Origin of the sequence: Marinimicrobium locisalis (genome assembly GCF_039822625.1) — a bacterium.
Taxonomy (GTDB): domain Bacteria; phylum Pseudomonadota; class Gammaproteobacteria; order Pseudomonadales; family Cellvibrionaceae; genus Marinimicrobium; species Marinimicrobium locisalis.
Genome location: NZ_JBDLLG010000005.1, coordinates 115,343 through 173,013, shown reverse-complemented (window position 1 = coordinate 173,013; position 57,671 = coordinate 115,343). Strand labels below are relative to the sequence as shown.

The 57,671-nt window shown below is 58.5% G+C and carries 40 protein-coding genes and 1 pseudogene (2 of these 41 running past the window's edge); 30 read left to right on the top strand and 11 right to left on the bottom strand.

All coding sequences use genetic code 11. The features are described 5' to 3' along the window. From AAE514_RS05345 to AAE514_RS05315, 7 genes are all read left to right on the top strand, one after another. Nucleotides 1–246: the final stretch of a hypothetical protein gene (locus AAE514_RS05345; protein WP_347330483.1), read on the top strand. 309 nt of this gene lie to the left of the window's left edge; 246 of the gene's 555 nt are visible here — the last part of the coding sequence; its start codon lies off the left edge, out of view; it ends in the stop codon at nucleotides 244–246. A 5-nt stretch (nucleotides 247–251) separates the two neighbouring features. Beyond that, nucleotides 252–1,589, top strand: coding sequence for an AMP-binding protein (locus AAE514_RS05340; RefSeq protein WP_347330482.1), 1,338 nt, complete (start codon nucleotides 252–254; stop codon nucleotides 1,587–1,589). Beyond that, a complete protein-coding gene (pnuC, locus tag AAE514_RS05335) occupies nucleotides 1,586–2,176 on the top strand; it encodes a nicotinamide riboside transporter PnuC (RefSeq protein WP_347330481.1) in 591 nt (196 codons plus the stop codon). Before AAE514_RS05340 ends, pnuC begins: the two co-directional genes overlap by 4 nt. Next, on the top strand, nucleotides 2,119–3,210 hold the full coding sequence (locus AAE514_RS05330; RefSeq protein ID WP_347330480.1) for an AAA family ATPase: 1,092 nt from the start codon (nucleotides 2,119–2,121) through the stop codon (nucleotides 3,208–3,210). Before pnuC ends, AAE514_RS05330 begins: the two co-directional genes overlap by 58 nt. A 134-nt stretch (nucleotides 3,211–3,344) precedes the next feature. Then, on the top strand, nucleotides 3,345–5,942 hold the full coding sequence (locus AAE514_RS05325) for a glycoside hydrolase family 9 protein (protein WP_347330479.1): 2,598 nt from the start codon (nucleotides 3,345–3,347) through the stop codon (nucleotides 5,940–5,942). Nucleotides 5,943–6,209: 267 nt separating this feature from the next. After that, nucleotides 6,210–7,910, top strand: a complete 1,701-nt coding sequence (locus tag AAE514_RS05320; protein ID WP_347330478.1) for an autotransporter assembly complex protein TamA — start codon at nucleotides 6,210–6,212, stop codon at nucleotides 7,908–7,910. Continuing rightward, nucleotides 7,907–11,479 carry a translocation/assembly module TamB domain-containing protein gene (locus tag AAE514_RS05315; RefSeq protein ID WP_347330477.1) on the top strand — a complete coding sequence of 1,191 codons (3,573 nt, stop codon included), beginning with the start codon at nucleotides 7,907–7,909 and terminating at the stop codon, nucleotides 11,477–11,479. Before AAE514_RS05320 ends, AAE514_RS05315 begins: the two co-directional genes overlap by 4 nt. A gap of 18 nt (nucleotides 11,480–11,497) precedes the next feature. On the opposite strand, the gene AAE514_RS05310 is transcribed toward AAE514_RS05315, so the two are convergent. Continuing rightward, nucleotides 11,498–14,482, bottom strand: a complete 2,985-nt coding sequence (locus AAE514_RS05310) for a bifunctional diguanylate cyclase/phosphodiesterase (protein ID WP_347330476.1) — start codon at nucleotides 14,480–14,482, stop codon at nucleotides 11,498–11,500. Nucleotides 14,483–14,650: 168 nt separating this feature from the next. Between AAE514_RS05310 and AAE514_RS05305 the strand changes: the two genes are divergently transcribed. Then, entirely contained in the window at nucleotides 14,651–15,430 is a 780-nt protein-coding gene (locus AAE514_RS05305; RefSeq protein ID WP_347330498.1) for a TatD family hydrolase, read from the top strand. A 64-nt stretch (nucleotides 15,431–15,494) separates the two neighbouring features. On the opposite strand, the gene AAE514_RS05300 is transcribed toward AAE514_RS05305, so the two are convergent. Together AAE514_RS05300 and AAE514_RS05295 are read right to left on the bottom strand one after the other, a co-directional pair. After that, nucleotides 15,495–17,105, bottom strand: a complete 1,611-nt coding sequence (locus AAE514_RS05300) for a glycoside hydrolase family 28 protein (protein WP_347330475.1) — start codon at nucleotides 17,103–17,105, stop codon at nucleotides 15,495–15,497. A 135-nt stretch (nucleotides 17,106–17,240) separates the two neighbouring features. Then, entirely contained in the window at nucleotides 17,241–18,617 is a 1,377-nt protein-coding gene (locus tag AAE514_RS05295) for an MATE family efflux transporter (protein ID WP_347330474.1), read from the bottom strand. A 219-nt stretch (nucleotides 18,618–18,836) separates the two neighbouring features. Here AAE514_RS05295 and radA point away from each other — a divergent pair, with 219 nt between their 5' ends. From radA to AAE514_RS05275, 4 genes are all read left to right on the top strand, one after another. After that, complete coding sequence (gene radA, locus AAE514_RS05290; RefSeq protein WP_347330473.1) at nucleotides 18,837–20,213, top strand: DNA repair protein RadA; 1,377 nt, start codon at nucleotides 18,837–18,839, stop codon at nucleotides 20,211–20,213. Between the two features lie 318 nt (nucleotides 20,214–20,531). Then, the gene (locus AAE514_RS05285; RefSeq protein WP_347330472.1) at nucleotides 20,532–21,650 is read left to right on the top strand and encodes a porin; all 1,119 of its coding nucleotides are present in this window, start codon (nucleotides 20,532–20,534) and stop codon (nucleotides 21,648–21,650) included. Between the two features lie 77 nt (nucleotides 21,651–21,727). After that, the gene (locus AAE514_RS05280) at nucleotides 21,728–23,719 is read left to right on the top strand and encodes a BCCT family transporter (protein ID WP_347330471.1); all 1,992 of its coding nucleotides are present in this window, start codon (nucleotides 21,728–21,730) and stop codon (nucleotides 23,717–23,719) included. A 199-nt stretch (nucleotides 23,720–23,918) separates the two neighbouring features. Then, nucleotides 23,919–24,923 carry a DoxX family membrane protein gene (locus AAE514_RS05275; protein ID WP_347330470.1) on the top strand — a complete coding sequence of 335 codons (1,005 nt, stop codon included), beginning with the start codon at nucleotides 23,919–23,921 and terminating at the stop codon, nucleotides 24,921–24,923. Here the strand turns inward: AAE514_RS05275 and AAE514_RS05270 are convergent. After that, nucleotides 24,868–25,236 carry a PilZ domain-containing protein gene (locus tag AAE514_RS05270; RefSeq protein WP_347330469.1) on the bottom strand — a complete coding sequence of 123 codons (369 nt, stop codon included), beginning with the start codon at nucleotides 25,234–25,236 and terminating at the stop codon, nucleotides 24,868–24,870. The genes AAE514_RS05275 and AAE514_RS05270 overlap by 56 nt on opposite strands. A 25-nt stretch (nucleotides 25,237–25,261) precedes the next feature. Further along, on the bottom strand, nucleotides 25,262–25,636 hold the full coding sequence (locus AAE514_RS05265) for a PilZ domain-containing protein (RefSeq protein ID WP_347330468.1): 375 nt from the start codon (nucleotides 25,634–25,636) through the stop codon (nucleotides 25,262–25,264). A 148-nt stretch (nucleotides 25,637–25,784) separates the two neighbouring features. Between AAE514_RS05265 and AAE514_RS05260 the strand changes: the two genes are divergently transcribed. Then, nucleotides 25,785–26,699, top strand: a complete 915-nt coding sequence (locus AAE514_RS05260; protein WP_347330467.1) for an ROK family protein — start codon at nucleotides 25,785–25,787, stop codon at nucleotides 26,697–26,699. 90 nt (nucleotides 26,700–26,789) lie between these two features. Here AAE514_RS05260 and nhaD read toward each other — a convergent pair whose 3' ends face one another. Then, nucleotides 26,790–28,241, bottom strand: coding sequence for a sodium:proton antiporter NhaD (gene nhaD, locus AAE514_RS05255; RefSeq protein ID WP_347330466.1), 1,452 nt, complete (start codon nucleotides 28,239–28,241; stop codon nucleotides 26,790–26,792). 264 nt (nucleotides 28,242–28,505) lie between these two features. Here nhaD and AAE514_RS05250 point away from each other — a divergent pair, with 264 nt between their 5' ends. Together AAE514_RS05250 and AAE514_RS05245 are read left to right on the top strand one after the other, a co-directional pair. Further along, a complete protein-coding gene (locus tag AAE514_RS05250; RefSeq protein WP_347330465.1) occupies nucleotides 28,506–28,916 on the top strand; it encodes a hypothetical protein in 411 nt (136 codons plus the stop codon). 58 nt (nucleotides 28,917–28,974) lie between these two features. Further along, the gene (locus AAE514_RS05245; RefSeq protein WP_347330464.1) at nucleotides 28,975–30,201 is read left to right on the top strand and encodes a substrate-binding periplasmic protein; all 1,227 of its coding nucleotides are present in this window, start codon (nucleotides 28,975–28,977) and stop codon (nucleotides 30,199–30,201) included. Between the two features lie 136 nt (nucleotides 30,202–30,337). On the opposite strand, the gene ettA is transcribed toward AAE514_RS05245, so the two are convergent. Beyond that, nucleotides 30,338–31,999 carry an energy-dependent translational throttle protein EttA gene (ettA, locus tag AAE514_RS05240; RefSeq protein WP_347330463.1) on the bottom strand — a complete coding sequence of 554 codons (1,662 nt, stop codon included), beginning with the start codon at nucleotides 31,997–31,999 and terminating at the stop codon, nucleotides 30,338–30,340. A gap of 249 nt (nucleotides 32,000–32,248) precedes the next feature. Here ettA and AAE514_RS05235 point away from each other — a divergent pair, with 249 nt between their 5' ends. From AAE514_RS05235 to AAE514_RS05225, 3 genes are all read left to right on the top strand, one after another. Continuing rightward, on the top strand, nucleotides 32,249–32,854 hold the full coding sequence (locus tag AAE514_RS05235; RefSeq protein WP_347330462.1) for an energy transducer TonB: 606 nt from the start codon (nucleotides 32,249–32,251) through the stop codon (nucleotides 32,852–32,854). Nucleotides 32,855–33,167: 313 nt separating this feature from the next. Beyond that, nucleotides 33,168–34,796, top strand: a complete 1,629-nt coding sequence (locus tag AAE514_RS05230; RefSeq protein ID WP_347330461.1) for an MFS transporter — start codon at nucleotides 33,168–33,170, stop codon at nucleotides 34,794–34,796. Nucleotides 34,797–34,872: 76 nt separating this feature from the next. Then, nucleotides 34,873–37,230, top strand: coding sequence for a GH36-type glycosyl hydrolase domain-containing protein (locus AAE514_RS05225; RefSeq protein ID WP_347330460.1), 2,358 nt, complete (start codon nucleotides 34,873–34,875; stop codon nucleotides 37,228–37,230). Between the two features lie 76 nt (nucleotides 37,231–37,306). Here the strand turns inward: AAE514_RS05225 and AAE514_RS05220 are convergent, their stop codons facing one another. Then, complete coding sequence (locus AAE514_RS05220; RefSeq protein ID WP_347330459.1) at nucleotides 37,307–40,195, bottom strand: CotH kinase family protein; 2,889 nt, start codon at nucleotides 40,193–40,195, stop codon at nucleotides 37,307–37,309. A 417-nt stretch (nucleotides 40,196–40,612) separates the two neighbouring features. Here AAE514_RS05220 and AAE514_RS05215 point away from each other — a divergent pair, with 417 nt between their 5' ends. The 5 genes from AAE514_RS05215 to AAE514_RS05195 all read left to right on the top strand — a co-directional run bounded on the left by AAE514_RS05215 (nucleotide 40,613) and on the right by AAE514_RS05195 (nucleotide 44,263). After that, the gene (locus tag AAE514_RS05215) at nucleotides 40,613–41,740 is read left to right on the top strand and encodes an OprO/OprP family phosphate-selective porin (protein WP_347330458.1); all 1,128 of its coding nucleotides are present in this window, start codon (nucleotides 40,613–40,615) and stop codon (nucleotides 41,738–41,740) included. Nucleotides 41,741–41,748: 8 nt separating this feature from the next. Beyond that, nucleotides 41,749–42,540, top strand: a complete 792-nt coding sequence (locus AAE514_RS05210; protein WP_347330457.1) for a polyphosphate polymerase domain-containing protein — start codon at nucleotides 41,749–41,751, stop codon at nucleotides 42,538–42,540. Between the two features lie 8 nt (nucleotides 42,541–42,548). After that, entirely contained in the window at nucleotides 42,549–43,130 is a 582-nt protein-coding gene (locus AAE514_RS05205; RefSeq protein ID WP_347330456.1) for a DUF4956 domain-containing protein, read from the top strand. A 187-nt stretch (nucleotides 43,131–43,317) separates the two neighbouring features. Next, nucleotides 43,318–43,908 carry a DUF4377 domain-containing protein gene (locus AAE514_RS05200; protein WP_347330455.1) on the top strand — a complete coding sequence of 197 codons (591 nt, stop codon included), beginning with the start codon at nucleotides 43,318–43,320 and terminating at the stop codon, nucleotides 43,906–43,908. Nucleotides 43,909–43,915: 7 nt separating this feature from the next. After that, entirely contained in the window at nucleotides 43,916–44,263 is a 348-nt protein-coding gene (locus AAE514_RS05195; protein WP_347330454.1) for a hypothetical protein, read from the top strand. 33 nt (nucleotides 44,264–44,296) lie between these two features. On the opposite strand, the gene AAE514_RS05190 is transcribed toward AAE514_RS05195, so the two are convergent. Then, nucleotides 44,297–44,419, bottom strand: a complete 123-nt coding sequence (locus tag AAE514_RS05190) for a hypothetical protein (RefSeq protein WP_347330453.1) — start codon at nucleotides 44,417–44,419, stop codon at nucleotides 44,297–44,299. Between the two features lie 96 nt (nucleotides 44,420–44,515). Between AAE514_RS05190 and AAE514_RS05185 the strand changes: the two genes are divergently transcribed. The 5 genes from AAE514_RS05185 (at nucleotide 44,516) to AAE514_RS05165 (ending at nucleotide 48,740) form a co-directional block, all read left to right on the top strand. Then, on the top strand, nucleotides 44,516–45,643 hold the full coding sequence (locus AAE514_RS05185) for a Fic family protein (RefSeq protein WP_347330452.1): 1,128 nt from the start codon (nucleotides 44,516–44,518) through the stop codon (nucleotides 45,641–45,643). A 332-nt stretch (nucleotides 45,644–45,975) separates the two neighbouring features. Then, the gene (locus tag AAE514_RS05180; protein WP_347330451.1) at nucleotides 45,976–46,110 is read left to right on the top strand and encodes a M48 metallopeptidase family protein; all 135 of its coding nucleotides are present in this window, start codon (nucleotides 45,976–45,978) and stop codon (nucleotides 46,108–46,110) included. 284 nt (nucleotides 46,111–46,394) lie between these two features. Further along, nucleotides 46,395–46,901 (top strand): hypothetical protein, encoded by a 507-nt coding sequence (locus AAE514_RS05175; RefSeq protein ID WP_347330450.1) that lies wholly within the window; start codon nucleotides 46,395–46,397, stop codon nucleotides 46,899–46,901. A gap of 689 nt (nucleotides 46,902–47,590) precedes the next feature. After that, the gene (locus tag AAE514_RS05170) at nucleotides 47,591–48,145 is read left to right on the top strand and encodes a hypothetical protein (RefSeq protein WP_347330449.1); all 555 of its coding nucleotides are present in this window, start codon (nucleotides 47,591–47,593) and stop codon (nucleotides 48,143–48,145) included. A gap of 37 nt (nucleotides 48,146–48,182) precedes the next feature. Next, the gene (locus AAE514_RS05165) at nucleotides 48,183–48,740 is read left to right on the top strand and encodes a hypothetical protein (RefSeq protein WP_347330448.1); all 558 of its coding nucleotides are present in this window, start codon (nucleotides 48,183–48,185) and stop codon (nucleotides 48,738–48,740) included. 27 nt (nucleotides 48,741–48,767) lie between these two features. On the opposite strand, the gene uvrA is transcribed toward AAE514_RS05165, so the two are convergent. Both uvrA and AAE514_RS18565 read right to left on the bottom strand, forming a co-directional pair. After that, a complete protein-coding gene (gene uvrA / locus AAE514_RS18570; RefSeq protein WP_430623880.1) occupies nucleotides 48,768–53,957 on the bottom strand; it encodes an excinuclease ABC subunit UvrA in 5,190 nt (1,729 codons plus the stop codon). 101 nt (nucleotides 53,958–54,058) lie between these two features. Then, nucleotides 54,059–54,410: pseudogene (locus AAE514_RS18565) on the bottom strand (ATP-binding cassette domain-containing protein); the annotation flags it as partial. A 181-nt stretch (nucleotides 54,411–54,591) separates the two neighbouring features. Between AAE514_RS18565 and AAE514_RS05150 the strand changes: the two are divergent. Together AAE514_RS05150 and AAE514_RS05145 are read left to right on the top strand one after the other, a co-directional pair. After that, nucleotides 54,592–56,520: an apiosidase-like domain-containing protein gene (locus AAE514_RS05150; RefSeq protein ID WP_347330447.1), complete on the top strand. Its 1,929-nt coding sequence runs from the start codon at nucleotides 54,592–54,594 to the stop codon at nucleotides 56,518–56,520. Nucleotides 56,521–56,814: 294 nt separating this feature from the next. Beyond that, nucleotides 56,815–57,671 carry the 5' portion of a glycoside hydrolase family 30 beta sandwich domain-containing protein gene (locus AAE514_RS05145; protein ID WP_347330446.1) on the top strand. The gene runs 307 nt beyond the window's last position, so only the first 857 of its 1,164 coding nucleotides appear in the window; the start codon lies at nucleotides 56,815–56,817; its stop codon lies off the right edge, out of view.

Below are 57,671 nucleotides of genomic sequence, written 5' to 3'. Positions count from 1 at the left end.
GAGCGAGGCATTGCCAGCGAGGATTGGCGAGAGGAGGTGCTGCGGCTTCTGCTCAGTGCTTTAAACTTATTTCCCGAGGGGGAAACCCTTGTGCAGGCGGAGGACCGGCTGCTTATGGTGAGCTCCTCGGAGCGGCGCCGGGTACTCGATGCCGCCCGCGCCGCTGAGCAGCGTGCCGCGGCCGTTCGCCAAGCACTGGCGGAACAAAAGGCCCGGGAAGCGGCTGACAAATACAGCCGCGAGTGAAACCGATGACGAAGAACTATGAAGACAACTGGCCCCAGTTGCCCGAGTACGCCAAGGCCCGCCTACAGCACTTGCGGGATGCGCCGGACGCCCCGCAATTTACCGGGCAAAGTGGCGCCCGCTTGCAGCCGGCCGAGCTGGATCGTTTGATGAAAAGCAAGCCCGCCCTGCAAGCGGACCCCCAGGCGTCACCCGATTGGCTGGCGACGTTCGTGCACCAGTGTCTGAGTCAGGTGCCGCGTTATCGTTCATACACAACCGAGTACGCCAGGCATTCGTTTGAAGCGCTCCCTTGTGTCTCTCGGGCAGATCTGAGCGCCGATATTGGCGCTTTCGTGCCCGACAACCTGCCATTGGATGAGCTAATTGCCTATGAAACCAGTGGGACGACGGGTCATCCACTGATTATTCCGTCCCACCCCCGTGTGGCCGCCCGGTATCATTGTTTTCATGAAAAGGCGCTCAACTGGCACGGGGTGGATTTACGTGGGCAGGATGGGGCCACCGGCGTGGTTTTGGCGGGCTTTCAGAAGCGTTGCTTTACGTACGTATCGGTCATTCCCTACTGGGGGTACAAAGGCTTGGTCAAGCTTAACCTCCACCCCGATGACTGGCCAGAGCCCAAGGCTCGCCAGCGCTACCTGGACACCCTTAAGCCAATCCTGATCTCGGGGGACCCGTGCAGCTTCATTGAGTTGCTCGCCATAGAGTTGAAACATAAACCCAAAGCGCTTTTGTCCACGTCGATGACGCTTCTAGAGGGGCTTCGCCAGCGGCTGGAGAGTACATTTGAATGCCCGGTGGTGGACTGCTATTCAATGAACGAAGCGGGCCCCATCGCCGCGGCCGATGGCCGCTACCCCGGTATGCGATTACTTCAGCCGCATCTGCACGTGGAAATCGTTAATTGTTCGGGCGAACCTCAGCCATTGGGTGTTCGAGGGGAGGTCTGCCTTACCGGCGGCTTTAACGACTACTTGCCTTTGTTGCGCTACCGAACCGGGGATTACGCTTCTCTATGGCGTAGTCCGGAAGGTCACTTCTACCTGAACGCATTGAGTGGACGTCCACCCGTCCGTTTTTATACTCAGAGTGGTTGGATTAACAATGTGGACATGACCCACCGGCTTCAGCCGTTTGCCCTGTCACAGTTCCAACTCCATCAGAATCGGGACGCAAGTGTGACGTTACAGTTATCGGAACACTGCGACCAGCATCAACTTATGAACACGTTGACCGATGTTTTCGGGTCGAACTGGCCCATCAAGATTCAGCAGACAATGGCCCGAACAGAAAAGGTGGTCCAGTACACCAGCGACTTTCCCGGAGGCTTGTGCCAATGATTTCCCTGCAAGCGTTGGAATACGGTGCCAACGCGGTCTATCTTATTAGCGTTTTTTTGGCAGCTCGCAACAGCATTCATACCTGGTGGATCGGTGTGGTTGGCTGCCTTTTGTTCGGGTGGCTGTTCTACCGCGTTCAACTCTACGCGGAGGTCAGCCTCATGGGCTTCTATGTAGTGACCAGTTTTATCGGCTGGTACCACTGGGCCCAGGGGAAGGCAGAGTCTGCCATAAGAACAACGCATTGGTTTGAGTTGGGTTTATACCTACTGGCCGCGCTGGTGGTTACGGGGCTTTACGGTTTTGTTCTGGGGCTGACAACCGATGCTTTTGCCCCGTTATGGGATTCGGCGGTCACGCTCTTTAGCGTACTGGCGCTGTTTTTGATGATGCATCGTCGTATCGAGTGTTGGTGGTTCTGGTTGATAGTCAACACGCTTGCCATTCCGCTGTACTTGGAGAGGGAACTTTGGGTGACGGCGGCGGTGTATACGCTCTTCTGGTTTAATGCTTGGTATGGTTTTTTTGTATGGCATCGTCAATATCGAAGCGCGCTGCGAAACACTTCGGAACCGGTCTCGTCGTAGGCAAGTTCTCCCCATTGCATCACGGCCACCGCTACCTTCTGGATCGTGCGCACGAGGAGTGTGAGCGGCTCGTGGTCATAAGCTATTCGCGACCCGAGTTTCCGGGGTGCACCAAAACGCTCAGGGAGCACTGGCTGGCCCGTTGGGCTCCTCGAGCTCAACGGCTGGTTATCGACGCGGCGGACTGTGCCCGGTGGCAGGTTAGCGCCGAATGGGCTTTGGCTATGCCCGACAATGGCGCCGCCGACCGGGAGCAGCAGGCGTTCTGCTTGGCACTATGGCGGCATCTGTTCCCGGACGTTCTCCTTGATGCGGTATTTACCAGCGAGGCTTATGGGGATAGCTTTGCCAGCTACCTTAGCGAAGGTTTGAACCGGCCGGTGGTTCACCGGTGTGTTGATCGGAAGCGTCTCAGATGGCCGGTATCGGGATCAGGAGTGCGGTCCACGGGTATGGGGGGCAGCTCCTTTTGTGAAGGCGAAATACTCGCGGACATGCGCTGTGCCCGTATTGCATTGGTGGGGGCGGAGTCCACGGGAAAAACCACGCTGTGCCGCGAACTGGCGGAGTCTTTGGGTGTGCCCTGGGTCCCGGAATACGGCCGAGAGCTCTGGGTGCGTCGCCAGGGAGAGTTAACTCCTGAGGATCTCCTGGAAATCGCCCGGGTGCAAATCGAGCGGGAGGATGCTGCCGTGCGGCGTGCCCGGTTAGAGGGTGCCTCGGTCGTGCTTTGCGATACCACGCCCCTGACGACCCTGATCTATTTTCGTGCGCTCTTTCCTGGCCGGCCCGTCCCGGCTGAGTTGCTCGCATTGGCGGAGCGCCCCTATCACCAGTGGTGGCTATGTGAGCCCGACTTCCCCCTGGAACAAGATGGCACTCGGCAAGACGAGACCTTTCGTCAGGCGCAGCACCACCAGTACCTCGCCGAGCTGGAAGCTAGAGAAGTCTCCTACTTGCCTTTAACCGGAACACTGAACGAGAAGAAAGTCCGGCTCTCCCGCTACATCAACAACCAAGTCGCCTCTGCCTAAAACCGTGTTCGCCTGCCGCCAGAGCCGCTCGCAAAATCCCACACTTTAGGCTATGGTACTCTTTAGCCAAATGGTCACAATGAATACAAGAGAGTGAGCCATTGGCAAGACACAATAAGCAGTGAGGGGTACCTATGCTAAAGACAATGAAAGCCATTGCCCGGCCGTTGACCGTGGCGCTTGGGGCGAGCGCCCTGTTCAGTGCCTGTACGGCTCCGGGCGTGGGGTCGGAGAAGGGTGACAGTGGCGCCCGGTACGAGCTGACCGAGAAGGCCTATTTTGCCCGCCCGGGGGTCAATGTTCTGCCGTTCAGCAACCCGCCCGGTGGCCTGTTCTTTGATGCTAAAACCAGCGGCGTGGAGATTATTCACCACGGCGAGCGCACCGCCACCAATGGGGATGTGCGCCTCCAGGCGACGCCCGAGCAGTGGGACGGCATGGGCCAGTTGGTGGAGCGCCGCGTCGAGGCCGACAAGCACCGCGTGGTGACTGAATTGGCCTATCCCGAGCATGACTTTCGCTATCAAGTGATAGCCACCACCGAGAATGGCAAGGTACGCATTCGCGTGCACCTGGACGAGCCCCTGCCGGCCCACCTTGAGGGCGAGGCCGGGCTGAATATGGAATTCCTGCCAGCGGCCTATTTTGGCAAGGGCTATTTGGCCGATGGCGCGGCCGATACCTTCCCCCGCCACCCGGCGGGCCCCATGCGGGTCAATGAGGACGGTCGCACGGTCTCCACGCCCATTGCCCAGGGCCGCGAGCTGGTGCTGGCGCCGGAAGACCCCGAGCGCCGGGTATTGATTCGCAACCGGCACGACGACCGAGACCTGATGCTGTTCGATGGTCGCAACAAAGCCCAGAACGGCTGGTACGTGGTGCGGAGCATGCTGCCCGCCGGTAAAAGCGGTACCGTGGCCGAATGGGAGCTGGACATTAACGGCATTCCGGGCTGGACTCGGGACCCGGTAATCAGCTATTCCCAGCTCGGTTACCACCCGGATCAGCCCAAGCAGGCGGTGGTGGAGCTCGATAGCAACGCCTCGGGCACCGACGCCATGCGCCTGATCAAGGTTGGGGAAAATGGCCAAACCGCCACAGTGCTGGAGAAGGACCCCGAGCCGTGGGGCGAGTATTTGCGCTACCGCTACCTGACGTTTGATTTTTCGGATGTCAGCGAGCCGGGCCTGTACCAACTGGAGTACGGGGACCAGACATCGGGCGTATTCCGCATTAGCGATGAAGCCCGCAGCGACACTTGGCAGCTCACTCTGGATGTGTTCTTCCCCGTACAGATGGACCATATGACCGTGCGCGAAGCCTACCGGGTCTGGCACGGTGCCTCCCATCTGGATGACGCCTTGCAAGCGCCCCCGAACTACGAGCACTTTGACCTCTTTGCCCACGGCGATACCACCGATACCGAATTCGAGCCCTTCGAGCATATTCCGGGCCTGAACTACGGTGGCTGGTACGACGCCGGGGACTACGACATTCGCACCCAGTCCCAGTACTTTACGGTGCAGCACCTGGTGCACGTCTGGGAGCAGTTCGGCATTGACCGGGATACCACCACGGTCTCGCAGGATAAACGCTATACCCAGATTCACCGCCCGGACGGCGAGCCGGACCTGCTGCAGCAAATCGAGCACGGTACCCTGGGGCTGATCGCTCAGCATAGGGCCGTGGGCCACGCCATTCCTGGCATTGTGGCGGGCCACCTGTACCAGTATCCCCACCTGGGGGATGGCTCCACCAAAACCGACAACAAAGTCTACGACCCGAGCCTGGATCCTCTCTCGGATGAGCGCTCCGTGGGCGAAATGTACGAGCCCTCGACCGTTGACCCCACGCCCGAAGAGCCGGTGATGAAGGAAGAGGGCGACCGCAGCGGCCGTTTCGATGACCGCTGGGCCTTTACCTCCAATACCACCGCCCTCAACTACGGCTCTGCCGCCGCGCTGGCCGCCGCCAGCCGGGCCCTGAGTGGTTACAACGATGAGTTGGCGCAGGAAAGCCTGGCCACCGCTGAAAGCGTGTGGGACTATGAAGCGGGGCGTGAGCCCAATACCTTCCGGGTCGGGAACACCACCGGACGCGGTCTCAACGAAGAGCACCTGAAAGCGGCGGTGGAGCTGCTGCTGGCCACCGAGAAAGAGCGCTATGCCCAGGCGGTGAGCGATCTGCTGCCGAAGGTTCGCGATGACTTTGCCGGTCACGCCTTTATGCTGGTGCTGGCGTTGCCCTATATGGATGAGGCTTACCGGCAAGAGCTGGAGCAACTCACCCGTGACTACCGGGCGAGTATCGCGCAGGTCGAGGCGGACAATCCGTTCGGCGTGCCCATTACCCGTGGCGGCTGGGCCGGAGCCGGTACGGTTGTCGGTTTTGGTATTACCAACTACTGGCTCAATCGTGCCTTCCCGGAGATTGTGGAAGAGGAGTTGGTGCATCGCAGTCTCAACTTTATCTATGGGCTGCATCCGGCTTCCAACTACTCGTTTGTGTCCGGCCTGGGGCCAGACTCCCAGACCATTGCTTACGGTAACAACCGGGCGGACTTCTCGTTCATTCCGGGCGGGATCGTTCCGGGCATTCTGGTACTGCCGCCGGACTACCCGGAGAATAAGAGCAACTGGCCTTTCTTCTGGGGGCAGAACGAGTATGTGATCACGGTGGGGGGTAGCTACCTGTTTCTCGCCAAGGCGGCCGAGTCATTGCTGGCACACTGATCCTCAGCTTTGTTAAACGCTCTGCGCAACGGCGCCCTACTCGGGCGCCGTTGTTGTCTGTGGGGCGCGCATTTCCCTTCCTCTGACGAGGCTCAATAGCCTGTAAACTTCTGCAAGTCTCGCAACACTCTTTGAGTTCCATGGTCAAACCGTTAAAGTAACGGCTCACGGGATGAACCCTCGACTGATCGGACCTGGATTTTGTTAACGTTTTTTCTCCCTTCGCGGAGGCGACGCCGGAGCATTGGGCTCGGCCTCGTCCTGCTATTGCTTGCCCCCTTCACTTGGGCCGCCCCCGACATCAAGGTTGAGGGAGGCGGTAGCGCGCTGCGCGAAAATGTCCGCAACTTTCTCTCCATCGGGGAGGAGCCGTGCGATACGGCGCTGTGGCGTCTGCGCGCACGTATGCGAGAGCTCGAAAGCCAAGTACAGTCCGCCGCTCAGGCATTGGGCTACTATCATCTGGAAAGCGAGCGCGAGCTCTCCCGAGACGATGAATGCTGGTCGCTCACCATTACCCTGCATCCCGGGGAGCCCGTGCATGTCACCGAAATGGACTTTAGGGTCAAAGGGGAAGGCGGCGAGGACGGTACCTTCCAGAGCATTCTTGAGGAGCCGAATCTGGAAAAGGGCGATGTACTGCACCACGGCCATTACGAGTCCCTAAAAAGCCGTTTTAATGTGGTGGCCTCAGCGAACGGCTACTTCGAGGGGCAGTTTGAGCGGGCCCGGGTGACGGTTGATAGGGATGAGTATAGCGCCCGGGTGGAGTTGGTCTACAACACCGGACCCCGCTATCAATTTGGCGAAATCAACCTAAAGCACGACGTTTTAAAGGAGTCATTCGTGCGCCGCTATCTAACCTTTGAACCGGGCGAGCCCTATGACACCGATCCGCTGCTGGCGCTGAAAAGCCGTTTGAACGCGGCCAATTACTTTCGCTCGGTGCGTGTCACGCCACAGCTTCAGGGGCTCGAGGGCGAGCGGGTCCCCGTCGATATCGAGTTGGAAGGGCGCAAGCGGCACGCTTACTCCGCCGGTGTGGGCTATGCGACGGACACGGGCGCCCGGCTGCTTCTGGGGTATGAAAACCGCTACGTGAATCGCAGTGGTCACTGGTTTAACGCCGACCTACAAATATCGGAAGTGGGCGCTAATGTCGAGGCTTCCTACAATATTCCCATGACCCGCCCCGCCCATGAAACGCTTCGCTTCTACTCCGGTTACCAACGGGAAGAGACGGACAACACCGACAGCGACGTCACTACGCTGGGTACGAGTTATACCCGCTCGGAAGAAGACAGCGACTGGCTGCAAACATACTCGCTTAACTTCGAACGCGAATACTACGAAGTGGGGGGCGAGCCCGAGCAACGTTCGGATTTGTTGATCCCGGCCTTTAGCCTTTCGCGTACTCGTAGTGATGGCAGCAATTACCCCACCTCGGGCTGGAGCTTTCTCGGTCGTATATCCGGCTCGCCCTCCTCTTTGGGCTCCGATACGAGCTTCGTTCAACTCTATGGCCGGATTAAGGGCATATATGGCATCGGGCCGGGGCGGGTGCTGTTGCGGATGGAAGGCGGCATCACGGAAGTGGGTGAGCTGGGCGACTTGCCGGTCTCCCAGCGCTTCTTTGCCGGCGGCGACGCCAGTGTGCGCGGTTACGAGTACAAGTCCATCGGCCCCACCGATATTAATCCCCAAACCGGTGACCCCATCGTGGTGGGGGGGCGAAACCTCATTACCCAAAGCGTCGAATACGATTACCGCTTTAAGTCCAACTGGGCCGTGGCCGCCTTCTTTGACCAGGGCAATGCCTTTGATCATTCCGATGTGAACATGATGCGCAGTGCGGGTATTGGGTTTCGCTGGATCTCACCCATCGGCCCGGTGCGCGTGGATTTCGCCCGCGCGCTTGACGGGCACGAAGGTTGGCGCCTGCACCTGAGCATGGGGCCCGATCTATGAAGTGGTTCTGGCGAGTGCTGAAATGGTTGCGCTGGACATTGCTCGGCCTGGTGGGTGTATTGGTTGTGGCCCTGGCGCTGGTCAGTGCCATCCTGGCCACCGAGCCTGGCAGCCGCTGGCTGCTCAACCAAGCGGCGCAGCGGTTGCCCCTGCGCTTTGAGGGCATGAGTGGCGACCTGGTCACCGGGCTGGATGTGCAGTCGGTGGAGTATCGCCTGGAAAACCAGTGGTATCGCGTGGAGGATCTGTCTTTCCGTTGGCAACCCCTGTCGTTGCTTTATAGCGCGGTCTCGGTCCAGTCATTGCGGGCCAGCGCCGTTGAGCTTCACTTGCCGCCCCCGGCCGAAGAGGAAGAGCCGGCGAGCGCCTCCGAGCCCATGCAATGGCCGGATCTCTCTCTGCCGGTAAGGATTGAGCTCGGCGGTGTCGACCTGCGCAATATCCGGATTCATCGGGGGGAGACCGAAACTCCGCTGGAGCGCGTGAGCGGGACCCTTAGCCTGGGAGCGTTTAATTTGCGGGTATGGGAGTTGGACGTGGTCGCTCCCACCTATGGCGCCACCGCCGATGGCCGCATTGGCGTTAGCTATCCCTACGATGCCGACTTGGCCTTGAAGTGGCATTACCGGTTGCAGTCTCCCGACGGAGAAGGCCTGGAGTTTCGTGGGGAAGGCGATGTGAAAGGCGATTTAACCAGCCTGAAAGCGAGCCACCAGCTCCACTCGCCGGTCATGCTTGAGAGCGACATACGGTTTTGGCCCAACCTCGGTGATTCCCAGGCGCAGCCGCAACTGGTGATGGACAGCCGTTGGCCCGAGCAGGGGGTGCCCTCCGCCGTGGGGGTGCCCGAGGCGCTCGCGGATATGCGCACCAGTGGGCGGGTTCAACTGGATGGTTGGCTCAGCGGGTACCAGGTGGATGCAGCCCTACAGGCCTCCGGCTCGGCTTTGCCGACCCTGGAACTGGATGTGGCGGGCAAGGGGGACCTGGAGCAGTTTAATCTCAAGCCCTTGAAGGTAACGCTGCCGGAGGGCGATCTAGAGGCGCGGGGACGAGTGACCTGGGCGCCAAAACTGCGGTGGGATTTGGCGGTGGCACTGAACCAGTTAAACCCTGCGGCGCTTCCCTGGCCGGTGTTGGAGCCCTGGCCGGGGAGCATTGGTGGGCAATTCACCAGCCAAGGGGAAATGACCCCGGAAGGATTGAAGGCCGGAGTGAATGAGCTGGATATCGCCGGCCAGCTTCGCTCGCTGGCACTGAATTTGACCGGCCACCTCGATTACGATGGGGAGCGCTTGCAAGCGCAGACGCTGGAATTGGCGCTGGGCGCTAACCGGCTGACCCTAAACGGCACCGTGTCTGACCAGCTTGATATTGATGGCCAGTTGTCGGCACCCATCCTCTCGCAACTGGACCCGAGCCTCCAGGGGGAACTGAGCGCCGAGTTTCAATTGAGCGGCTCGCTCAGTGAGCCCGGGGGCCGAGCCACCATCGACGGTGCCGACCTGGCCTGGCAGGATAGCTACAGCGTGGAGCAGCTCACCGTTTCGGCGGTCCGTCGCGGTCAACGCTACCAGGTAGCCCTGGCGGCAGTGGCAGTGGATATTCCCGGTGACGCTCTGCAATCGGTCGCCCTGATTGGCGAGGGTGGCATTGAGGACCATGTTCTCAATGCCACCGTGGTGTCGGAAAACTGGGGGCAAGCCAACTGGCAGCTGGCCGGCGGCTACACCGGCAGTGCCTGGGATGGCGCCTTGACCAATTTCACCTTCGAGCCTCCGGATTTGATTTTCTGGGAGCTGGATCGGGAGGCCCCGATGACCTTTGCCGCCGATGAAGTAGTGGTCCGCTCCCTGTGCCTGAGTCCGGCCCCCCGGTGGCGTCAGAACGAAGAGGAGTCAGACCCGCAGGGGCCCACGGAGGGGCGCCTCTGTGTCGATGGTCAATGGCAGGCCCAGGGCGGTGCCAGCGCCATAGCGCTGGTGGAGGGGTTGCCGCTTCGGCTCGCCCAGCGCTGGCTGACCCCGGAAGTGGTCGTGGAGGGCACGTTGGAGGGGCGGTTGGAACTCCTGGCTCCGGCCCAGGCTTCACCCAACGCCCAGTGGTACCTGGAAACCCGCAACGGGGCGCTGCGCTACCAGTTCGGTGAGGAAGACTCGGAAGTGTTCGAGTGGCAAGGTACCCGCTTTGAGGGGGCTTGGAAGGAGGGTCAGCTGGACGCCCAGTTGCGCAGCGACTGGGGAGATCAGGTGGGCAGCCTACAGGCCAATTTGGGCGTTGATACGGACAGCGGTGCCCTGGACGGCCGGCTTCAGGCTGACTTCCACGCCCTTGAGCCGCTGGAGGCCCTGGTGGCTCAGCTACAGGACGTTCGAGGCCAGTTTACCGCCGACGTGCAAGTCTCCGGCCAGGTTCAGCAACCCGAGGTCAGCGGTGAGCTGCGGCTGTCGGAGGCGAGCGCCAAGCTTCCCGAGCTGGGGCTGGAGCTGCAAAACCTGAGCCTGCGGGCGCAAGCCGGCAACAACCAAGTGGGGTTGCAAGGGCAGGTGAGCTCCGGCGAAGGGCAACTCACCCTCGAGGGCCAGGTGGATAGCCCTTGGGGCGCGCAACGGCATATCAGCCTCACAGTGACCGGGGAGCGGTTTCAAACTCTGAATACCCGTGAGCTGATGGTATTGGTCACCCCGGACCTGACGCTGGAAATAACGCCTGAGCGTATCGACCTGACCGGCAGCGCCGTGATTCCCAAAGCCCGAGCCAAGTTCAAGTCATTGCCCCAGTCCGCGACGCGTGTCTCGGACGATGTGGTGATAAAAGACCCGGACGGGGGCGTGAGCGAACAGGATGGGCGCACCGTGCACGTCGATCTAAGTACCTCTCTGGGTGATGATGTGCGCTTCTCGGGTTTCGGCCTGGAGAGCCGTTTATCCGGTCAACTGCAGGTCATTAAAGGGCCGGAAAGAGGCTTGCTCGCCATCGGCGAAGTCGGCGTCGCCGAAGGTCACTATAAAGCCTACGGGCAAGACCTGACCATTGAGCGCGGGCGCCTGATTTTCCAAGGCCCCTATGACAACCCCGGGTTGGACATTCGCGCGACCCGAACCATTGATGACGGCGTCGATAGTGACATTATTGTAGGGCTGCAGATTAATGGCACCTTACAGCGGCCCAGAAGCGAAGTCTTCTCCAACCCCTCGTTGCCCGACAGCGAGGCCATGGCGATGTTGTTTACCGGCAAGTCGCTCAACTCCTCCTCTTCCTCCGATGCCTCCATGCTGGTCAACGCTATCGGGGGCCTTGGCCTTAAACGCAGCGGCTTTATTACCGCGGAAATTGCCGACACTTTCAGCTTGGATGAGTTTCGTATTGAGACCGAAGACAACGTCCGGGAAAGCTCCCTGTACATCGGCAAATACCTGACGCCGGACCTGTTTGTGCAATACGTGGTGGGGCTGTTCGACCAGACCTCCAGCGTTGGGTTGCGCTACGAAATAACCGAGTCCCTGCGCCTGGAGGCCGAGTCAGGGCTGCACCAGAGCGTGGATCTGATTTACAAAATCGAGCGCTAGCGTTTTTTCAACAGCTGGCTAGCGCAGCAAGGCGGTGGCCCCTCTCAGGAACTCGGAAGCCCGCTCGGCATCCAGGGGCCGGCTGAAATAATAGCCCTGCATATCGTGGCACCCGAGGCGACGCAGAAACTCCTGCTGCTCGCGGGTTTCCACCCCCTCGGCAATCACTCTGAGCCCTAAGCTCTGGGCCAGGGTGATAATGGTGCTGATGATCACCCGGTCGTCGTTGTCTCGGGTAATGTCGCGCACGAACGATTGGTCGATCTTTAATTTACTGATTTTAAAACGCTTGAGGTAACTCAGGGAGGAGTACCCCGTGCCGAAATCATCCATGGACAGGCTTACTCCCGCCTCATGCAGCCGGTTGATCATATCGACTGCCCGCTCCGGGTCATCCATGGTCATGCTCTCGGTCAGCTCCAGTTCCAAATACTCCGGTGGCAGGGAGGCATCGTCCAGGATCGTCATAATCAGATCCGGCAGGCTCGGCTGGTGGAATTGCGCGGCGGAGAGGTTGATGGCGATTTTCGGAGGCGCAATACCATCGTCGATCCAGCGGCGAAGCTGTTGGGTGGCCTCGCGCAATACCCACTCCCCCAGGGGTACAATCAATCCACTGCTTTCGGCGATGGGAATAAACTCCCCCGGCGAAATGGTGCCTATTTCCGGGTGCGTCCAGCGCAGCAGGGCCTCGAAACCGATAGTCGCCCCGGTGAGCATCTCCTGTTGCGGCTGGTAGTAAAGTTCAAATTGGTTGGTTTCCAGTGCCTGGCGCAGGGCGTTCTCAATCTTCATCAACCGCACATAGTGGGTTTGCAACTCGGGCGTGAAAAAACTGTAGGTGTTGCGACCTTTTTGCTTGGCCCGATACATGGCGATGTCGGCGTTGGTGTAGAGCTGGCTTAAATGGTCGCCGTCCTCCGGGTAAAGGGCAATGCCCACAGAGCTGCTGACCGACAGGTCATAACCGTCCACACGGAAGGGCCGGTTGAGCAGCGTCAGCAGCTTTTGCGCGGCGTGAGCGGCGCCGCTGGCGTCGGTGCTCGGCAATAAAAGAATAAACTCATCGCCTCCGGGGCGGGCGAACGTGTCTTCTTCCCGCACCATGGCCCGTAGCCGTTCGGCAAAGGCCTGGAGCAACCGGTCACCGGCCTTGTGCCCGAGAGAGTCGTTGATGTTTTTGAAATTATCCAGGTCCAGGAACAAGAGCGCCAAGGTATCGTCGGTGCGCTCGGCAATTTTCAGGGCGAATGTAGCCCGTTCTTCCAGCAGGGACCGGTTGGGCAGGTGGGTCAGGGGGTCGTAATAGGCCAGGCGGTGGATCTCTTCCTGGTCTTCTTTTAAGCGGCTGATGTCGCTGATGATGCCGATGTAATACAGGGTGCGTCCCTCATCATCGGTGAGGTCACTCACACTGAGCCACTCGGGGTAAATTTCACCATTCTTGCGTCGGTTCCAAACCTCGCCCTGCCACACGCCTCGGTGTTCGATTTCATGCCACATGCCGCGAAAAAAGTCGGGGTCGTGCCGGCCTGAGGAAAGCATGCTGGGCCGCTGACCGAGGGCTTCCTCCTCGGAGTAGCCGGTGATCCGGCTAAAGGCATTGTTTACCATGACGATCCGTTCTTCCGCATCGGTAATAAGCACGCCCTCGCTACCGCGCTCGAACACCTTCGCCGCCAGCTCCAGCTGTGCTTCGTTTTCCACTTGTTGGCTGATGTCGGTGTGGGTGCCTACGGTTATGCCGCGAAGCTCGCCTTCTTCATCCCGCAGGGCTTGGCCTCGGGAGAGAATCCAAACCCAGTGGCCGGCGGCATGCTTCAGTCGGAAGCGGTTTTCATACATGCCCTCGGCGCCGGCGTCGATGTAGCGAGTAAAGGTCGCCCAGGCTGCCTCCCTGTCCTCGGGGTGGAGCAAGTCGATCCAGGTTTCGGTCAGGTTGGGTTGGCCGTTCATGGGGTAATCGCTGTGCAGGCGCCCCAACATGGAAAAGTATTCCGGGCTGCACTGAAGGTAGTCTCGGCTGTGAAAATACTCCCACGCTCCAGTGTTTGAGGCGGCTATCAAGGTGCGGTAGCGCTCCAGGTTGGTGGTCAGCTCCCGAGTGCGCTGGAGCACCTCCCGCTGCAAGTAGCGTTTGTGCCAGCGTAGGTCCAGCAACGCCTTGACCAAGTAAGCCAGCAGCGCCGCGGCCATCACCGCCGGGGCCCACGCCATTCCCAGCCACGAGTAGGGCGCCCAGCCAGCGGTGGGGGCCATTGCCAGGGTCCAGGTATTATTGGGCAGGCTGATCACCTGCTCCACCGGTGCATGGAGCGGGGCTTGCGTGTTGCCCGCGATGAACTGACGGTTACCGGGCTCTGGCCCCTCGCGCCAAAGTTGGTAGTGGTAGCCTTGGGCTTCCAAGTCGGCCAGGCGGCTCACCTCCAGCAGCCGTTGAAGCCTGATGGTCACGCCGGTGAAACCCCAGAATTGGCCGTTAATCCTCACGGGGTAGCGGGCCACCATGCCTTGTCCGCCTTGAACCAGGTCCAAAGGGCCGGCGACGCTCAGCTCCCCCGATTGCCGTGCCCGCCGAGTCTCAAGCCCCTGAGTTTTATCCTCAAGCGGGTTGAAGCCAATGATCCCTTGGTTCGCGGCCTCGGGCATAACGTGGGAGACAATGCCCCCGGGCGCCAGGGAAAGCGTGTGCACATTGGGGTAAAAGCTCAACATGTCACCGGCAATGGTCTCAAAGCGGGCTTGGATGCTTTCGGAATTGCGAACGAAGGTCGCGAGCGTGTAGGTTGCCGATAGGGAGTGGCGCAGGTGGGCTTCCAGAATGCGGGCGCGGTCGGCCGCCTGGGTGGACGTTTGCAACCGCTTCTCGCGCAGGTGAGAGCTACGCTCATCCATTACCCAGTACGAAAACAGTCCCATACCGAGAAGGAACGTTACCAAGGCCGCCAGCCAGAAGGAGGCGCGAGGATAGTCTTCAGTCAGGGGTGAACGGGAGTTGGTCATAACCGGGGGGCGCGCGCCTCGCAAAGTCGGTTCGCTGGGTAGCTCAAGTATAGCGGTGTCTCGGGGGGTTTGGCTAAAACGAGCGTGGGACCGTGCCCGTCACTCTGCTGGCTTGGGATTTGCTAACATGGTGGTTTTGTTCAGCAAGCGGGGGAGCCTGTGTCCAAGATGATTGATATCGGCGTTAATTTAACCAGCGGGCGGTTTCACAAGGATTTAACGCAGGTAATGGACCGAGCGCGGGAAGCGGGCGTGGTGGCTCAAATCGTAACGGGCACTTCGGTGCGCGCCAGTGAAGAGGCGCTGGAACTGACACAAGCCTACCCAAACGAGCTGTATGCCACCGCCGGGGTTCACCCTCACGATGCCAAAAGCTGGAATGATGAATCCGCCGCCAATCTCTCCGCCTTGGCGCGTGCCCCGGGTGTCGTGGCGCTGGGGGAGTGCGGTCTGGACTTCAACCGCAACTTTTCCCCACCGGAGGACCAGTTGGTCTGCTTCGAGGCGCAGCTCGCCCTGGCGGTGGAACTGCAAAAACCCGTCTTCCTGCATCAGCGGGACGCTCACGAAGCCTTTATGCCCATTTTACAGCGGTATCGCCCGCAATTGACTGGCGCAGTGGTGCACTGTTTTACCGGCACTCGGGCGGAGCTGGAGGACTATATGGCTTTGGATTGTGCGATCGGGGTTACCGGTTGGGTATGCGATGAGCGCCGGGGCGGTGAGCTGCGCGAGCTGGTAAAACACATTCCCGCCCACCGGTTAATGGTTGAAACCGACGCCCCTTATCTGACCCCCCGCAACCTGCCGACAAAGCCGAAAGGCAACCGTAACGAGCCGGCGTTTCTGCCCTACGTGATTGAGAAGGTGGCCGAGTGTCGGGGTGAGTCGGCCGAGCCGCTTGCGCGGCAGACCGCGGAAAACGCTCGAGCGTTTTTTCAGCTATAGCCCTCTGCAAAAAAGCCGCTGGCGGGGAGCTCAGCGGCGTTTGGCGTCCATCGTTCAACGAGTGTTACCAGGCCTGGTCTGGTGTGTCCGGGTTGATCACCTCTTTGGAAACGCCCGTCCCCAACTGAACATCCTCTTCACTAATGCCGCCATTGAGGTAAACGGCGCCCGTGTAGCGGCCTTCCAGGCGCAGCGGACCGCCACTGACGTTGTCGCTCAGGTTGACATCGTTGAAGTGCACTTCATAGGAGTCGTCCACGGTCATTGCCAGGGAGTCCGATTCGATGGACACATCGTTCATGACGAGGTTTTTCACCCGAACGATGCGCGCGCCCATCTCCGCGTTGGTGATCGTGATGTTGCTCAGGGTAATGTTCTCCAGCCACTTCTCCGGCAAGCCGATCAGTGAAATGGCGGTGGGCACGGTGTCGATGGTGACATTGCGAATGTCGATGTTACGCACGGTGGGCGCCACGCCCGTCGCTTGCGGGCCAGTGTAGAAACTGTTGAAATTGATGGCCTCGTAAGTGATGTTCTTCATGGTGACATCGCGCACATAAATGTTCTCGATCACATTGCCCCGGCCGCGTTCGGTTTTAAAGCGAATGCCGCGGTCACTGCCATCGAAGTAGGCGTCGTGGACGTAGATGTTGCGTAGCCCCCCGGAGGTTTCACTGCCAAACACCACACCGCCGCTGCCGGTGCGCACGTTCTTCGCTTCGAAATGGCGCACCACCACGTTTTCCGAGGGAATATCGAGCGCCAGCGCTTCCTCGTTCAGCCCGGACTTCAGGACCACTGCGTCGTCCCCGGTCTGGAAGTGGTTGTACTCAATGAGGACGTTTTTGGAGGAATCCACTACCACGCCGTCACCGTTGGGCGCTCGCAGGCTGTTGATGTCCACATCGCGCACGATAATGTTCTCGCTGTAAATCAGGTGAACGTTCCACATGGGGCTGTCCAACAGGTGAACGCCTTCCACCAGGATGTTCTTGGACTTCCAGAACACAATAAAGCTTGGGCGCATCCCCTCGACGCCCGCGCCTTTGCCCCAACCGCGGTGAGACAGCGGAATCTGCGTCATCAGTGCGCGCGGCGGAGCCCCGTGTTGCTCAAACCACTCCCACCAGTGGTCGCCTTGGGCGTTTAGCTGGCCCTGGCCGGTCAGCGCTACGTTCTCCACCTCCGAGGCGTAAATCATAGGCGCGTAGTTGTAGGCCTCCACACCTTCGTGGCGTTGGGGTACCACCGGCAGGTAGTCGTCCTTATCGGTACTGAACAGAACCTCGGCGCCCTCGGCGATGTGCAAGTTGATGTGGCTTTTGAGGTGGATGGAACCGCTCAGCCACTTGCCCTCTGGGATGATCACACGGCCGCCACCGGCTTCGTGGGCGGCATTAATCGCCTGGTGCACCGCGTCGGTGATCATATTGTCCCGGTCGTTGCTCATTTCCTTGGCGCCGAAATCTCGAATATTAAAGCGCTTGTCGGGAAAAGTGGGCCGCTCCAGTTGGGGCATTTCGAACGGCGGGTTCAGGGGGGCGATTTTCTGGGGCACTGGGCCCATCTGGGCAAATGCGGGTAGCGCGGCGGCTATTAGGGCAGCGGCACCCAGCAGGGAACGTACTGAGCGATGGGGCCACGTCAGTCGTCGCTGAACAGTTGATGGCTTCATAGGTTACTCCCGTCAATAAAATCGGTCTGATTGACATTTATAAGTATTAGAAACGTCATGGTGGGCCTCTCACAACCCCCATAAGCCCCGAGATAGTAGCACTTTTCGGGAGAGCTGTTGACGTTGGCGCGCCCGTTAAAATCGCCACAGACGGGTAATTAGCAGCACCCCGGCACAGGTGAGCCCCACAATCAGCGCCAGCCAGAAACCGCTGGCTCCCAGAGCGGGCACCAGCGAGTCGGTAAAAGTCAGCACGTATCCCAGCGGCAGGCAAATGCCCCAGAAAGAAAGCAGCATAATGCCCAGGGGAATGCGCGTGTCCTTGTAACCGCGCAACGCACTGATGGCGGTGACCTGAAGAATATCGGCCAACTGAAAAATGGCTGCAAAGATCAGCAGCCGACTGCCCACCGCAATTACCTCCGGGTCACTGGTATACAGGCTGACTAGAAACTCTCGTCCAAATAGCAGTACCGGAATATGCACCATGGCGATGCCCAGCCCCAGCAGAAGAGTCGTGCGGGCCAGCAGTCGGGCAGTGTCCGGGGTTTGGGCACCCATGAGAAAGCTCACCCGCAGGGTCAGGGCGAAGCCCAGGCTCAGAGGCACCATAAACACCACGGCGGTGATGTTGAGTACGATCTGGTGGCCGGCCACGACCACCGCCCCCAGTGGCGCCAGGAAAAGGGCGATGACCCCGAACATGCTCACCTCCACAAACATGCTGGCCCCGATGGGCAGACCCAGGCGCAGCAGCTGCTGAATTCGGCTCCAACTGGGCGCGACCCAGTCGCCAATCAAGTGAAAGCGGCGGTAATGCTTACTGAAGTGGAGGTACACCAGCATGATCAGCGCCGCGGCGGTATTGGAAATCGCCGTGGCCCAGCCGCAGCCAATGCCCCCAAGCTCCGGTAGGCCGAATTCGCCGTAAATCAGCACATAGTTCAGGGGCAGATTAATCAGCGCCGAGAGCAGGGAAATCACCATAATGACCCGGGTGTGGCCCAAGCCATCGGTCAGCCCCCTAAGGGACATAATCAGCAGCAGTGCCGGCACCCCCCAGACAAAGGCCTGGAGGTAGCCCGCGGCGATGTGCGCGGTTTCCTCGCCCAGGCCCAGTAGCGGCAGCAGGGGCCCGGCGCTCAGCAGCAGGGCGATCATCAGCACCGTGGAGGCTGCCGCAATGTAGAGGCCCTGCCAGGTCACCGGCATAATTTGCTCGCTCTCGCCGGCGCCCTTGTGGCCTGAAATAGTCGGTTGCTGGGCGCTGAGTACCCCAAAAAAGAACAGCAGCAGGGGGGACCAGAGACTGGTCCCAATACCCACGGCGGCCAAGTCCTCGGCCCGGTAGTGTCCGGCCATGACCGTGTCGATAACCCCGTTGGCCATCTGCGCCAGTTGCGCCACCACAATCGGGCCGCCCAGCAGGGCCAGAGTCTTCCACTCGGTCAGAACCTGCGCGACGCGACCGTCGCTTGGGCGCGTGGGAAGTGGCTGGTGTTCTTCGTCCATCGGTACGGCGTTCCTGGTCGAGGCGTTTTCGGGTCAAGGGTGTGGGCGGAACACTATACCCGAGTTGGGCGGGGCTTTGGCAAAGCCCTTGACCTTAATCCAGAGGCCAGGACAATAGAGCAGCGTTCTACCTGATCAACGGCGGATAAGCTGTAGGCGCATCCGCCGCCAAAAACGCAGGACCACCCACATAACTGTCATCTTTCCGGAGCCTCTAACTTGGCCACCAAACCCAAAACTAAAACCGCCTACGTCTGCAACGAATGCGGCGCCGATTTCACCAAGTGGCAGGGCCAGTGCAGCGAGTGCGGCACTTGGAACAGCCTGTCCGAGGTGCGCCTCGGGCCCACGCCGTCCAACCGCACGGCGCGGTTTGAAGGTTATGCCGGCGCCGCCAGTGGGCAGGTGCAGACCCTGGCCGACATCAGCCTCGAAGATCTGCCGCGGCTGAGTTCCGGGGCGGGGGAATTTGACCGGGTGCTCGGTGGCGGCTTTGTGGCCGGCTCGGTGGTGCTGATTGGCGGCCACCCCGGCGCGGGTAAAAGTACCCTGCTGTTGCAAACACTGTGTCACCTGGCCTCGCGCATGTCCGCGCTCTATGTCACCGGAGAGGAGTCGATGCAGCAGGTGGCCATGCGGGCTCAGCGCTTGGGCGTGCCCACCGATGAGCTGCGGATGCTGAGCGAAACCAGCGTGGAGACCATTTGCGCCACGGCCCAGAAGCTGGCGCCCAAGGTCATGGTGGTGGACTCCATTCAGGTGGTGCACATGACCGATATTCAGTCCGCCCCCGGCTCGGTTTCCCAGGTGCGCGAAAGCGCGGCGTACCTTACCCGCTTTGCCAAACAGACCGGTACCGTCGTCATACTGGTAGGGCACGTGACCAAAGACGGCTCGTTGGCCGGCCCCAAAGTTCTGGAGCACATGATCGACTGCTCTATTTTACTGGAGGGGGATAACGATTCACGCTTTCGCACCCTGCGCGGCACTAAAAACCGTTTTGGCGCCGTGAATGAATTGGGTGTGTTTGCGATGACCGAGCAGGGCATGAAAGCGGTTAACAATCCCTCGGCCATCTTCTTGCAGCGGGCCGATGAAATCTCCTCCGGCTCTGTGGTTATGGTGATGTGGGAGGGCACCCGCCCTTTGCTGGTGGAGATTCAGGCCCTGGTGGATGACAGCCACACCGGCAATCCGCGCCGGGTGGCCGTGGGGCTGGACCAAAACCGCTTGGCCATGCTGTTGGCGGTGCTGCACCGCCACGGCGGCATTATGATGGCGGACCAGGATGTGTTCGTAAATGTGGTCGGTGGTGTTCGGGTTATGGAAACCAGCGCCGACCTCGCGCTCTTGCTCGCGATCGTCTCCAGTTTTCGCGACCGGGCGTTGCCGCAGGATTTGATGGTGTTCGGGGAAGTGGGGTTGTCCGGCGAAATCCGGCCGGTGCCCAGCGGCCAGGAACGCTTGCGCGAAGCGGCCAAGCACGGGTTTAAAAAAGCCATTGTGCCCAAAGGCAACGCACCGCGCGAGAAAAAAGAGGGGCTGGAAGTGATCGCGGTGCGAACTTTATCCGAAGCACTGGATGCGATCGATTAGTTCGGGGCTCTTATCATTCGGTTTCCAGTGTCGTTCGGTTCCTGGTCTGATGGAGGCTTCTATCGTCCCGTGCTCCTACAATGTTACGGTAGTGCGAATTAGCGCAAGCGTAATCCGACAACCGAACGCTGCAGCCGAGATCGAGCAGTCTCGAGCGATCGCTCCAAAAGTCTGAAACTTGCACTATAGTCAAGAGAGCGCCCGGTGTTGCCCAAACACCCTGGAACCATCCTATATCATTCACGTGAGGAATAATTGAAAACAAGGGCTTCTCGCCGGTGGCTCTCGCCGTTTGATGGAAAACTAAAGGAGGATACCGTGGCAAAGCGACTACCGCTTTACTTGGGGGCATCAGCGCTCTCCACTCTCAGCTTGGCGCTGCCGTTGCAAACCCTGGCTGAAAGCAACTTCTCAGCGGGCATCTGGGGTACCTATGCCTATCTGCCCGATGATGAAACCAGCAAAGACACTTGGGGCGCCTTCGAAGGCGAAGCCCTGATTCTTTACGCCGATGGCGTGGCGGACGAGGGGGAGGGCCGCTGGCTTTATTCCGCCGAAATGCGCCTCGGCCCCGGTAGTTTTACTGACCCGGCCAACAACTCCACCGGTGATCAGTTCACCCTGCATAAGGCCTGGGTCGGGTGGCAACTTAATGACGACCATGTGATCAGGGTCGGGAAAAGTCAAGTTCCCTTCGGGTGGAAAACTTACAATTTTTGGCCCGGTGACATCTTGTTGGCCGGGTTCGGCGACCAGATGGATGTCGGTGTCAAACTCTCGGGGGAGCGCGGGCGCTGGGATTACGACGCGGCGCTTTACCTTGCCGATGACTGGGGCTCCACCAGCACCGATACCGTGGATGATAATGGTCATTGGGGCAGCTCCAACACCTTTCGTAAAGTTCAGACTTGGGTGGGTAACCTCGAGTACGGTTTCCTTGAAAACCAGACACTCGGGCTGTCGCTGCAAACCGGTAAACTACAGGATTTGACCGATGCCGATCCGGGCATGCCGGGAGCGCAGCGCTGGAATGATAGCGTGGATGGCGACCATCAGGCTGCCGTTGTTCACTATCAGGCAAGCTGGGATCAATGGTACGCCAAGGCCTCCTGGATCACTATGGAGCGCGAGCTTCCCTCGCGTTATGTCGATGGCGCCGGGCTGGCTCCCACTATCGAAAACAGCCGGTTCGCCGCCGAAATAGGCTATGACGTGGGTGACTGGTCTTACTACGTGGACTTTAGTCAGGCCCGGCCGGACACCGCCGGATCGACCGCCGATAACGTGACCTCCATCGCCCCCGGCTTTCGTTACGACTATGGCCCAGGCTGGGTCTACGTTGAATACCTCACTCAGGACGGTTTCGTCGATCGTAACGGTCAGGTGGGCGAAGGGGATTTCGATGCGCTGTACGTGTCCCTGGACTTCTACCTTTGACGCCCATTATCTATAACGCCTCCTATCGGTTTCCTAGTGGTGAACCGGTAGCTCTATAACCCAAGCAAGGTGGCACTATGTCTGATGAAAGTAACAAAAGCGCCAACCCCAGCTGGATCAAAATCAACCCGCCGGTTTTTTATGGCGCGGCCATTCTCAGTCTGATCTTTGTGCTGGGTACCATTATCGCGCCGGAGCGGGCGAGCACGTTGTTCGGGGCGGTGCAAAGTTGGGTCGTCCACACCGCGGGGTGGTTTTATATTCTCGCGGTGGCGTTGTTCCTGATTTTTGTGGTCGTTCTAGCCTTTTCCAGTTATGGGCGAATCAAACTCGGCCCGGATCACAGTGAGCCCGACTATAGCTATGTGTCGTGGTTCGCCATGCTCTTTTCCGCGGGCATGGGCATCGGTTTGATGTTCTTTGGCGTGGCCGAGCCGGTCATGCATATGATGACTCCGCCTGCGGGTGATGCCGCCACGGCGGACGCGGCGCGCGAAGCCATGCGCATTACCTTCTTTCACTGGGGGATGCACGCCTGGGCCATTTATGCGGTGGTGGCCTTGTCACTTGCCTATTTTGCCTTCCGCCAGAATCTGCCGTTGACCATTCGCTCCTCCTTGTACCCGTTGATCGGTGAAAAAATTCATGGGCCCATTGGCCACGCCGTGGATATTTTCGCGGTGCTGGGCACGCTCTTTGGCGTGGCCACCTCCCTGGGGCTAGGAGTCATGCAGATCAACTCCGGTCTGGGCTATCTGTTTGACGTCCCGACCAACGTCGGCGTGCAGATTATGCTGATCGCCTTCATCACGATGCTGGCAACGATTTCCGTGGTGATGGGGCTCGATGGGGGCATTCGCCGGGTTTCCGAGTTGAATATGATTTTGGCGGTAATTCTGGTGGTGTTTGTCCTTGTGGCAGGGCCGACGGTCTATCTGCTGCAAACGTTTGTTCAGAACACCGGTTACTACCTGTCTAAAATCGTCGACACCACGTTTAACCTCAACGCCTATGAGCCCAAGGATTGGCTGGGGGGCTGGACCCTGTTCTACTGGGGGTGGTGGATTGCCTGGTCTCCGTTCGTGGGCATGTTCATCGCTCGCGTCTCCCGTGGCCGGACCATTCGCGAATTCGTGGTGGGTGTTCTGGCGGTGCCGGTAGGCTTTACCTTTTTGTGGATGACCGTTTTTGGCAATACCGGCATTCACATGATTCTCGAGCAGGGTTTGGTCGAGCTGGCGGATGCGGTTGCGGCGGACTCCTCGGTGGCGCTGTTCCAGTTCTTTGAGTATTTGCCTCTGTCCACCCTTTTTTCCTTTCTCGCCACGATTCTCGTAGTGACCTTCTTTGTCACGTCCTCGGATTCCGGCTCGCTCGTGGTAGATATGCTGACCTCAGGCGGCGCCGGAGATGAGTCACCGGTGTGGCAACGGATTTTCTGGTCGGTTACTGAGGGAGTCATAGCCGCCGCTTTGTTGCTGGCGGGCGGGTTGAGCGCCCTGCAAACCGCGACCATCGCCAGCGCCCTGCCCTTCACCATCATTATGCTGTTAATGTGCTGGGGCCTGTTGCGCGCGCTTCGCTTGGAGCTGGTCAAAAAGACCAGCCTTAGGGACGCCATGCTGGCGCCTCGTATTCTGACTCAGCCCAACTCCTGGCAACAGCGTTTGAGCCGTATTGTTCGCCACCCCAAGCGCCAGGAAGTGCTGAGCTTTATGAATGGCACGGTCAAACCCGCGTTGGAACAAGTGGCCGAAGAGTTTGAGAAGCAGTCTCTGCGGGCGGCGGTGGCGCAAGACGATCAGGATCGCATTTGGATCGAGGTCTCTCATGGGGAGGAGATTGACTTCTTCTACTCCGTGCATGCTCGCCCCTACACACCGCCCACTTTTGTAATGAGTGATGTGCGCCGTAAACGGGGGGAGGAACTACGCTACTTCCGTGCTGAAGTATATTTGCGCGAAGGTGGCCAGGACTATGACCTTATGGACTGGACCCGTGAGCAGGTGATTGCCGATGTGATTGATCAGTACGAGAAACACATGCACTTCCTGCAAGCCATGCGTTAAGGGCTTTATTGATTTATCCTACCAATGTTTTTCGCGCCGATCTTCCACTGGAGGTCGGCGCGAAAATTTTCTCATCCTGTTAACTGTGCCACAAACGTAACAATCGGTGGCATCGCTTACCACCCTTTACTGGTGAAAAGGCTCAGAGGGACTATGATTTGCTCCCTGCGTCAATTCGCATCAGCCTTAGGGTGAATGTATGGCAACAATAAAAATAAGCGGAAAATGGAGCATGGTCGGTTTAACGGTGTCCACACTGTGGGCGTCACCGGTGGTCGCTCATGTCAAATGGTTCTCCGAGCCCGCATCGGGGGCTACCCATCGCGGTATGCCGGAGCCGGCGACGTTGATCATAGTGGGTGTTTTATTGGCGGCAGGGCTTTTCCTGGCAAAAGCGGTGGACGCCGTTGCGCATCAGTATTCATTGACGCCCCGTCGGCTCTACAGTCGCTCGACCCGGCCACTGCGGTTGGTGTATTACCTAATTGCGATTTACTTTCTCGGCGCGGCCATTACCAACACCTTTCTGGCGCCGCATATTCACATGCCGGAGCCGCTCCTTTACGCGGGCGTGGCGGCGCAACTGGTTATTTACAGTGGTCTGTTGCTCGACCGCGGTCGGGGGCTTTGCGCTGCTCTCATTGTCTTGTTGTTTGTCGCGGCGAGCGTGTCGGACCCGCTGTTCGTTCTCGAATACCCACTACTGCTGGCATTGGCCTGGATCGTTCTGTTTGCCGATGAGCGACCCTCCCCCCTTGGGTTGCTGTTGGTGCGTTTGCTGCTTGGCTTCTCGCTGGTGAGTTTGGCGTTTACCGAAAAGCTTAATGATCCCATGCGCGCGCTATCCCTGCTTGAGCAGTACGACTTCAACTTTATGGCTCAGGCCGGGCTGAACTACAGTGACAGGCTATTCGTCTATTCGGCCGGCTTGGTGGAACTGTTGATTGGACTGGTCTTTCTGGCGGGCTGGGTACCCCGTTTAACGGTGGCGGTGTTGTTTATGTTTATGGTGGCCACCAACAGTTATTTTTTCTCAATCGGGGAGCATCAAATGGCCTGGGTGGAACTGATTGGTCACCTGCCTATTTTCGCCTGCGGCATTTTGCTGTTGTTTTACCAACCGGCGCCGGAGATACGCAAAGCGCCGGTTAATCTTCGGGGCGGGAAAGCAGCAACGCCAACAACACCTGGTCGACTTCGCTGAGCGGGCAGTACTCAACGCCGGCGTAATCGGCGTCCCGATAAACCATGGTGCCGCGCAACCTCAAGCACTTGCGCGGCTGGTGGTCCAGCAACTCGCTCACATCGGGCGAGGACACCTCTTCAAGCTCTACCGTCAGTTTAATTTCATCTCCTTCGCGCAGAGGGTGTTCATTGTCCATCGCGAGACACGCCCCTGTGAAGGACATATCCAACAGCCTTACATCCCACCCACGGCTGTCGTGTAGCACTTGAGCGCGAGCATGAACCGGGTAACGGGAGTGTTCGCGGCGGTCGGGGGGAGCCATTGCGGGCATGGGGGTCTCCTCTACAGCGTCGTGATCAGGGGGTGGCGGCGTGGATTAGCTCCGAAAGCTCGCGTTCCATTACCGCCGGATCTCCGACGTTTAACTCCACCAGTCGCCGTAAGTGCTGGATGCTTTCCAGATCGATCGTTTCGCAGGCCACGCCGATGCGGCCCGGCTCGCGGTGGGCAATTCGCCCCTCCATGGCAATGTCGACATTGTCATTAAGGCGAATGTTCAGAGAAAGAGAAGTGCTGACGTCGAAAGCGGTATTATCCGGTACGGCGAGTAGGGCCCCTTTTAGGGAAATGTCGAGCACTTGTGCATCCACGCTTAGCGCGCCCTGGCTCAGTTCGGCTGGCGCGTTAAAGTGAATGCGGCTGAACGGGCGGCGTTCAACAAATTCCGTCATACCGTATCTCTCCAAAAAGGTTGCCCTTTTTTAGTCAGGGGCTACCCCTTAATTGTAGCGTCTTTTCTAATGGGAACAAGCGGCGGTTTGCGTGTGGCGAGTGGGGTTCCCTATAATCCCGCGCTTACCAACGGCAACGGAAACCACTATGACCCAGCGGCGCATCGGCATTGATCTTGGCGGCACCAAAACCGAAGTGATTCTTCTAAACGGCGACAGCGAGACCTTGTTTCGCACTCGCATCCCCACCGTTCGGGATGATTATGCCGCCACCGTTGAGGCAATCAGTGGGTTGGTTGAGCAAGCGGAGGCCCAGGCCGGGGCCGGGGCGTTGCCCGTGGGGGTGGGCATTCCGGGCTCCGTATCCCGCAAGACCGGTCTGGTCAAAAACGCCAACTCCACGTGGCTCAACGGTAAACCCCTTCAGGCGGACCTTTCCAAACGACTGGGGCGGGAGGTGAAGGTCACCAATGACGCCAACTGCCTGGCGGTCTCCGAAGCGACCGACGGTGCCGCGGCCGGCTACGAGTATACATTTGCGGCCATCCTGGGCACCGGCTGCGGGGCGGGCCTGGCTCGCCGTGGCGAGGCGGTGGCCGGCCCCAACGGGGTGGCCGGCGAGTGGGGTCACAACCCCTTGCCCTGGACGTCTGAAACCGAGCTTCAATCCCGCCGGTGCTACTGTGGCCGTTTTGGCTGTCAGGAGACCTTCCTCTCCGGCACGGGCTTGTGCCTGTCCTATGAACGTATGACGGGCGAGACTCTCCAGGGTAGCGAAATAGCCGAGCGGGCCGAGGCCGGCGAGCGGGCGGCGGTCATGGTTATCAATGATTATATCGAGTGCTTGGCGCGCGGGTTCGCTGCGGTGATTAACGTGCTCGACCCGGATGTGATTGTCGTGGGGGGCGGGGTGTCCAACATGGCGGCAATCTACGACCGCGTTCCAGCGCTGCTGCCGAACTACGTGTTTGGAGGGGAGTGCGACACTCCGGTGGTCCGCGCGGTGCACGGCGACTCCAGTGGTGTCAGAGGCGCCGCCTGGCTCAACCCCCTCAACGCTTGATGCCGGGGGTGAGCCTTCAGCGGCTCGGAAGGACACAGCCTTCAGCGGCTCGTAAGGACACAGCCTTCAGCGGCCCGTAAAGTAAAACCCTTAGCCGAACAGGGAGAAGCTCTCCACGTTCAGCCACAGATGCACCAGAATGCCGGCGGCGTAGCCCAGGGCGATGACCGGAGCCCATTTCAGGTGGCCGAAAAAGGTATAGGCCCCGCGCGCCTGGCCCATCAGTGCCACCCCGGCGGCCGAGCCGATGGACAGCAGACTGCCCCCCGTACCCGCAGTGAGGGTGATTAGCAGCCACTGGCCGTGGGACATTTCCGGCTCCATGGTCAGTACCGCAAACATCACCGGAATGTTATCGATGAGGGCTGAGGCGACCCCCAGCGTGATGTTGGCAAACGTCGGGCCGAAACCGTTGTAGAGCACGTCGGACATCAGCGCCAGGTAGCCCATAAAGCCCAGCCCCCCCACGCACATCACCACGCCATAGAAGAACAGCAGCGTATCCCACTCGGCGCGTGCCACCCGGTTGAACACATCAAAGGGCACCACGCTGCCCAGGCGGCGCAGCGCCGCCTCGTCCCCGGCTTGTTCGGCCAGGGCACGCTTGCGAGCGAGGGAGCCGGGCAGCGTGCGGCGCAGGAAAAAGCCAAAAAACTGCAGGTAACCCAGCCCCATCATCATGCCCGCCACCGGCGGTAAATGCAGAAAGGTGTGGTAGCAGACGGCGGTGGCAATGGTGAGCAGGAACAGGGCCATAATGCGCAGGGCACCGCGCTTGAGCTCCACCTCCTCGTACACCGCCGCCGGTTTGCGGTCTTCCACGAAAAAGCTCATCACCAGCGCGGGGATGGCGTAATTCACCAGGGAGGGCAGGAACAGGCTGAAGAACTCCTGGAACTTGACGATGCCGGCCTGCCACACCATCAGCGTGGTGATATCGCCAAAGGGGCTGAAGGCACCGCCGGCGTTCGCCGCTATCACAATATTGACGCAGCACAGGTTGATAAAGCGGTTGTCTTCCGGTGCCATCTTGATGACCACGGCACACATCAGCAGGGCGGTGGTAAGGTTATCAGCGATGGGTGAAATGAAAAAAGACAGCAGGCCGGTCAACCAGAACAGGGTCTTGTAGTTGAAGCCCTTGCGCACCATCCACGCCCGCAGCACATCGAACAGGCGGCGCTCTTCCAGGGCGTTGATATAGGTCATCGCCACCAGCAGGAACAGCATCAGTTCGGCAAATTCCAACAGCGTATGGCGGAAGGCGTATTCCGATTCAGCGGCCATGCCGCCCTGAACGTAGACCCAACCGATGAGCATCCAGATGATACCGGCGGCGACCAGCACCGGTTTGGATTTGCGCAGGTGAAGCTTTTCCTCACTCATTACCAGGATGTAGGCGAGGGTGAAAACGGCCAGGGCGAAGTAGCCGACGCCGCTGGAGGTAAGATCAATGCTGCCCACGGCAGCGGACACGGACGGGCTGAGCAGAGCCAGTAGCAGGCCCAGCAGTCCAGAAACAGAGAGAGTGTTCTGAGGCATCTTGGCTTCCGTATGTAAGAGCGGAATTAGGTGACAGAAGGGGTGAAAAAGCGCGACGAATATTAGCACAAATGAGGACGGGATGCTCGCGCCTGGTTCGACCGCTAGAAGGGGCTGTTTTGGTCGAAAATTGTCACCTCTGGCCGGGAATTGTCATTTTTGCGGAGTAAGTGGCGTGCGAAGTGTCTATTCGGTCTCAGTAATTGCCTGAGCTCGAGTGTAGTCTTGCCAAATCATTAGAGGTATTGAAACAGGGGTAACACCATGGCGCTGTTAATGCGTTCCGCACCCACCGCTGACACCGAAGCCCGCGACTGGGTGGTCACCGAAATTCCGCCCGAGCAGTTTAGTAGTCACCGTTCCGCTATGGCCCAGGGCAGTTGGATGGGCTGGTTTGATATGGCGGTTTGGCTCAAAACTCCGGCCGGCGCCATGCAGCCGTTGCAACTTGAGCTAGTCTACCGAGACGGCTCGGGCGAACACCGGGTTCCGGTGGACCGCTGTCCCGCCGGAGGCCATCGTACCGTTTTGCTGAACGCCGCCTTGCCCTTGTCATTTTCCGGACGGGTTAGTTGGGCAGCGTTTGTGCTTAAGCGGCTCGCGCCGGAAATTAAAGTCAGCCTGGATCTTTCCCACCTGGTGCCTCAGGAGCGCCGAGCCACACGGACTGACTAAAAACTAACCCGGTGCTGTTTCACTTGCTATACTGAGGGCTCTAACCGGAGCCCCCCTGATGCTCGGAAGCCGCTGCTTTATCGTCGTTGTCCTTTTCTGGAAGCTGTGCACCCCCGCCCTGGCGGAGGAGGTGTCGCTCGGCACCAACGTGTCGGATTTTGACCAGTTCTACAACCGCGGGGGCGGCTCCATTAAGCACGTTCAGTGCATCTTCTCCAAGCTCGGGTATTCGCCCTCGGTCCAGCGCATGCCCTGGCTCCGTGCCCGCCAGGAAGTGTCCACCGGACGGGTAGATGGTTTTTTTACCGCCATCGCCTCGGGGAAAGTGGAAGAGTACGCGGAGCTTTCCGCGCCGCTGGTTCTGGAGAGCTGGTACTGGTACTGGCCCGCCGGTACCGATGAACCAGAGAGTGGGGGGAAGGAGGTACGAATCGGTGCCGTACTGGGCAGTCATCAAGCGCTTTGGCTGGATCAACATGGCTATTCGGTGCATTTGCGGGTTAACTCTCTCCCTCAACTGGTTAAGCTCATGGTCAGTGATCGCATCGACACGTTTGTGGCTGATCGGGAACACATGGGGGCCATTTTGTCCGAGCTCGGGATTGGCTCAGAACGCTATGAGCACCGCTTTATGCGTTACATGCCGCTGGGTGTCTACTTTGGTAATGGGTTTCTGGAAGAGCATCCCGGCTTTCTTGCCCGATTCAATGCCCAGATATTTCCCTGCGCTCCAGCGAGCTTCGTGGTGTCCGCAGAAGAGCAGGCAGAAACTCACCGATGGCTAACCCCCGTTCTGGACGAATGGATTGAAGGTCGGGATCTGGCGAAGACGGTGATCGCCTACAGCGAACAGCGCGAGGGCTGGAGCGCCAAGAAGCGTGAATTGTTGGATGAAGAGTGGCGTGAGGCGTTTCGGCAGGGTAATGGGGAGAGTGTGGGCCGGCTGGTCGATGGTCCCCTTTCGGATGAGTTGCGAGTGCTGGAAGCGGATCAGGGCGGCATATTGACCGAGATTATTGTGACTGACCGACGAGGGTTCAACATCGCGGTAAGCAAGATCACCTCCGACTTTTGGCAAGGTGATGAGGCCAAGTTCACGCAGGCATGGGAGCTTGAGCCGGGCCAACTACAGTTCAGTCCGGTCAGAAACGATGAGTCCACCCAGCGGTTTCAGATCAGCGTAAGCCGCCCGGTCTACCACCCGGAAAGCGGGGCCCCGGTGGGCGTTATCATCGTGGGCGTCGATGTGGAAAAGGCCCTCTCCCGGTGGTTTAACGGCGGCTGACGGAAGGGCGGGCCGTTTAGCCTCGCGAGCCAGCTCCCGTAAAATGCCCCGCAGGTCGGATTAGTCTGGTAGGCGGATTAGGCCCGAAGGGCCGTAATCCGACAATCCACCACAGAGCCTGCTAACGGAGTCCTCGTTACTTCAACGGCTTATACTTCACCCGACGCGGCTGAGCGTCCTCCCCCTTACGCTGCACAAAATCCTCGTGGTACTCGGTGTAGTTGCCTTCAAAGAACACCACCTCGGAATCCCCTTCATACCCCAGTATGTGCGTGGCGACCCGATCCAGGAACCAGCGGTCGTGCGAAATCACCATCACGCACCCGGGGAAGGCCAGAATCGCCTCTTCCAGAGCCCGCAGGGTTTCAATGTCCAGGTCGTTGGAAGGTTCGTCCAACAGCAGCACGTTGGCGCCCTGCTTCAGGGTGTTGGCCAGGTGCAACCGGCCGCGCTCACCGCCGGAGAGTTCACCCACGCGTTTCTGCTGGTCCGAGCCCTTGAAGTTGAACCGGCCCACGTAGGAGCGGGAGTTCACTTCGTAGTTGCCGATGCGCAGAATGTCCTGCCCGTCGGAAATGGCTTCCCACACGGTCTGGTCGTCTTTCAGGTTCTCTCGGCTCTGCTCCACGTAAGCCACATCCACGGTCTCACCCAAGGTAATGGTACCGCTGTCGGGCTCTTCGGTGCCGGCAATCATCCGGAAGAGGGTGGACTTACCGGCGCCATTGCCGCCAACAATACCTACGACCGCCCCTTTGGGCACACTCATGGTCAGGTTGTCGATCAGCAGGCGGTCGCCGTAACCCTTGGAGACGTTCTCCAGCTCAATGACCTTATCCCCCAGGCGTTCGCCCGGCGGAATGTAGATTTCGTTGGTCTCGTTGCGGGCCTGGAATTCCTGGCTCTGCAACTCATCGAACCGGGCCAGGCGAGCCTTGTTCTTGGACTGGCGGCCTTTAGGGTTCTGGCGGACCCACTCCAGCTCGGCCTTGACCGCTTTCTGGTGGGCCGCTTCGGACTTGGACTCCTGCTCCAGGCGCTTCTCTTTCGCCTCCAGCCAGTCGCTGTAGTTGCCCTCGTAGGGAATGCCGTGGCCGCGGTCCAGTTCCAGAATCCAGCCAGCGGCGTTGTCCAGGAAGTAGCGGTCGTGGGTAATGGCCACCACGGTGCCCGAGAACTTCTGCAGGAACTGCTCCAGCCAGAAGACACTCTCGGCATCCAAGTGGTTGGTCGGTTCGTCCAACAGCAGCATGTCCGGCTTGGACAGCAGCAGGCGGCACAGCGCCACCCGGCGACGCTCACCGCCGGAGAGCTTGGTTACCTCCGCGTCCCAGGGCGGCAGGCGCAGGGCGTCCGCGGCCACCTCCAGCATGTGGTCCAGATTGTGGGCGTCCCACGCGGTGATTATGTCTTCCAGCTCACCCTGGCGCTTGGCCAGCGCGTCAAAGTCCGCATCCGGTTCGGCATAGGCCGCATACAGCTGCTCCAGCTCCGCCAGGGCATCCACCGCCTCGCGCACGCCGTCTTCCACGTTGCCGCGCACGTCTTTTTCGGGGTCCAGCTGCGGCTCCTGGGACAGGTAGCCCACGGAAATACCCGGCATGGGCCGCGCTTCGCCGTTGTAGTCCTTATCGACCCCGGCCATAATTTTCAGCAATGTGGATTTACCCGCGCCATTCAGGCCCAAAACACCAATTTTGGCGCCAGGGAAGAACGATAGGGAAATGTCCTTCAGAATCTCTCTTTTGGGTGGCACCACCTTGCCAACCCGGTTCATGCTATAGACGTACTGCGCCATGGGGGGTCATACCTCAATATAAAGAAGGGAGAAACAGAGCTACTATAAAGAAACGCGCAAGGTACCGAAAGCGCGGGAAGAGTGCAATTGGTGGGGCGGCGCATCGGCCGTTATGCGCCATAAGGGCACTGGGGACATTCTCAATATTTCCAATTCGTCTTTGCCGGCGGTGGGGCGCCGAACTACGCTTTAAGTGTCAATGATAATGATTTCACTGACAGCTTGAATCCAAAAAGGAGAATAAAGCCTATGAGAGCCTCTCAAGTCTATGCCCCGCCCATGGCCGTCGTTACCACCGCTGGTCTGCTGCTATTAATGTATTCCTTAATCAACACAAATTTCGAAGCGCCCGTCGTGACCGACCCTCCCAAAATTGAGCCCGTTGTCATGCCGAAAACGGAACTGGAGACCATCTACGACGATGCGCCTGTCAGACCGGACCCGCCGGCGAGCCAGCCTCAGCCGATCACCGAACCCCTGCCGGATACTCAGGTGGCGGCCGTGACGGACATCAGCATAGTGGTGCCGACGGTCGAGCGCGCCGGGACCGACCTTGGCGGCTACAGCGGAGGCGACTTGATGCCGATGGTGAAAGTGGCTCCTCAATATCCGCGTATGGCATTGAACCGAGGCATCGAAGGGTTTGTGACGGTGTCGTATACCGTGACGGAGACCGGCAGAACGAGAAACGTGGTCGTGCTTGAAGGGGTCACCACCGATGGCAGGGCGACATCGGTCTTTGATCGCGCAGCCATTGCCGCGGCCGAGCAGTTCAAGTATCAGCCACGGGTGCAGGACGGAACGGCAGTCGCGGTTCACGGGGTAAAGAATCGTTTTGTCTTTGAGTTGGATTAGTTCCTTCTTCCTCGCTCGCTCGTTGGGCTCTGGTGCCGCCAGGGCCCAACGTCCTTTTCTCCCGGGTCGATGACCTCCGTAGCCTTTAGCCGCTACCTTGGCAGCGGCTAGCCGTGTCCAGAAGCCGGTTCCCCCTATAGGCGCTCGGTTTCCCCAGGGCCGCCCCGTACTTTCCGCGACTAGACTATCCGTTTATTAACCCCTATGATTGCGCTAACATCTTGCGATGGCGCCCCTATCGGCAAAGGTGGCTGACACGGATGTGGCTGACGGACAACGATAAAACCCTATAACGACAAATCAGGAGATAACCGTGGCGGAAGCGAATTCTAGCGAGCGGCTGGCCAAACTGAGCTGGCGCGAGCGCATTGGGTACGGGCTCGGCGATGCCGGCTTCAATTTTTACTGGGCCATTATCGGCTCCTATCTGATCTTCTTTTACACCGACGTGTTCGGTATCAGCGCCGCGGCGGCGGCGACCATGGTGACGGTCACCAAGATTGTCGATGCCTTTACCGATCCGGCCATGGGCGCCATCGCCGACCGGACCCGCAGTCGTTGGGGCAAGTTTCGCCCCTACCTGCTGTTCGGTGCCCTGCCCATGATGGGGGCCGGGCTACTGACCATGGTCACCCCCGACCTGGATGAGTCCGGCAAGCTGGTTTGGGCCTACGCCACCTATATGCTTCTGATGCTGACCTACACCATACTCAACATGCCCTACAACTCCCTCTCGGGCGTGCTGACGGCGGACCCGCAGGAGCGCAATACGCTCAACAGTACCCGTTTCTTCTTCGCCTACTTTACCGGCATCGTCGTGGGCGCGGCGACGCCGGAGCTGGCCGAGTATTTCGGTGGGGGCGATCGCTACAGCCCCATCGGCTGGCAGGTCACCATGAGCATTTATGCGGTGATTGCCTCTATTTTGTTCGTGGTTACCTTCTCCACCACGCGCGAGCGCATCGCGCCACCGGCCGATCAGGAAGCCCAACCCCTGAAGGACTTGAAGGTCCTGGTGACCTGTCGCCCCTGGCTGGTGATCTTCGTTTTGGCCATGGTTATCATGACCACCTTTACCCTGCGCGGTAGCTCCGCCACCTACTACTTCAAGTACTTTGTCGAACGGCCCGACCTGCTGGGCTCCTTCATTGGCCTTCAGGTGCTGGGGCTGATGATCGGGGCCATGTCCGCCTCCACCTTGACTCGTTTTGTGGACAAGGTGAGGCTGCTGATGATCCTAATGGGCATTGTCAGCGTCCTGTGCGTAGCCTTTGCGTTTGTCCCCAAGCCGGATGCCCTCGGCGTGGTGGACGTGGAGGACGCCTCGCGCACCACCCTGGCGGCCGAGGATCTGTTGGGTGAAGCGCATCAGGCGGGCGACACCTATACCTGGACCCGGTATGAGAAGGTGTTCTGGATTATCAAGGACCGGGTGGCCCTGGATAATGCCTCCCCTACGTTGACCCTGGACGGATTGGATAACGAGACCATTAGCGTGATCCGCACCCGGGCCGATGGCACCGAGCTGGATAGCGCCCACATACCGAATGAAATCATCCTGATGTTCGTGCTCAGCATTCTGATCAGCATCGCCCTGGGGCCCAAGGCGCCCATTACCTGGGCCATGTACGCAGACGTGGCGGACTACAACGAGTGGCGCACCGGCCGTCGCGCCACCGGTATGACCTTCTCCGCCACAACCTTCTCGCAGAAGCTCGGAGGCGCCGCCGGCTCGGCACTGATGCTGTCGGTGTTGGCCATGCTCGGATACGAGGCCAACCAGGCCCAGTCCGACGCCTCCCTCGATGGCATTGTCTACATGCAGACACTGGCGCCCGGGGCCTTTGCCTTTATCGCCATTATTGCGCTGATGTTCTATAACCTCACCGGCGAAAAGCTCGATCAGATTCAGAAAGATCTGGCCGCGCGCCGGGAAGACTAAGCTCAACCGTTCTTCCATCCTTATTTGGGCGCACCCGTGGTCGCGGGTGCGCCCCTTCTGTTACAAGAGGTCGTTCATGCTGTTTCCATCCGATCAGGGGCGCCGTTTCAACCTTCAAAGTCCCACCCTTATGCCTCGCGCCGCCGCTTACCTGTGGAACCGGCGCATGATGATCCAAGCTAATTGCCGCGGCTATGCCGTGAGCCAGTTTATGCAACCGGAGCCGGCCAAGTACGCTTATGCGCCCAATCTGGAGGCCAAGACCTTCATGCAGCCGGAGCAGCCCTACTATGCCCACCATCCCGGGCGCTTTGTCTACATCAAAGATGAGGATACCGGCGAGATTTTCTCCGCCCCCTACGAACCGGTGCGCGCGCATTACGACAGTTTTAATTTCTCCGCTGGGCAGAGCGATATTATTTGGCAGATGAGCTGCAACGGTATCGACGTGGAAATGCAGTTGAACTTGACCGCCGAAGATGTGGCTGAATTGTGGGAAATCCGGGTGCGCAACCGCAGTGACCGCCCGCGCAGACTGAGCGTTTACCCCTACTTTACCGTTGGCTATATGAGCTGGATGAATCAGTCCGCCGAATACCGGCCGGAGCTGGGCGCGGTGGTGGCCAGTTGCGTCACGCCCTACCAAAAATATCCCGACTATTTTAAAAATCGATACTTCAAGGATAAGACGTACCTGCTGCATGAACGCGAACCGGTGGCCTGGGATGTACAGCGAGAGAACTTCGAAGGCGAAGGGGGACTACACCAGCCCACCGGCGTGCAGCAAATGCAGCTCGACTGCAATGATGCCCGCTATGAAACGCCGCTGGCGGCCCTGCAGTACCGGCTGGAGCTGGCCCCGGATGCAAGCGAAGCCTACCGCTTCATTTTCGGCCCGGCATTTGACGAGGCTGAGATTGAAACCATCAAGTCGCGCTATTTGTCCGCCAGTGGGTTCGAGCAGGCGCGAATGGACTACGCCCGCTATATCGCTCAGGGCGAGGGCGTGCTTCACATCAACACCCCGGATGAAAACCTGAATGACTTCGTCAACCATTGGCTGCCCCGGCAGGTCTTTTATCACGGCGACGTCAACCGCCTGAGCACCGACCCGCAAACCCGCAATTACCTGCAAGACAACATGGGCATGACCTACATCAAGCCCGAGATCGCCCGCCACGCCTTTGTCCACGCCCTCGGGCAGCAGGAGCCCTCCGGTGCCATGCCCGACGGCATACTGCTGCACGAAGAGGCCGAGCTCAAGTACATCAACCAGGTGCCTCACACCGACCACTGCGTGTGGTTGCCGGTGTGCCTGCGTGCCTACCTTGACGAGACGGATGATCGGGCACTGCTGGATGAACCGGTCTCCGGGCGGGAAGGCCAAAGCTTGACCGTCTTTGAACGCATTAGCCTAGCCATGGACTGGTTGCTTCAGGCGCGTGATGAGCGCGGGCTGAGTTACATTGCACAGGGCGACTGGTGCGACCCCATGAACATGGTGGGCTATAAAGGCAAGGGCGTGTCGGGTTGGCTCTCGGTGGCCACCGCCTATGCGCTCAAACTCTGGGCGGATGTCTGCGAGGAACAAGGGAAGGGCGATTTAGCGGCGCATTATCGCCAAGGCGCCGATGCCATCAATGCTTCGGTCAATAAACACTGTTGGGACGGGGACTGGTACGGCCGGGGCATTACCGATGACGATGTGCTTTTCGGCATCGCAAAAGATCCCGAAGGGCGCATTTTCCTCAATCCCCAAAGCTGGGCCATGCTCGCGGGCACCTGCGATGAGCAACAACGTCAAAAAATGCTTCGGGCGGTGGAAGAACAGTTGGAAACCCCTTACGGGGTGATGATGCTGGCTCCAGCCTTTACCGGTATGCGTGATGATGTCGGGCGGGTGACCCAGAAACACCCCGGGTCGGCGGAAAACGGTTCGGTCTACAACCACGCGGCCGTCTTTTATGTGTTCAGTTTGTTTGAACAGGGCGAAACCGAGCGCGGCTATCGCTTGCTGCGTCAAATGATTCCGGGCCCGGAGCTGGACGATTACCGCCAGCGCGGGCAGATGCCAGTCTACATCCCCAACTACTATCGCGGTGCCTACTATCAGTTCCCGCGTACCGCGGGGCGGTCGAGTCAGCTGTTCAACACCGGTACGGTCAGTTGGGTCTATCGCACTTTGGTGGAAGGCTTGTTTGGGTTAAAAGGCGATGGCGAGGGTTTGCGCATTGATCCCCAGCTTCCGAAGAGCTGGCCCGAGGTTCAGCTCACGCGGCAGTTCCGGGGCGCTACCCTGGATGTGAGCATGCGGCGAGGGGAGGCCGGTGAAGCTCAAGGTATCCGGGTGGACGGCGAACCGCTCGAGGGGAATCGGTTGGCCGGGCTCAAGGCCGGCCAGCGCTATCAAGTGGAAGTGACGCTTCCGGCCTAAAAAAAGAGCGGACTGAAAGTCCGCTCAAGTAAGGAATGTGCGTATAGCCCCGGCAGGGGCTATCGCTGGAGGGCTATCAGTTCGGTGGGCAAGCGCTACCACCGTTGTTGCTGGAGGGGATCTCACCATTTAACTGACGCTGGACGTTGTTGGCCTTTTCGGTGATATAGGACAACAAGCCCGGTGCCGGCCCGTAGGTGTTCGCGCCCCGGCCGCCGGAGATATTGCTGTTATCCGGCAGGTCCTGGGTCAAGGATGTGCGCCATTCATCGTAGGTGAAGTACTTGGTCGGGTCGTCCTGTACATAAGGATCGATCAGATTGGCAATCCGATTGATTTCCTGCTCCATGGTGGCCGGGTTGTAAACCCCGTCCAACAGCTGCTGCAGTTCGCTATGGTACTGCTGGCGCAGAGCGTCGTTATTCAAGAGCGCATCCACCAAGGGCCGTGAGTTGGTGTCGCTGACCGGGTTGTCGATCACATGATCCACCACATCGCAGGTTTGGCCGCCGGAACCGCCCCAGCCGCCTCCACCCCAGCCGCCGCCGAGGCCGTTCATGCCGTCGCCCCACATACCGAAGGCGAGGTTGAAGTCCCAGGGCAGCATGGTGAACTCATCTTTGTAACGTTCCTCATACAGATAGAAGTTGTTGGCTGTTCCACCGATGTAGCTATCCATATTGCCGGTCAACACCAGAGCAGCCAAGTACTTGATCATAAGGTCGTTATCCACGTGCGCCAGCCGGTCGGGCCCATTGTTGAGGGTGTCCAAAAAGCGCAGCAGTGCGTCGCCTTCTTCGGGGGTGCCAATGGTTTCTTCGTTGAGTTTGAGTCGCAGTCCTTCCCGGTAGGTGCTGATGTCGTTGCCCTGCCATTCAAGAGTTTGCATCAGCTCGCCCTTGTAGAGATCGCCCTTATCGTCGTTCTCATCGTCTTCCGGGAAGTGCCGTTCGATAAACTCACTGTCGATCATTTCGATCAGCTGATACAGGCCGATGTGCTCGCCGGCCACCCAAAGGTCCACGTAAGAGGTCCGTGGCGCCGGCACGCCCGCCTCGCGCATGATCTTGTAGGACAGCACATCGCGCATCATGCTCGGGTCAGAGAAGCTGGCGTTGAGTACCAGTTTCTTCATGCCCATGAATTTCTGATCCTCGTACTCGTTCGTATCCACCTTAAAGCCGTAGCGCGTGGTGTTACTCACGAAGTTCAGCGAAGCTTGCCCCTTGGTTCGGAAACCGACGTTATCGATACGAGCGCCATTGAAAACCATGCTAGCCGGATAGTACTCCTCGGCCTGTGGATCGTTCAGAATGGCCTGCCAATCCTGTTGGTCGATTTCGATATCCACCCGGAAGACTTCCTCTTGGGAGAAAAGCACATAGTCGACATTGTCATACCCCGGCGTGGGGTAGAGGATCGTATCGGCGCCGTTGAGCCGGCCGTAACTGCGTCCGTTCTTGCTCTGATCCCGACCCCAGTTAAGATAGTCGACTTCTTCCTCGCCTCTAAACAGGGATACCGAGTCGTCCCGTCCCAGTCCGAAGCTAACATAGGGCGAGCCGTCGGTGACCGGGTCATCACCCGCGAGTACCACTACCTGCTCACCTGGCTGGAGCACCAAGTCCGGTAAAGACTCCAGCGGATTGCTGTCGTCGGTCAGTGAATAGTCGCTCAGGTTAATCGGGTTGGACCCGGTATTGACCAGTTCAACCCAATCCCGGTCATCGTAAAAGGAGGGACGATCAGACTTGGCCACCGCTTCACTGATTCGCAGCGCCGAGTTACCGGTGGGGTTGCCCCGTTCGATGTCTTCACCAGGGGGCGGTGTATACTCTTCATTCGCCGCGCCGGGGGTTGGGTTGAGCGTTTGTTCCGCGCCGCCCAAGCGACCATAGCTGCCTCCTTCCGGGGCGTCCCCGTCAAACCATGACAGGTAATCGACAACGCCACCGTTATAGTACAGCGTTACCTCATCGTCGCTGCCCAGCTTAAAAGGTACGGAGGGGGAGGGTGGGTTCTCATCCTCATCGTCTACCGCCGCAATCACGACGTAGTCACCGGCTTCCAGCACGATGGTGGGTAGCGGCATCAGTTCGCTGTTATCGTCGGCCAACGAGTAAGTACCCAGGTCTACGGGTTGATCACCGTTGTTGTACAGCTCTATCCAGTCATTGCCCTCCAGGAAATCGTCATTGTCGGATTTGGCCACAATTTCGCGAATGACAATGTCGCCGGCTTCATCGGGAGGCGCGATGGAAGAGGACGCGCTGCTAGAAGACGGGCTGGAGGAACTAACAGAGGACGAGCTGCTGGAGAATGAACTGCTAGAGGAGCTGGAGGGGTCGGGTCCGCCCACAATTCCGCCATTGCCGTTCTGAGAGGAACAAGTGTCGGCGCCAACACAGCTTTGGTTACTTTCCCAACCCCAGCCGCTGTTTTGGTTATCACAAAGCGGATAGAGTGAACCGTACCAATCGCACTGCTGCCCGCCGGTGGACGGAGTCGAGCTGCTCGGCGCGCTAGAACTCTGCGAAGGTTGACTTGAGCTGCTGCTACTGGGCGTAGGGGCACTGCTTTCACACACACCGCCGCTTAGCGCGGGAGTCTCCGCGCCACCGCCTTGGGTGTTGAGCTGAAGGCCAAACTCAATCTCCGCGCCTGGTGTTAGGGTGGCGTTCCAACCCAAGTCACTAGCCGTGTAGGGATTGTTGCCACTGATGTTAGCGTTCCAACTGTTGGTGACGGTATTGTTTTGGTATGACCATTCCAAACTCCAACCGTCGATGGTGCTGCCACTATTATTGGTAATACGAATGGTGGCCGTGGCGCCGCCTCCCCATTCATTGGAGACAATGTATTCGCAATCGGCCGTTTGTGCCTGTACGGCCTGAGTCGCGAAAAACGTTATGCCAAGGGCACAGGGAAGTAATCCCCTGCGCAACCTCTTTGCTGATATTTTCATAATTCGGTCCTTATTAGAAACGATTGAACGTCTAAATTGATTGTCAAAAACCACTCTTCGACGCGACGCTATAGTTTTTTAAGGGCGAATTGTGTGTCGCGTAAAACTCCGCTGCGAGTTTTGGCGACGCCCTTAGGTGACCAATCTGCCAATATGTGCGGTATTAAGCATTATTCTTTCATGGTCGCGTTGACTATTATCCATCTTTAAGCTCACAATCCTGTGCTCCTTGTCATAGAAGCGTCATAAAAATTTAATCATTTCTTCTTAAAGGACATTTTCTGTTGAGTTGCATGACGAGAATTCGATAAGTGTTTCTAGGCTTAAAAACCCTATGAAAAATTACTATAAAAATTTTAGTTCTGAAAAATGTTTTGCAAACCTTTCGCAAAAACGTTCGCAAAAAAGTGACGACCAATGAAAAAGCGTGTGAAAGAAAACTGCATTAAGGGAAAAAGTACTCCGGCATTGATCATACTAATGGCGTCAGCGCCATCATGGTCCACTCCCGATATAGAAGGGAGAGTGATGCTGGACTATCATCTTTACGAAGGAGTGCATAACGACAATGAACCGGGAAGTGAGTGGTTAATTCGTCGTGCGCGCCTGGGCGTTGAGCACAGCGAGGGAAACTGGGAAGGCGCATTAGAAGTAGAGTTTGATAACGAGGAACGCTCGGTTGAGATAAAAAATGCCAATCTAACCTATGAAGGTTGGGAGACGGTAAAAGTTGCCATTGGGAAAATGAAAGAGCCGTTTAGCCTGGAAAAGCGAACCAGCTCCCTGGACATATCGACCCTGGAGCGCTCAATGGTCACCGATTGGTTCTCACCCGGGCGCAGTATTGGTGCTGTGGTTACGGAAGAAAGGTCTGGGTATAACTGGAGTGCGGGCATGTTTCGCGCCAGTGAAGACGAGCATGGCCTCGATACTTATGCGGCGACGGGCCAAGCGGCGCTAAGCCCCGTGAATCGCCCCGGCGCGGTGGTACACCTCGGCATAAGCGCGAGTGTGAGAGATCTTGATGGAGATGCTCGCGAAGCCAACGAGCCGATGGAAATACCGCCCGGCAATAAGATCATCGAAACGCCGGAAATCTCACTGGATGATGTCGCCTCCTTCTCGTTGGAAGGTGCTCTGGTTGCTGGGCCATGGTCCCTTCAGGCGGAGTGGCTCACCCAGAAATCCTCCGGTTACCTGGGTGAGGCGGTTACTCTTCAAGATTATGACTTCAGTGGCTACTACGTGCTCGGGAGCTACTTCCTCACGGGTGAGTCTCGTGTCTACGACGGAGGCTCCTTTGACCGGCCTGATCCGCTGGGCACATCCGGGGCCTGGGAGCTGGTCGCGCGCTACGGCCAGATCGACCTTACCGACGTCGCCGGCGGCACCTTCGCCGAGTCAGTGCTGGTGGGTGTTAACTGGTACATCAATGAAAACGCAAAAGTGGCAGCGAATCTGTCAGTGGCTGACGTGGAGGGCTCGAATAGCGACGAGTCCGGTCGCGGTGAGGCATTCAGCCTCCGCTGGCAATATGAATTCTAGGAGCGGTTATGGATCACAATCTGTATACACGTATTGTTGAACAGATCGAGACGCTGCCCGCCCATGGGTTGTGTGATCTCGAGAAGGCCACCCTGATGAACCGGGTGGATACCAAGTTCATTTTATCGGCGAGGCTTCTGCCCACCATATTGGCAGAGCTCGGTGGCTGTTATAGCGCTCTGGAAATCGGTGGTGAGCGCTGCTTTCGGTACGAGAGCACCTATTTTGATACTGAGGATTATCGTCTGTATCACATGCATCACAATGGCCACCTTAACCGTCACAAGGTAAGAATGCGCCGTTATGTGGACTCAGACATTCAGTTTTTGGAGGTCAAGTTCAAGAACAACAAAAAGCGCACCATAAAGCGACGTATCGAGCTGGATGAGCCGGCGGTAAATTTGGGAGAGCATGTCGACTTTCTGAAAAGCTTGAAAGTCCCATCGCCCGGAGAGCTTCAGCCTTGTTTACATAACCGCTACCGTCGAATAGCGCTGGCTAGCGAGGAAAGAGGCGAACGGCTGACCATCGATATTGGGCTGAGCAACGCCATTCCCGGCTTCGATCAGTCGGAAAAAGCACTGACCGAAATTGCGATTGTGGAGCTCAAACAATCGACCCTAAATCGGGACACCCCGTTCTATCGGTTGGCACGTTCCATGGGCGTGCGGCCCAGCGGGTTCAGCAAATACTGCATGGGCATGACGCTGGCGTTAAGGCATAGAGAGAACTGGAAATACAACCGCTTCAAGCCGGTTCTGCGACGCCTGGCACATCAACAAAAAATTGGAAGAGGGTGAGACTGAACATGTTTACGTTGGACTTTGTATTTCGTTACGTCATATTGCTTGCAGCAATTCTAATTCTACTGCGAGGCATCTACTTTCGCCGGTCTCCAGACAGGGAGTCATTGTTCAGCTTCTTCCTGTTCTCCAATGGCGTCTTCCTGATCACCTACTTGGTGCACGATGTAGACTTAAGCATGGGCTTTGCCTTCGGCCTGTTCGCGGTCTTCGCCATGCTGCGCTATCGAACAGAGCCTATTAGCATCCGGGACATGACATACCTCTTCGTCACCATCGGCATGGCCCTTATGTGCTCCCTGGCTCCCGTCGGTTACGGTGAGCTCGCCACCATCATGGCGCTGCTTTGCGTCTTGTCGGGCGTCGGAGAAACCAAGATCATCGCCCCGCGCGTCGTTCAGAAAACCGTCGTTTACGACAATATTCAAAATATCAACCAGGAGAACAACCATAAGCTTATCGACGACCTCACCGCTCGCACGGGATTAAATATTGTGAGAGTAGAAGTCGGAAAAATCGATTACCTCTGCGACAGCGCCCAGTTGAAGGTGTATTGCAGGGAAAGTGCCGGTTTTAAGAAACCTTAAAGAAAATTCGTTAAAAGAAGCAGAGGTGACGCGAGAACCGCAAGGCCTACAGTAAGTGCTGCGAGGGGAAGGGGGGGGGCGTAGGGTGCCGAACAGAAGTTCGTAAAGTTCCGCGCGCTTAGGGTACAATACGAACGCCAAGTTCCCACCTTGAGGGCGCGCAAAAAAACGAAGTAAAGGAATGTATATGACGCGTAAAAAACTGTATTTTTTTGTATTGTGCGTTGCCTTGACTGCCTGTGGCAGTGGTTCCGACCCCGGAGAAATAGAGTCCGAAACGGACCTTTTGATGTTAAAGCCCGAAACGGACCTCTTGATGTTGGAGGTACTTCCCTACAAAGAACTCTGCATGGGGGTTGCTGAGCAGCTCTGCCTGCAAACCCGCCGTGCCGGCAGCGACGAAGTCACCCCCTTCTATGACCCGATAAGAGGGTTTGAGTACCAGTGGGGCCACCATTATTCTCTATCGGTCGAGCGCTTTCGAGTGGAAGAGGAAGAGCTGTTAGCGGATGCGTCGAGCTATCGGTACGAGCTGCGGGATGTGGACTCAAGTTCAGAAGACGATGTCGGCACAAAGTACCAGCTCAATCGAGTGCACCTGAACTACTCAACGTTCACCAAGTCCGACGGCCAGTACTTCATGGTGGGAAAGCCGTTCCAGTGCGAAAACCGGCAAGAGTGCGATGCCCTCGTGGCTCTGAATGACACCGGCGGTATGGTCAATGTAACCTTTGAATACCGTGGTGAGGGCAAAATTCGCCTGCTGGATTGGGAGTAGTTTCTTCATGAATCGGTTGCTTAAAGCCCGGAGAATACTCAGTCACTGCTCTTCTGAAGTGCGAAAGCGCAAGCTGGGTGAGGCCAAGCGGCAGGCCATACGGCAACAGGGCGACCTCTATGTCTTGGGAAAAGAGATGGGCGTGACTGCGGCAGTGATTTTGGTTATGGCGGCTACACTGGGCCTCCTGTGCTCTGCTCTGTCAAAGCTCTTCGATATTCCGACGCACGCGGCAATGGCCGCCGCTGCAGTCGGCGCCATTGTGGCGACAGACAGTAGAATGCTGAACGATTGGACGGAAGCGCTTCTATTCGCCCGGTACTTGGTAGAGGAGGACAGTAGCGTCCAGGATTGATCGTAACAAAGCCAACCAGGACGTGTTCCGGAATTATTCTGGCTGCGCGTCTTGCTCCCGGGCGATATTTCGAAGCGCCTCCACCAGGGGATCGGCCTCCTGGGCCCCGGAAATTAAGTACTGGTCATTGACAATAAAGCCCGGTACCGCCGTCACCCCCGCGCGTTGATAGGTTTGTTCCGCTGGCCTTTGAGCCGAATATTCGCCATAATCGGCTCAAGTTGTGATCCAATAAAGCGCGGTAATCGGCTCATGTATATCTGGCAGCACCCCAACTGGCCACACTTTTACTGGGACGAGGCAAGCCTTCGCCCCAGGCTGGATGCAGTGCGCCTGTTGCAGGGCCGACTGCTTGGACGGTCTGAGGCTGCACCCGAACAGACCGACCTGGAAGTGGAAATGGACGCACTTATCCAGAGCGCCATCCGCACCAGCGAGATTGAGGGAGAGCACCTGGATGTCGGCTCCGTGCGCTCTTCGGTCGCTCGACAGTTGGGTGTGGGGCAAGCCGGTGTCATCGGCAGGCCGACGCCGGAGTCCGAGTCACTGGTCAAACTGCTGCTGGAAGCCACCCGCAAGCCCGGTGAAGCGCTCACTTGTGAGCAGTTGTGCCAATGGCAGGCCATGCTCTTCCCCCAAGGCCCCGGGCTGGTGGCCGATATCCGTGTGGGAGCGCTGCGTGGCGAAGCGCCGATGCAGGTCGTATCCGGCCGAGTTGACCGACCCAACATCCATTTTGAGGCGCCACCCCGAAACGGGCTGGAGGCCGAATTGGATCAGTTCATTCAGTGGTTCAACGAGCCGCCGCCCCACCTGAACCCGCTGCTGCGCGCCGGTATCGCCCACCTATGGCTGATTACCCTGCACCCCTTTGATGATGGTAACGGGCGAGTCACTCGCGCGGTCACCGACCGGGCATTGGCGCAGGCCGAGCGGCAGTCCGTCAGGTTCTATTCATTGAGCGCGGCCATCATGGCGCGTCGCAATGCCTATTACGCCCAGCTTGAACAGAGTCAGCGTGGCGAACTCGATATAACCCCCTGGTTGGCGTGGTTTCTGAGTACGTTGGAAGAGGCCCTGCAGCAGGCGCTCCTGCGCGTCGACCGGGTACTGTCCAAAACAAAATTCTGGCAGCGCCACGCCACTACCGTACTGAACGAACGGCAGATCAAGGTCCTGAATCGTCTGTTGGATGCGGCAGAAGATGAGTTTACGCAGGGCATCAATGCCCGCAAATACCAGTCCCTGGCCAAAGTGAGTAAGGCGACCGCGACCCGCGACCTGACTGAGCTTCTGGATAAAGGCTGCCTGGAGCGACTCCCGGGTGGAGGTCGTAGCACCCGTTACGTTTTGGCGCCCCGGAGTTCAAAAATCGACTAGGTTGGACTCGCCCCGTGGGGGCGTAATCCGACAATCATCTGCTCTGGTCGCTTCCACAGGATGAAGTAACCCCAAAAGGAAAACGACAATGAGTGAAAGCGCAATTTGGTTAATCTATCACAAGGCATCTAGTCGCGAGGGAGCGTCCCAGAGCATGGACGGCTCAACCCTGTCCTACGGTATAGCGGCGGTGCCTGAAAAAGACCTGGGGAAAGCGCTAAGTCTGCTGAAGGACGATTTAAACAAAGATAACATGACGCTTACCGAAATATATAAATGCCTCCGGCCCCACTCGGTGGAAATGCCCGGTGAAAAGGATCTCCAGGAGGATTTTGCACGAACTCTGTCACCTGGCTGAGCATAATCACAGCCCGAAGTTCTACCAACTGCTAAGCCGCGCCATGCCAGACTGGCAGGCGGTGAAAGCGCGGTTGGATGGAATGTCTGAGCTGTACTTGAATGAGTAGCCTCTACCTGCGATCACATCCAGGCTGGGGGTAGAATGCGCCGCTTCTCTAGTTGTTTTGTCACTAAGCCACTCCGTCCAAAAATCTGTGAGGCAGCACGCAGGATTTAGTGGCTTGTATTGACATTTTCTTCTGAATGTGAAGAATCGACTTAGCTACTTTGCCGCCAGATGTCAGTGCTTATTTGTTAAGCTGTGGCGCGAAGATCATTAATTCCGCATTAAAAGGGACCAACGATGCTGCTTGACCGGTTTTAAAGGATAATCCTGCTCTTCCTGTGTACCTTGCCCGTCTTAGTCGGTTGTTTAGCTGATTCCGACTCGGATGAGGGCTCTCCCCCTAAAGGCTACGACCACTATCAAAGTGATGGGGTCAGCCTTTACCACCCTTCCCACTGGGTAATCGATTTCGATACTAGTTCCGGGCTTTATTCTGCTAGAGAAATTCGCTTTGAAGTTTCTGAGTTCTCAGGGTTTGGCTTGTTGGTATTCGAGGAGGAAGGCGACGCTAGTGTAGAGACTGTCATGGACCGTTTTGTTGCGGAGCTTGGCCTTCCCCGTGATCCACTCATCGCAGATTTTACTCGAAAGGCTGTTGAAATGAGTGGTTTTGAGGGTGAAAAGATTACATGGTCAGATTCTTTTGTGGAAAAATCCGATTTTGAGATGACTGTATTGAAGGTCAAGGAGGGTGAAGAGGAGGCCTTCGCATTCTTTATCCTGAATGACGCTGATATCCAGGCAAACGACAAACACAAAATCGACGTTGTAAAGAGTATTACGTTTGACTAACCAGAGGGATATGTACTAATGAATGGACAAAGAGATTCTTATGATGAGGCTCTGATTAGTGAGCTCGGAGTAAAGCGCTACTTGAGCGGCGTACGAGACCAAAAATGGTCAAATGTGAACTTTTCCCTAAGGGGAGAAGCAGCCATTTGAGTTTGCCAGAGTTATGAAAGCCTTATTGGCCGCCGGAAAGACAAAGGAAATCTTTTTCCCACGGTCTTCGGGTTGAGAGTGCCTTGGTTTTGTCGTACTTGCGGCGGATGCGCGCTTCGCGCTTATCCGCCCTACCAAGACTTTCTGTAGGGCGGATCGGTCCGACGTTTCGGAGCCGCAGGCGCATCCGCCGTATGCTGTTTGACTTCGCTGAGTTCAGCCACCAGTTTGATGCGTTAGGCTGTGCTGTCGCCCAGGGTGAACGTAGAGAACGGTAATTGCGACACTTACCTTGGAGGGGCTGTCAGTCGCATTAGACGCGGCGAGCAAGTCTAGCAGTGTGATGCTTGTCACAGATAGAAAGTTGTGGAGCTAGTCTAGTTGACACCTTCCACGCTTCCCCATACTGTTTAGTCGTATGGGGGTGTTTCGTAAGAGTCTTTGTCGATTTTGGCGTCAGCCTGATCGCCGAAAGTTTCCCTACAGTTATATTTTTCTCCCAAGGAATATCTTTTTGAACAACATAGGGATGATCAACAATGACTTCGATTGAAGATATTTGTAAAGAAAAGCTCCTCATTGAGCGTAATCTAAAGGCCTGCAATTTCTTTGTACAAGCTGTCGCGAAGGAAATAGGTCTGGCCAATAGCCTATTCTCTGGGCGGGCTGACGATATTGTCACGCGAATGAGAAGTGCTTGTCCCCCAATAGTTTTCCTTGATGCAAACCCCAGTGCAGCGACCAGCTATGCGGAAGATGGCTATTTTGTCGTTGGTGGCCTGGAGAGCACGGGAATGGCCCGTGCATCCACTAGCGGGCATGTATTTGTGGTGGTTCCGGGTGGCCCCTCTGAGTCGGGCCTCGATACTCCGTGGGGGTACCCTTCTCGTGGAGGTCAGCCGTACTGTTACCACGGTTCCTTGTCGTCTCGGTTACAAACCCGCGAGCGGTTACAGGTTGACTTTATTTTTTCCCGTGTGGACGAGGGGAATGTCGTTTATGCCGCAGTCAAGGATCCTAGAAAGCAAAGCTCTACTAAGCTTTCTTCGAATAGCTATCTACTAAAGATGATGGGAGGAGTGGCTGTTGGTTAGGTTCGCGTTTAGTGCTATTTTGTTGTTGGTAATGAGCATGAGTGCTCTTGGTGGTGGCGACGGTTGCGTTTATGAAAAGGCTGACGTAACACTTGATTCCAGTGGAATGGCGATATTCTCGTTGGCATCTTTTAATACGGAACTAAGGTACGACGGCTCAACAGATCAGTTGCAGGTGCTTTCTGGGGGCGAAGGGAGTGATTGTTCATTGGAAATTGGGATTGTGACTAGCGTGTATTTCGCCAGCCAGGAACCCTATGTGGCTATAGAGGGACATAGTGGTAATTCACGCTTCTTGCAACCTGTTGATCTACGAACATGCCGAGAAATTGGTCCGTCCATCGAGATGACCGAAGACAGCGTGCTTGAGCGTGACACCCTCTTCGTTCCGCCGATTTGTGATTGTGTAGACCCCGACGAAACCGAGTGCCTATGCGCATCTGCATCCGTCTACCAAGTGTCATCCACTTGCGAGCTTGTAAAGGATAGGACGGCTTCTCGCGAGTTGACTGAACAACGAACCAATGTGTCGTTTGAGGGCCGGAAAAAGATTGCCTTCCCTGGAAAGAATAATGCGGAGCTGCTTGATGAGTAAACAGCTCCTCGGGGTGTAATTCGTTAGTTATCCCAAGACTTCACCTAAATACTGCCCCGTATAAGACCGCTTGCGTTTCACCAAAGTCTCCGGCTTGCCTTGCGCGATCACTTTGCCTCCGCCCGAGCCACCCTCCGGCCCCATATCAATAATCCAGTCGGACTCGGCGATCACATCCAGGTTATGTTCGATCACCAGCACGGAGTTGCCCGCGTCCACCAGCCGGTGCAGTACGTGAAGGAGTTTGTCCACGTCCGCCATATGCAGGCCCACGGTGGGTTCGTCCAGCACGTAGAGGTTGTGCTGTGACCGCCGGCCTTTGTTGTCCTCCGGGGTCATGTTGGCTTTGCTGAGTTCGGCCACCAGTTTGATGCGCTGGGCTTCGCCGCCGCTCAGGGTGGGGCTTTGCTGGCCCAGGGTCAGGTAGCCCAGGCCGACGTCCTGCAGCAGGGTGAGGGCGTGATGGACCTTGGTGATGGGAGCGAAGAACTCCACGGCTTCGTCGATGTTCATGGCCAGCACGTCGCCGATGTGTTTGCCCTTGTAGGTGACGCTCAGGGTTTCGTCGTTGAAACGCCAGCCGTGGCAGACGTCGCAGGGCACGCGCACATCCGGCAGGAAGTTCATTTCAATTTTCTGCTCGCCCTGACCGCCGCAGGCTTCGCAACGGCCGTCGCCGGCGTTGAAGGAAAAGCGCGCGGGGGTGTAGCCGCGCAGGCGGGCGTCCACGGTGCCGGCGAAGAGTTTGCGGATGGTGTCCCAGATGCCGATATAGGTAGCCGGGCAGGAGCGTGGCGTTTTACCGATGGGGGTCTGGTCCACTTCCAGAATCCGGTCGATGCTTTCCCAGCCGCTGATCTGTTCGACGCCCTGCCATTGGTGCTTTTTCTTCCGCTTCTGGGCAATAGCCTGTTTCAGGTTGGGGTAGAGCACGCCCCGTATCAGTGTGCTTTTACCGCTGCCGCTGACGCCGGTGATGGCGACCAGTTGGCGCAGGGGGACGGAGACGTTGACGTTGCGCAGGTTGTTCTGGCTTGCGCCGTCCAGTTGCAGCTGCTCCTTGTCCCATAGGGCACGCATTTCGGAATTGCGCAGGTCGGGCAGGGGATGGCGCAGCGGTTCAGAGAGCATTTTCCCGGTGAGGGAGCGCTTGTTGCCCATGATTTTTTTGAGATTGCCATGGGCCACGACTTCGCCGCCGTTGACGCCAGCGCGCGGGCCCATGTCGATCAGGTGGTCGGCTTCGCGGATGGTGTCTTCATCGTGCTCCACCACCACGACGGTATTGCCCTGGGTCTGCAGTTCGCGCAGGGTTTCGATTAGCCGGCGGTTGTCCCGGGTGTGCAGGCCGATGGTGGGCTCGTCCAGTACGTAGCACACGCCCTGCAGGCTGGAGCCGAGTTGTGCGGCCAGGCGAATGCGTTGGGCTTCGCCGCCGCTCAAGGTGGGCGCGGCCCGGTCCAGGCTCAGGTAATTGAGCCCGACTTTCTGCAGGAAGTGGAGGCGGCTGTGCATTTCCGTGAGCAGGTCGCGGGCAATGGCCTGTTCGTGGGCCTTGAGTTTGAGTTTCTTGAACCATTGCTCGGCGGCGTCCACCGGCATTGATGCCAGGTCGGCGATGGAGTGGTCGCGAAAGCGCACGGCGCGGGCGGTGGGGTTGAGGCGTTGGCCGTCGCAGCTGGGGCAGGTCTTCTCCGTGCCTTCCTCTTCGTCGGGCCGCCAGGTGCGTTCTTCGCCGGTTTGCTCCTCGTCAAAGCCTTTGATGATCTGCCCGGTGCCGTAGCAGCTGTGGCACCAGCCGTGTTTGGAGTTGTAGGAGAATAGCCGTGGGTCCAGCTCATCGAAGCCGCTGCCGCAACTGGGGCAGGCGCGGTTGGTGGAGAACAGGCGTTCTCCGCTGGCCTGTTTGCCGGTGCGCTTGTCCACGGGCGCGACAATGACCACGCCATTGCCCAGGCTCAGGGCCTGTTCCAACCCTTCCCGCAGTCTTTTCTCGTTGTTGGGGGAAACGGTCACGTCCAACAGCGGCAGTTCAATATTGTGCTCGCGGTAGCGGTCGAGCTTGGGCCAGTCGGCGGTGGGTTGGTAGTCGCCGTCCACCCGCAGTTGCGGGTAACCGCGTCCGGCGGACCACTCGGCCAGTTCGCGGTAGATGCCCTTGCGTGCCACGACCATGGGGGCGAGCAGGGTGACTTCCCGGTTGCGGTAGTCTTTCTGGACGCGCGCGAGAATGGCTTCGGGAGTTTGCGGCTCGATGGGGACGTCGCAGTCCGGGCAGTACTGGGTGCCGAGTTTGACGTAGAGCAGCCGCAGGTAATGATAGATTTCGGTCAGGGTCGCCAGGGTACTTTTGCGACCGCCCCGGCTGGTGCGCTGTTCGATCGCCACCGCCGGGGGAATGCCGTAGATGGCATCCACGTCCGGGCGCGACGCCGGCTGCACAAACTGGCGGGCGTAGGCGTTGAGCGACTCCAGATAGCGGCGCTGGCCTTCACCGAAAATCAGGTCGAAGGCGAGGGTGCTCTTGCCGCTGCCACTGACACCGGAAATCACCGTCAGTTTGTCCCGCGGAATGGTGACGTCGATGTTCTTGAGGTTGTGCTCGCGGGCGTGGTGAACACTGATGACCCGTTCGGGTTTCGGGCCACGTTTTTTCGCCGCGGCGGGCAGGGGCGCGCCCTGGGTCAGTGACTGCTCGTAGTCTTTCAGGGCCGTGGCGGTGTAGCCGTCGTGTTCGGTCATCAGCTGTGCGGGCGTGCCTTCGGCCAGCAGTTGCCCGCCGGCATCGCCACCCTCGGGGCCGATGTCGATCAACCAGTCGGCACCGCGAATCACATCCAGGTTGTGTTCAATCACCAGCAGCGAGTGGCCCGCGTCCTGCAGCTGACGGAAGGCCCCCATCAGGGTGGCGATGTCGGCAAAGTGCAGGCCGGTGGTGGGCTCGTCGAACAGGAACAGGATGTGTTCCTGGTCTTTGGCTCTTGTGTTCGCAAGATGCCCGGCCAGTTTCAGGCGTTGGGCTTCGCCGCCACTCAGGGTGGGCACGGCCTGCCCCAGTTGCACATAGTCCAGCCCGACGTCCGAGAGCGGCTGCAGGCTGCGCTGCACGTCGGGCTTGTCCCGGAAAAATTCCAGCGCTTCGGCCACGGTCATGGCCAGCGCGTCGGCGATGGAAATGGCGCGGGGGGCGTTATCGCGGTCTGTGTTTTCCAGCAGTTTCACTTCCAGAATCTGGTCCCGGAAGCGTTTGCCGTCGCAGTCCGGGCAGCGCAGGTACACGTCGCTCAAAAACTGCATTTCCACATGCTCGAAACCGTTCCCCTGGCAGGTGGGGCAGCGGCCGTTGCCGGAGTTGAAGCTGAAGGTGCCCGGTGTGTAGCCGCGCTCTTTGGCGAGCGGAGTGGCCACAAACAGTTTCCGGATGGCATCGAAGGCGCCGACGTAGGTGGCCGGGGTGGAGCGGGTGGTTTTGCCGATCGGGCTCTGGTCCACCATGACCGCGCGGTCGATCTGCTCCAGCCCGTCGATGCGTTGGTGCTCACCCGGGGCTTCGGTCTGTTCGCCGTGGTGTTTGAGGATGGCGGGGTAGAGGATCTGGCGCATCAGCGTGGATTTGCCGGAGCCGCTGACGCCGGTGAGGCAGACGAGTTGGCCCAGGGGGATGCGGACGTCGATGTTTTTGAGGTTGTGTTCGGTGGCGCCGTGGATGGTGATAGCGGGCAGATTCTTTTGGGACGCCGGGTCCGGGTATACCGGTCCGGGACACGCTGTGGATACGTCCTTGTACGCTCGACTGCCGCTTCCCGTCGGCAGACGGTCCCGGACCGGTATACGCGGACCCGGCTCGTGGTTGGCTGAGACTTGCTTGCTGCCGTTCAAGTAGCTCGCGGTGAGGTTGGTTTTGCGTTTGAGCAGTGCCTTGGGGGTACCGAAGAATTCGATGTTGCCGCCGTTGCGGCCGGGGCCGGGGCCGATGTCGAGGATGCGGTCGGCGGCCAGGATGACCTGCGGGTCGTGTTCGACGACCAGCAGGGAGTTGCCGGCGTCGCGCAGGCGGTGCAGGACTTTGACCAGGCGCTGGATGTCGCGCGGGTGGAGGCCGGTGCTGGGTTCGTCCAGTACGAACAGGGTGTTGACCAGGGAGGTGCCGAGGGCGGTGGTGAGGTTGATGCGTTGGACTTCGCCGCCGCTCAGGGTGCGGGATTGGCGGTCCAGGGTGAGGTATTCCAGGCCGACTTCGCACAGGTAGCCGAGCCGCGCGCGGATTTCTTCCAGTAGCAGTTGGGTGGGTTCGTCGGCGTTGGCGTCGCCAAGCTGTTCGAAGAAGTCGGCGCAGCGGGCGAGGGGCAGTTGCATCACATCGGCGATGTTCAGGCCCGGGAGCTGGCGAAAGGCGCTGTCGGCCAGTGTGCTGCCTCTGGGTTTGAAGCGGGCGCGGTCTCCCAGGGCCTGTTCGGCGGCGTCGAATGACCCGGTGCGCCACCACAGGGAGGCGGGTTTGAGGCGGGCGCCGCCGCAGTCCTGGCAGGGGGTGTAAGCCCGGTATTTGGAGAGCAGCACGCGGATGTGCATTTTGTAGGATTTGCTCTCCAGCCAGTCAAAGAACTCGCGCACGCCGTACCACACGCCTTTGTCCCAGCCGCCTTCGCCCTGGATGACCCACTGTTTCTGGTCTTCGGTTAGCTCCGCCCAGGGCTTGGTGATGGGAACGCCGCGCTTTTTGGCGAAGCGGATCAGGTCCCGCTGGACTTCGTTGAATGAGGGCGTCTGGATCGGTTTGATGGCGCCGTCTTTGAGGCTTTTGCGCTCGTCGGGAATGACTAGGCCGTAATCCACGCCGATGATGCGCCCAAAGCCCCGGCAGCTCTCGCAGGCGCCCAGGGGCGAGTTGAAGGAGAATTGGCTCGGGGTGGGCTCCGGGTAGTCGATGTCGCAGCTCGGGCAGTGATGGTGGCTGGAGAAGCGCACCGGCGTGCCTACCTCGCGGTTGTCGTCCAGCGGGTATAGCAGTACGTGGCCTTTGCCGAAGTGCAGGGCGGTTTCCACTGCTTCGGTCAGCCGGCCGCGGTTCTCGGGGGTGAGTTTCAGGCGGTCCTGTACCACTTCGGCTCGGTTGCCCTCGCGTCGGTGCAGGCGGGCGTAGCCCTGCTGGTTGAGCAACTGCAGCACCTCCTCCTCACTGAGCTTCTCCGGCACGTTGATGGGCAGGCAGATCATCAGCCGCTGGCCTTTGGGCCAGTCCCGGTACAGGGCCTCCACGATGCTCTGGGGCGTGTCCTTGATCACTTCCCGGCCGCAGCCCTGGCAGTAGAGGTGGGCCAGCCGGGCGAACAGCAGCTTCAGGTAGTCGTTCAACTCGGTCATGGTGCCCACGGTGGAGCGGGAGGTGCGCACCGTGTTGCTCTGTTCGATGGCGATGGCCGGCGGGATGCCGTCGATCAGGTCCACCGCCGGCTTGTCCATCCGGTCCAGAAACTGGCGGGCATAGGCGGAGAAGGTCTCCACATAGCGCCGCTGGCCCTCGGCATAGATGGTATCGAACGCCAGGGTGGACTTGCCCGAGCCGCTAACGCCGGTGACCACCACCATCTCCCCCAAGGGGATATCCAGGTCCAGGTCTTTGAGGTTATTCTGCCGCGCGCCGCGCACGGTGATGACTTCGTGAGGCATAGGAGCTACTGCGTCCGAGTTTGAGTAAAAGGGCTAATATACGGGAGTTTGCGTGGTACGACCAAGACCGGGTTCTGGATGACGACACGCTGTTCAGCATGCCAGCTTATTGTCAATTTGTCTTTAAGGCCGGTTCTGCTAGTATCTTTCCCATCATAAGTGAAAAACTTGAGGGGTTGTTATGAACCGTCTTTCCCGCCTGGCCCTGTCGGCCCTATTGCTTCTCAGCCTGGTTGCATGCTCCACGCCATCCGCTAAACCCGGTGAGACCAGCCTCCGCACCTGGGAGATGCAGCAACTGGTCTTCCACGCCGAGAACCCCTACGACAACCCCTACACGGAGGTGGATGTCTGGGTGCAACTCAAGGGGCCCGATTTTGACAAGCGCGTATATGGCTTCTGGGATGGTGGTAACCGCTTTGTGGTGCGCCTGGTGGCCACCGAGCCGGGCCAATGGCAATGGGAGCTGGGGTCCAACCAACCGGACGATGCCGGCCTCACGAACCGAAGTGGCCAGTTTGTCGCCAAGGGTTGGAGCGAAGCGGAAAAACAGGAAAACCCCAACCGGCGCGGCTTTGTGCGCGTCAGCGACAACGGTCATGCGCTGGAATACGCCGATGGCACGCCGTTTTTTATGGTGGGTGACACCTGGCTGGCCGGATCCACCTGGCGGCTGCCGTTTCGCGATGCCATCACCTCTGATGAATATGAGCCCGGCCCCGGCATTGGCTTTGAAGATGCGGTGAACTACCGCAAGAACCAGGGCTTCAACTCGGTCAGCATGATCTCCGCGTTTCCGAACTGGGAGGCGGATATGTACCCCAGCACCTACGCCGATGAAAAAGGTGTTTACGTGCGCAATGCTTGGGAAAAGTTCGGGTATGACGTGTCCGACGAGCAGGGCACAGATGCCTCGGGCGGTGACAGCTATTGGGGCACATTCACTGCGAAGAATATGCGCGATGAGTACGGCCACTTGCCGTTTGCGCCTTCTAAGTCGCATGAAGGTGTCTCGAACTTTAATCGCCTGCAGCCTGAATACTTTCAGAGCCTGGATCGGAAAATGGCGCACCTGTCCGAGGTGGGGTTTGTCCCTCTATTGGAAACCGTGCGCCGGGATGTGGGCCCGTCCTGGGACGCCTACTTTGATTTCAAGGAAAGCTTTGCTCGCTTCGCCCAATACCTGATTGCCCGCTACGGCGCCTACAACTTTGTGTTCAGTGGTATTCACCTGGATTGGGTGCCGGAGGATTTCAGCCTCACCGCGGAACAGTTTAACGAGGCATTGACGTACCACTTGGAGACCTACGGTCGTCCTCCCTTTGGTCAGTTGCACACGGTGCTGATCGACCGGGCCACTCACACGACCCTCGGCTCCGGCGATGAGGTGCCCTGGCTGGATATGCACAGCGTGGGGAACAAACCCCGGGACCATCGCGTGGGTGAGAACCTGGAAACGCAGTTCTTCCTGGAAGACCCGCCCAGGCCCACCATCAATTTTGAGCCCTATTACACCGGTTGGCTGCACGAGATTAATAAGCCCGGCGGCGAAGAGCCTCCGCCCAACTCCCAGCGCGATAACTACTTTGCCCGGGCACAAATGTACGGCTCCGTCTTATCCGGTGGCCTGGCCGGTCACGTGCATGGCACCGCTGCCTATGACATGACCAGTACCGGTGAGCCCGCCGGCGCTCGGCCTCATATTTGGGATGCGTTGCGTTACAAATCCGCAAACTACATGCAGCACCTGGAAACCTTCGTTCTGTCCGAAGGAAAACGTTACCAGGACCTGATTCCCGCCACTGGCAACATAACACCGCGCAAAGCGCCCAATGCGCCTGAAGATGGGCTTGATGGTTGGTCCTACATGATGTGCACCGCCGAGGCGGACCTGGCCCTGCTGTATTTTGAAAACGCCTCGGTCGCACCTCGGCTCAGTGGTTTCACCCCAAACGAGTCCTACACCCTGCGCTGGTTTGATCCGATCCTGGGCCAGTGGCACGAGCCGACACGCGTGACGGCAAGCACGACGGGGGTAGTTGAACTCAGCGCCTTTCCCGGGGGCAAACCCCTGGCCGAGCGAGATTGGGCGCTAAAAATTATTCGCTAGCACAACAATGATAATAAGGTAACTCCAATGCTTATAAAAACCGTAATCAACCCTATAGTGCTGAGTGTGTCACTCTGCTTTCTGACGGCCTGCGGTGGCAGTTCCTCCGGATCGGGGGAGACGCCGGCTTCGTCAAGTGCCTCGGCGTCGAGTCAGTTCTCGCAGCCTTCAAACTCGTCCCAATCCTCTCAGTCCTCGCAGTCCTCGCAGTCCAGCTCTGAGGCCCACCACCGGATTCAAATTGATTCGAACGTAAGGCATCAGACGGTGGATGGTTTCGGGGGTGCGTTACCCATGTGGGCTGTCGTTACCGAATCGTTGACCGATAATGAAGTCAAGAGCTTGGTCGGTATGGGGGAACGGGAGCTGGGCTTTTCGCTGCTGCGTACTATTGTGGACCCGAATCCCGATGACTGGCCTCGCGCGGCGGGCAATCTTGCGTTGGCAAAAGCATATTCTAAGGACGTCCGCATCTTGGCGTCACCTTGGACGCCTCCCGCGCATATGAAAAGCAATAACAGTCTCAATAACGGTGGTCGGCTGTTACCCGACTACTACGGAGCCTACGCCGATCACCTCAATGCCTATATTGCCTATATGTTGGAGCAGGGCGTTGAAATTGATGTAATGTCCGTTCAGAACGAGCCGGACTACGCCCCCAGTTACCAGTCGGCGGAGTGGAGCGGCGACGAGCTGCGCGACTTCGTTCGACAATACGGTGGGGAGATTCAAGCGGAGCTGCTCATTGCGGAGTCCTTACGGTTTAACCGTGACTATACGGACCCTTCCTTGAATGACCCTGAGGCATTGGCCAATGTGGACTATGTCGGCGGGCACCTCTACGACGCCGAAAACAGCGGCAACTTCTCACCTTACGAGTTGGCAGAGGAGAAAAACGTCCCTCGCTGGATGACCGAGTGGAACTACCACCGTGCGGACGGTGATGGCGCGGCCATCTGGGGCGGTAGCAATGAGGCTGTGTGGGACGAAACTCTGGACGTGGTGCTGGCTAGCGTACATCAGTCCATGGAGGTGAACTGGAGCGCCTATATCTGGTGGTGGTCCCTGCGTTTTTATTCCTTTCTCGGGGATGGCGACAGTCAGTACGGCACCGAACGCGGGCAAATTCTCAAGCGGGGCTGGGCGTTCTC

Bases quoted from the DNA above. Each gene is read 5' to 3' on its own strand.
- AAE514_RS05315 (WP_347330477.1), top strand. From the start codon at position 7,907: ATGAAGTGGTTCTGGCGAGTGCTGAAATGGTTGCGCTGGACATTGCTC.
- AAE514_RS05215 (WP_347330458.1), top strand. From the start codon at position 40,613: ATGAAAAAGCGTGTGAAAGAAAACTGCATTAAGGGAAAAAGTACTCCG.
- AAE514_RS05195 (WP_347330454.1), top strand. From the start codon at position 43,916: ATGAATCGGTTGCTTAAAGCCCGGAGAATACTCAGTCACTGCTCTTCT.
- ettA (WP_347330463.1), bottom strand. From the start codon at position 31,999: ATGGCGCAGTACGTCTATAGCATGAACCGGGTTGGCAAGGTGGTGCCA.
- AAE514_RS05220 (WP_347330459.1), bottom strand. From the start codon at position 40,195: ATGAAAATATCAGCAAAGAGGTTGCGCAGGGGATTACTTCCCTGTGCC.
- AAE514_RS05245 (WP_347330464.1), top strand. From the start codon at position 28,975: ATGCTCGGAAGCCGCTGCTTTATCGTCGTTGTCCTTTTCTGGAAGCTG.
- nhaD (WP_347330466.1), bottom strand. From the start codon at position 28,241: ATGCCTCAGAACACTCTCTCTGTTTCTGGACTGCTGGGCCTGCTACTG.
- AAE514_RS05185 (WP_347330452.1), top strand. From the start codon at position 44,516: ATGTATATCTGGCAGCACCCCAACTGGCCACACTTTTACTGGGACGAG.
- AAE514_RS05235 (WP_347330462.1), top strand. From the start codon at position 32,249: ATGAGAGCCTCTCAAGTCTATGCCCCGCCCATGGCCGTCGTTACCACC.
- AAE514_RS05325 (WP_347330479.1), top strand. From the start codon at position 3,345: ATGCTAAAGACAATGAAAGCCATTGCCCGGCCGTTGACCGTGGCGCTT.
- AAE514_RS05260 (WP_347330467.1), top strand. From the start codon at position 25,785: ATGACCCAGCGGCGCATCGGCATTGATCTTGGCGGCACCAAAACCGAA.
- AAE514_RS05200 (WP_347330455.1), top strand. From the start codon at position 43,318: ATGACGCGTAAAAAACTGTATTTTTTTGTATTGTGCGTTGCCTTGACT.
- AAE514_RS05265 (WP_347330468.1), bottom strand. From the start codon at position 25,636: ATGACGGAATTTGTTGAACGCCGCCCGTTCAGCCGCATTCACTTTAAC.
- AAE514_RS05150 (WP_347330447.1), top strand. From the start codon at position 54,592: ATGAACCGTCTTTCCCGCCTGGCCCTGTCGGCCCTATTGCTTCTCAGC.
- AAE514_RS05270 (WP_347330469.1), bottom strand. From the start codon at position 25,236: ATGCCCGCAATGGCTCCCCCCGACCGCCGCGAACACTCCCGTTACCCG.
- AAE514_RS05210 (WP_347330457.1), top strand. From the start codon at position 41,749: ATGGATCACAATCTGTATACACGTATTGTTGAACAGATCGAGACGCTG.
- AAE514_RS05310 (WP_347330476.1), bottom strand. From the start codon at position 14,482: ATGACCAACTCCCGTTCACCCCTGACTGAAGACTATCCTCGCGCCTCC.
- AAE514_RS05330 (WP_347330480.1), top strand. From the start codon at position 2,119: ATGGCATCGTCAATATCGAAGCGCGCTGCGAAACACTTCGGAACCGGT.
- AAE514_RS05165 (WP_347330448.1), top strand. From the start codon at position 48,183: ATGAGTGCTCTTGGTGGTGGCGACGGTTGCGTTTATGAAAAGGCTGAC.
- AAE514_RS05300 (WP_347330475.1), bottom strand. From the start codon at position 17,105: ATGAAGCCATCAACTGTTCAGCGACGACTGACGTGGCCCCATCGCTCA.
- AAE514_RS05295 (WP_347330474.1), bottom strand. From the start codon at position 18,617: ATGGACGAAGAACACCAGCCACTTCCCACGCGCCCAAGCGACGGTCGC.
- AAE514_RS05225 (WP_347330460.1), top strand. From the start codon at position 34,873: ATGCTGTTTCCATCCGATCAGGGGCGCCGTTTCAACCTTCAAAGTCCC.
- uvrA (WP_430623880.1), bottom strand. From the start codon at position 53,957: ATGATCTGCCTGCCCATCAACGTGCCGGAGAAGCTCAGTGAGGAGGAG.
- AAE514_RS05275 (WP_347330470.1), top strand. From the start codon at position 23,919: ATGGCAACAATAAAAATAAGCGGAAAATGGAGCATGGTCGGTTTAACG.
- AAE514_RS05205 (WP_347330456.1), top strand. From the start codon at position 42,549: ATGTTTACGTTGGACTTTGTATTTCGTTACGTCATATTGCTTGCAGCA.
- AAE514_RS05340 (WP_347330482.1), top strand. From the start codon at position 252: ATGACGAAGAACTATGAAGACAACTGGCCCCAGTTGCCCGAGTACGCC.
- AAE514_RS05250 (WP_347330465.1), top strand. From the start codon at position 28,506: ATGGCGCTGTTAATGCGTTCCGCACCCACCGCTGACACCGAAGCCCGC.
- AAE514_RS05305 (WP_347330498.1), top strand. From the start codon at position 14,651: ATGATTGATATCGGCGTTAATTTAACCAGCGGGCGGTTTCACAAGGAT.
- AAE514_RS05280 (WP_347330471.1), top strand. From the start codon at position 21,728: ATGTCTGATGAAAGTAACAAAAGCGCCAACCCCAGCTGGATCAAAATC.
- AAE514_RS05170 (WP_347330449.1), top strand. From the start codon at position 47,591: ATGACTTCGATTGAAGATATTTGTAAAGAAAAGCTCCTCATTGAGCGT.
- pnuC (WP_347330481.1), top strand. From the start codon at position 1,586: ATGATTTCCCTGCAAGCGTTGGAATACGGTGCCAACGCGGTCTATCTT.